At 42.5% G+C, this 57,671-nt stretch carries 53 protein-coding genes (2 of these 53 cut by a window edge); 46 read left to right on the top strand and 7 right to left on the bottom strand.

Features of this window, described 5'->3' with window-relative positions; genetic code table 11:
• From QE422_RS08915 to QE422_RS08960, 10 genes are all read left to right on the top strand, one after another.
• A protein-coding gene (locus QE422_RS08915; RefSeq protein ID WP_307456970.1) for a hypothetical protein crosses the window boundary here: on the top strand, window positions 1-793 show its end. 2,840 nt of this gene lie to the left of the window's left edge; only the last 793 of its 3,633 coding nucleotides appear in the window; its start codon lies off the left edge, out of view; its stop codon occupies window positions 791-793.
• A gap of 13 nt (window positions 794-806) precedes the next feature.
• Window positions 807-1,310 (top strand): hypothetical protein, encoded by a 504-nt coding sequence (locus QE422_RS08920; protein ID WP_307456973.1) that lies wholly within the window; start codon window positions 807-809, stop codon window positions 1,308-1,310.
• A 103-nt stretch (window positions 1,311-1,413) separates the two neighbouring features.
• Entirely contained in the window at window positions 1,414-1,569 is a 156-nt protein-coding gene (locus QE422_RS08925) for a hypothetical protein (protein WP_307456975.1), read from the top strand.
• Between the two features lie 61 nt (window positions 1,570-1,630).
• Window positions 1,631-2,071, top strand: coding sequence for a hypothetical protein (locus QE422_RS08930; protein ID WP_307456978.1), 441 nt, complete (start codon window positions 1,631-1,633; stop codon window positions 2,069-2,071).
• A 274-nt stretch (window positions 2,072-2,345) separates the two neighbouring features.
• A complete protein-coding gene (locus QE422_RS08935; protein WP_307456979.1) occupies window positions 2,346-2,714 on the top strand; it encodes a hypothetical protein in 369 nt (122 codons plus the stop codon).
• A gap of 24 nt (window positions 2,715-2,738) precedes the next feature.
• The gene (locus tag QE422_RS08940) at window positions 2,739-3,368 is read left to right on the top strand and encodes a leucine-rich repeat domain-containing protein (protein ID WP_307456980.1); all 630 of its coding nucleotides are present in this window, start codon (window positions 2,739-2,741) and stop codon (window positions 3,366-3,368) included.
• Between the two features lie 310 nt (window positions 3,369-3,678).
• Complete coding sequence (locus QE422_RS08945; RefSeq protein WP_307456983.1) at window positions 3,679-4,422, top strand: hypothetical protein; 744 nt, start codon at window positions 3,679-3,681, stop codon at window positions 4,420-4,422.
• A complete protein-coding gene (locus QE422_RS08950; protein WP_307456984.1) occupies window positions 4,406-4,957 on the top strand; it encodes a hypothetical protein in 552 nt (183 codons plus the stop codon). The genes QE422_RS08945 and QE422_RS08950 overlap by 17 nt, the downstream gene beginning before the upstream one ends.
• Window positions 4,958-6,296: 1,339 nt before the next feature.
• Window positions 6,297-8,162: a hypothetical protein gene (locus QE422_RS08955; RefSeq protein ID WP_307456987.1), complete on the top strand. Its 1,866-nt coding sequence runs from the start codon at window positions 6,297-6,299 to the stop codon at window positions 8,160-8,162.
• A gap of 51 nt (window positions 8,163-8,213) precedes the next feature.
• The gene (locus QE422_RS08960; RefSeq protein ID WP_307456990.1) at window positions 8,214-9,530 is read left to right on the top strand and encodes an ATP-binding protein; all 1,317 of its coding nucleotides are present in this window, start codon (window positions 8,214-8,216) and stop codon (window positions 9,528-9,530) included.
• Window positions 9,531-9,674: 144 nt separating this feature from the next.
• On the opposite strand, the gene QE422_RS08965 is transcribed toward QE422_RS08960, so the two are convergent.
• Complete coding sequence (locus tag QE422_RS08965; protein ID WP_307456992.1) at window positions 9,675-10,385, bottom strand: DUF1826 domain-containing protein; 711 nt, start codon at window positions 10,383-10,385, stop codon at window positions 9,675-9,677.
• Between the two features lie 425 nt (window positions 10,386-10,810).
• Between QE422_RS08965 and fdhD the strand changes: the two genes are divergently transcribed.
• From fdhD to QE422_RS08980, 3 genes are all read left to right on the top strand, one after another.
• On the top strand, window positions 10,811-11,683 hold the full coding sequence (gene fdhD / locus QE422_RS08970) for a formate dehydrogenase accessory sulfurtransferase FdhD (RefSeq protein WP_307456995.1): 873 nt from the start codon (window positions 10,811-10,813) through the stop codon (window positions 11,681-11,683).
• A gap of 141 nt (window positions 11,684-11,824) precedes the next feature.
• The gene (locus QE422_RS08975) at window positions 11,825-12,175 is read left to right on the top strand and encodes a hypothetical protein (protein WP_307456997.1); all 351 of its coding nucleotides are present in this window, start codon (window positions 11,825-11,827) and stop codon (window positions 12,173-12,175) included.
• A 24-nt stretch (window positions 12,176-12,199) separates the two neighbouring features.
• A complete protein-coding gene (locus QE422_RS08980) occupies window positions 12,200-14,593 on the top strand; it encodes an FdhF/YdeP family oxidoreductase (RefSeq protein WP_307457000.1) in 2,394 nt (797 codons plus the stop codon).
• Window positions 14,594-15,084: 491 nt separating this feature from the next.
• On the opposite strand, the gene QE422_RS08985 is transcribed toward QE422_RS08980, so the two are convergent.
• Entirely contained in the window at window positions 15,085-15,678 is a 594-nt protein-coding gene (locus tag QE422_RS08985; protein ID WP_307457003.1) for an NTP transferase domain-containing protein, read from the bottom strand.
• Between the two features lie 415 nt (window positions 15,679-16,093).
• Between QE422_RS08985 and QE422_RS08990 the strand changes: the two genes are divergently transcribed.
• The 4 genes from QE422_RS08990 (at window position 16,094) to QE422_RS09005 (ending at window position 22,383) form a co-directional block, all read left to right on the top strand.
• Window positions 16,094-16,552 carry a hypothetical protein gene (locus QE422_RS08990; protein ID WP_307457006.1) on the top strand — a complete coding sequence of 153 codons (459 nt, stop codon included), beginning with the start codon at window positions 16,094-16,096 and terminating at the stop codon, window positions 16,550-16,552.
• Window positions 16,553-16,655: 103 nt separating this feature from the next.
• Window positions 16,656-17,738: an efflux RND transporter periplasmic adaptor subunit gene (locus QE422_RS08995; RefSeq protein WP_307457009.1), complete on the top strand. Its 1,083-nt coding sequence runs from the start codon at window positions 16,656-16,658 to the stop codon at window positions 17,736-17,738.
• 15 nt (window positions 17,739-17,753) lie between these two features.
• Window positions 17,754-20,915, top strand: a complete 3,162-nt coding sequence (locus tag QE422_RS09000; protein ID WP_307457012.1) for an efflux RND transporter permease subunit — start codon at window positions 17,754-17,756, stop codon at window positions 20,913-20,915.
• Complete coding sequence (locus tag QE422_RS09005; protein ID WP_307457015.1) at window positions 20,908-22,383, top strand: TolC family protein; 1,476 nt, start codon at window positions 20,908-20,910, stop codon at window positions 22,381-22,383. Before QE422_RS09000 ends, QE422_RS09005 begins: the two co-directional genes overlap by 8 nt.
• 157 nt (window positions 22,384-22,540) lie before the next feature.
• Here the strand turns inward: QE422_RS09005 and QE422_RS09010 are convergent, their stop codons facing one another.
• Together QE422_RS09010 and QE422_RS09015 are read right to left on the bottom strand one after the other, a co-directional pair.
• Entirely contained in the window at window positions 22,541-22,906 is a 366-nt protein-coding gene (locus QE422_RS09010; RefSeq protein ID WP_307457017.1) for a transposase, read from the bottom strand.
• Between the two features lie 272 nt (window positions 22,907-23,178).
• The gene (locus tag QE422_RS09015; RefSeq protein WP_307457020.1) at window positions 23,179-25,551 is read right to left on the bottom strand and encodes an outer membrane beta-barrel family protein; all 2,373 of its coding nucleotides are present in this window, start codon (window positions 25,549-25,551) and stop codon (window positions 23,179-23,181) included.
• A gap of 130 nt (window positions 25,552-25,681) precedes the next feature.
• Between QE422_RS09015 and QE422_RS09020 the strand changes: the two genes are divergently transcribed.
• From QE422_RS09020 to QE422_RS09035, 4 genes are all read left to right on the top strand, one after another.
• Window positions 25,682-27,148, top strand: a complete 1,467-nt coding sequence (locus tag QE422_RS09020) for a sensor histidine kinase KdpD (protein ID WP_307457022.1) — start codon at window positions 25,682-25,684, stop codon at window positions 27,146-27,148.
• The gene (locus QE422_RS09025) at window positions 27,138-27,827 is read left to right on the top strand and encodes a response regulator transcription factor (RefSeq protein ID WP_307457025.1); all 690 of its coding nucleotides are present in this window, start codon (window positions 27,138-27,140) and stop codon (window positions 27,825-27,827) included. The genes QE422_RS09020 and QE422_RS09025 overlap by 11 nt, the downstream gene beginning before the upstream one ends.
• Window positions 27,828-28,100: 273 nt before the next feature.
• Complete coding sequence (gntA, locus tag QE422_RS09030; protein ID WP_307457026.1) at window positions 28,101-28,790, top strand: guanitoxin biosynthesis heme-dependent pre-guanitoxin N-hydroxylase GntA; 690 nt, start codon at window positions 28,101-28,103, stop codon at window positions 28,788-28,790.
• Window positions 28,791-29,384 (top strand): urea carboxylase-associated family protein, encoded by a 594-nt coding sequence (locus QE422_RS09035; RefSeq protein WP_307457030.1) that lies wholly within the window; start codon window positions 28,791-28,793, stop codon window positions 29,382-29,384. It abuts the gene before it with no gap.
• Window positions 29,385-30,084: 700 nt separating this feature from the next.
• Here the strand turns inward: QE422_RS09035 and QE422_RS09040 are convergent.
• Window positions 30,085-31,002, bottom strand: coding sequence for a universal stress protein (locus tag QE422_RS09040; RefSeq protein WP_307457033.1), 918 nt, complete (start codon window positions 31,000-31,002; stop codon window positions 30,085-30,087).
• Window positions 31,003-31,315: 313 nt separating this feature from the next.
• Here QE422_RS09040 and QE422_RS09045 point away from each other — a divergent pair, with 313 nt between their 5' ends.
• From QE422_RS09045 to QE422_RS09120, 16 genes are all read left to right on the top strand, one after another.
• The gene (locus tag QE422_RS09045; protein WP_307457036.1) at window positions 31,316-31,783 is read left to right on the top strand and encodes a (2Fe-2S)-binding protein; all 468 of its coding nucleotides are present in this window, start codon (window positions 31,316-31,318) and stop codon (window positions 31,781-31,783) included.
• A gap of 20 nt (window positions 31,784-31,803) precedes the next feature.
• Window positions 31,804-32,436 carry a hypothetical protein gene (locus QE422_RS09050; protein ID WP_307457038.1) on the top strand — a complete coding sequence of 211 codons (633 nt, stop codon included), beginning with the start codon at window positions 31,804-31,806 and terminating at the stop codon, window positions 32,434-32,436.
• A 9-nt stretch (window positions 32,437-32,445) separates the two neighbouring features.
• Complete coding sequence (locus QE422_RS09055) at window positions 32,446-34,593, top strand: molybdopterin cofactor-binding domain-containing protein (RefSeq protein ID WP_307457040.1); 2,148 nt, start codon at window positions 32,446-32,448, stop codon at window positions 34,591-34,593.
• Window positions 34,594-34,878: 285 nt separating this feature from the next.
• Entirely contained in the window at window positions 34,879-36,003 is a 1,125-nt protein-coding gene (locus QE422_RS09060) for an XdhC family protein (protein WP_307457044.1), read from the top strand.
• A gap of 1 nt (window position 36,004) precedes the next feature.
• Entirely contained in the window at window positions 36,005-36,985 is a 981-nt protein-coding gene (moaA, locus tag QE422_RS09065) for a GTP 3',8-cyclase MoaA (protein ID WP_307457047.1), read from the top strand.
• A complete protein-coding gene (locus QE422_RS09070) occupies window positions 36,985-37,569 on the top strand; it encodes a nucleotidyltransferase family protein (RefSeq protein WP_307457051.1) in 585 nt (194 codons plus the stop codon). The genes moaA and QE422_RS09070 overlap by 1 nt, the downstream gene beginning before the upstream one ends.
• On the top strand, window positions 37,566-38,744 hold the full coding sequence (gene glp / locus QE422_RS09075) for a gephyrin-like molybdotransferase Glp (protein ID WP_307457054.1): 1,179 nt from the start codon (window positions 37,566-37,568) through the stop codon (window positions 38,742-38,744). The genes QE422_RS09070 and glp overlap by 4 nt, the downstream gene beginning before the upstream one ends.
• Window positions 38,745-38,762: 18 nt before the next feature.
• Window positions 38,763-39,497 (top strand): sulfite exporter TauE/SafE family protein, encoded by a 735-nt coding sequence (locus tag QE422_RS09080; RefSeq protein WP_307457057.1) that lies wholly within the window; start codon window positions 38,763-38,765, stop codon window positions 39,495-39,497.
• 1 nt (window position 39,498) lies between these two features.
• A complete protein-coding gene (locus tag QE422_RS09085) occupies window positions 39,499-39,993 on the top strand; it encodes a molybdopterin-binding protein (RefSeq protein WP_307457061.1) in 495 nt (164 codons plus the stop codon).
• A gap of 1 nt (window position 39,994) precedes the next feature.
• Entirely contained in the window at window positions 39,995-40,222 is a 228-nt protein-coding gene (locus QE422_RS09090) for a MoaD/ThiS family protein (protein WP_307457063.1), read from the top strand.
• Between the two features lies 1 nt (window position 40,223).
• Window positions 40,224-41,342 (top strand): HesA/MoeB/ThiF family protein, encoded by a 1,119-nt coding sequence (locus tag QE422_RS09095; protein WP_307457065.1) that lies wholly within the window; start codon window positions 40,224-40,226, stop codon window positions 41,340-41,342.
• A complete protein-coding gene (locus QE422_RS09100) occupies window positions 41,326-41,766 on the top strand; it encodes a molybdenum cofactor biosynthesis protein MoaE (RefSeq protein WP_307457068.1) in 441 nt (146 codons plus the stop codon). The genes QE422_RS09095 and QE422_RS09100 overlap by 17 nt, the downstream gene beginning before the upstream one ends.
• A gap of 308 nt (window positions 41,767-42,074) precedes the next feature.
• Complete coding sequence (gene moaCB, locus QE422_RS09105) at window positions 42,075-42,986, top strand: bifunctional molybdenum cofactor biosynthesis protein MoaC/MoaB (RefSeq protein ID WP_307457070.1); 912 nt, start codon at window positions 42,075-42,077, stop codon at window positions 42,984-42,986.
• 576 nt (window positions 42,987-43,562) lie between these two features.
• Entirely contained in the window at window positions 43,563-44,042 is a 480-nt protein-coding gene (locus tag QE422_RS09110; protein WP_307457073.1) for a (2Fe-2S)-binding protein, read from the top strand.
• Window positions 44,039-45,058 carry a xanthine dehydrogenase family protein subunit M gene (locus QE422_RS09115; RefSeq protein WP_307457075.1) on the top strand — a complete coding sequence of 340 codons (1,020 nt, stop codon included), beginning with the start codon at window positions 44,039-44,041 and terminating at the stop codon, window positions 45,056-45,058. Before QE422_RS09110 ends, QE422_RS09115 begins: the two co-directional genes overlap by 4 nt.
• Window positions 45,059-45,085: 27 nt before the next feature.
• Entirely contained in the window at window positions 45,086-47,326 is a 2,241-nt protein-coding gene (locus QE422_RS09120) for a xanthine dehydrogenase family protein molybdopterin-binding subunit (RefSeq protein WP_307457077.1), read from the top strand.
• Between the two features lie 396 nt (window positions 47,327-47,722).
• On the opposite strand, the gene QE422_RS09125 is transcribed toward QE422_RS09120, so the two are convergent.
• Together QE422_RS09125 and QE422_RS09130 are read right to left on the bottom strand one after the other, a co-directional pair.
• Window positions 47,723-48,862, bottom strand: coding sequence for a cysteine desulfurase family protein (locus tag QE422_RS09125; RefSeq protein ID WP_307457080.1), 1,140 nt, complete (start codon window positions 48,860-48,862; stop codon window positions 47,723-47,725).
• Window positions 48,863-48,953: 91 nt separating this feature from the next.
• Window positions 48,954-49,199, bottom strand: coding sequence for a YHS domain-containing protein (locus tag QE422_RS09130; protein ID WP_307457083.1), 246 nt, complete (start codon window positions 49,197-49,199; stop codon window positions 48,954-48,956).
• Window positions 49,200-49,427: 228 nt separating this feature from the next.
• Here QE422_RS09130 and QE422_RS09135 point away from each other — a divergent pair, with 228 nt between their 5' ends.
• The 9 genes from QE422_RS09135 to ilvC all read left to right on the top strand — a co-directional run.
• Window positions 49,428-50,282, top strand: a complete 855-nt coding sequence (locus QE422_RS09135) for a cyanophycinase (RefSeq protein WP_307457085.1) — start codon at window positions 49,428-49,430, stop codon at window positions 50,280-50,282.
• A 175-nt stretch (window positions 50,283-50,457) separates the two neighbouring features.
• Window positions 50,458-50,910, top strand: a complete 453-nt coding sequence (locus QE422_RS09140) for a hypothetical protein (protein ID WP_307457088.1) — start codon at window positions 50,458-50,460, stop codon at window positions 50,908-50,910.
• A 217-nt stretch (window positions 50,911-51,127) separates the two neighbouring features.
• Complete coding sequence (locus QE422_RS09145) at window positions 51,128-51,724, top strand: Crp/Fnr family transcriptional regulator (protein WP_307457090.1); 597 nt, start codon at window positions 51,128-51,130, stop codon at window positions 51,722-51,724.
• Window positions 51,725-52,152: 428 nt separating this feature from the next.
• A complete protein-coding gene (locus tag QE422_RS09150) occupies window positions 52,153-52,545 on the top strand; it encodes an aminotransferase class IV (protein ID WP_307457093.1) in 393 nt (130 codons plus the stop codon).
• Window positions 52,472-53,056: an aminotransferase class IV gene (locus QE422_RS09155; RefSeq protein WP_307457096.1), complete on the top strand. Its 585-nt coding sequence runs from the start codon at window positions 52,472-52,474 to the stop codon at window positions 53,054-53,056. Before QE422_RS09150 ends, QE422_RS09155 begins: the two co-directional genes overlap by 74 nt.
• On the top strand, window positions 53,049-54,734 hold the full coding sequence (gene ilvD / locus QE422_RS09160) for a dihydroxy-acid dehydratase (RefSeq protein ID WP_307457098.1): 1,686 nt from the start codon (window positions 53,049-53,051) through the stop codon (window positions 54,732-54,734). The genes QE422_RS09155 and ilvD overlap by 8 nt, the downstream gene beginning before the upstream one ends.
• A gap of 229 nt (window positions 54,735-54,963) precedes the next feature.
• Window positions 54,964-56,706, top strand: a complete 1,743-nt coding sequence (gene ilvB, locus QE422_RS09165; RefSeq protein ID WP_307457101.1) for a biosynthetic-type acetolactate synthase large subunit — start codon at window positions 54,964-54,966, stop codon at window positions 56,704-56,706.
• 106 nt (window positions 56,707-56,812) lie between these two features.
• Window positions 56,813-57,403 (top strand): acetolactate synthase small subunit, encoded by a 591-nt coding sequence (gene ilvN, locus QE422_RS09170; protein WP_307457104.1) that lies wholly within the window; start codon window positions 56,813-56,815, stop codon window positions 57,401-57,403.
• 106 nt (window positions 57,404-57,509) lie between these two features.
• Window positions 57,510-57,671: the start of a ketol-acid reductoisomerase gene (gene ilvC / locus QE422_RS09175; protein WP_307457107.1), read on the top strand. The gene runs 1,320 nt beyond the window's last position; 162 of the gene's 1,482 nt are visible here — the first part of the coding sequence; its start codon is at window positions 57,510-57,512; the stop codon falls past the right edge of the window.

Raw genomic sequence — 57,671 nt, forward strand, 5'->3', positions numbered from 1 at the left:
TATCAGGAATGCCATTGTGAAGTTCTGGAATTTTGTGAAAGGGAAAGCACATAAGTTGCTAAACAAAATTGATGTTGGTAAGAAAGATAAGAAGGATAAAAAAGGTAAAAAAGATATTGATGATAAAGCAATTGATTTGACCACTTTAAGAATCTCAGTACCAACTAAAACCGATGGTAATCATACTCTTTATCTGAGAAAAGAGAAGAAAGGTTATAGCCTGATAATGGAGAGTACTCCTACTTTTTATTCCGATTTTATTAATCAAATTGAAACAACTGAAGAAAATAAAGATGACAAAGATAAAGCTTTAACCATTGCTGAAAGACTGGATGCATTAATAGATTCTGCTGATAATGAAAAGGATAAACAAGAGATTGCTGAAAAACTAAAAGAATTATCTAAATTTACAGTAAAGATTATTGATTTATTTAATCTTAAACCATTACAGCCTGAAAATGACTATAAAAGAGGTAAGAAACATGGTATTACATGGCAAAAATCTGATGTTATACAAGAATTTAAAAAAGATTTAAGAGATAAAGGAAAGAGTTTTCCACTTGGAAAATGGGGTAGTAAAAAAGATTTAGATTATGCTGGTAAGCTTGCAGCAACACTAAAAATTGCTGATGGCTTTAAAGATTTTCCCATTATGCCTGATAGTACTAGTACAGTATATTATGTAGATGGATCAGAATCTAAGCCTGATAGAATCAGATTAAGAAGAAATAAGGATAATAAAACCTTCCATGGTTTCCCAATAGATAGTAAAACAGCAGAACCAATATATTAAAAATTATAATATTATGTTTGAAATAAAATTTAATGTAACAAAAAAATTAGGTACAATAGACAGTGAAGATATTTCAGTAAGTGAAGCAATCTGGTCTATATATCCAAATTATGACGAAAATGTAATTATCACTTTTGGGAATTACCTTATTTGTTTAGATAAAAGAGGAGATATAGCTGGTATGTACAATGACATTATATATATGCTTAAAGATTTGAATGAAAATGAAAATGAATTTCAAATGAGTTTTTTAAGTAGTGGTTTTACTGTATATTGGAATTTCAAAAAAGAAGAAAATTTAATCACAATTACACCTAAATGGATCTCTGCCGGATTGAAAGATAGAAAAACAAATTTATTCGTACAAAATGTTAGAGAGGCTAATTTTCCGATAACTGTTAATACTGATGTCTTTATATCTGAATGGCATAAGCTTTTAAAAAATATAAAAGATGATTTATTAAAAGTAGGTTATACTGAAGATTTAGAAAACTTTGAATATTTGAAAAACTTATAATAATATAGGGCGAAATTTCAGTTGAAGTTTCGCTTTTTTATTTGAAACAAAAGCCATTGCCCGCGGAAATATAAGTGCGGTAACCAAATCAATTGAAAAGACCTTGGGGAGATCAATCCCTGTATTGATCGGCTTTTTAGCTGCGTTGCTGAATCTTGGTGGACTGACGGATAAAGTCTTGGGAGTAATCCAAAAAATCAGGCAGCGTATTGAGAACGCGATTGTGAAGTTCTGGAATTTTGTGAAAGGGAAAGTGTAATCTTCCCGAAAAACTGGAGGGTATTTATAAATAGTATATTTGATATCTTAAAAATAATATTATGGGAAAAATAATCATATACTTAAACAATCCAAAATCAAAATATTTTATTACTCAGAATAAAGAATTAGTTAAAAGATGTTCGTCTGATATTCAAGATATTAATACGGATAATGAATTAATAATTAAAGTCATAAATGATGAATTAATATTGTATGTAGAAGAAGAGTTTATGTATTTTAATTTATGTGAAACGAATTATAATATCATATCTCAAAACACTTTTGTAGAATTACAAAAAAATAAACTATTACCACAATTTCTTCAATATTGTGACAATATGTATGTAAATTTTGATTATGAAAATGATAAATTTATTAATTCTGAATTAGGAGAAAATTATCTAAAAAATAATATTCCGTGTTTAGTTCATTTAGATAAGAATATTGTAATTTTTTACATTTTAGATGAAGATGATTCATCCTTCATTATACCTCAATAATCATATGTTATTGAACAATAGTAACTAAAGTTAAAGCGAAATTTCAATTGAAGTTTCACCTTGTTTATACAAAAAGGCCAGGTTAGGAGTAAAATTTATCATAAGTTTGCTTACTAATAGTATCTCTATAGTTAGAAAATACTCTTAACATATCACCAGAATTAAACAAGCAATAGATACACTACAAAAAAAATTACAAATTTCTATAAAAGAATATGGAGTAAGTGGTTACTCAAATAATGAATATATTGTAGAGAATGATAAATTTATATCATTGAAACTATCAAACCTACACTTTGAAAATTTTGATGCATTACAACCAGTATTCGGAATTGTAACATGTTTAAATTTAGATAACTGTACATTTAATACAAATAATATTGTTGATGAGTTAAAACAGTTTACTACATTAGAGTCAATAATAGCTAGGCCAACTTCTAGTGTAGCCGCTGAAGCTTTTTTACAATTGGAAATGATAAAAGAGTTAGAGCTTTATATTGATTATGAAATAATTCCAACGAATGCTTTAATACTAGATTTTAAAGGATTGAAAAGTATTAAAAAAATATTACTTCACTGTAATAATGTTGAAAGTGATAAGGTGATTGTTTTCAAAGGGGCAGAATATCTCAATACTCTTTAACAGTTAATATTATTATGTGATTGCATGATAGATGAATTAAATAAATTCAAAAACTTAAAATATTTAGAAACAGAAAGCCCTCAGCTTCAAATAACGCATAGATTAGAATCTCTTACTACATTAGAAATGAAGATATGTAAAGAGGATTATAATATTTATTCTCTTGAACAATTTCCCAATCTTGAAAATCTGAATATTAGTAGTGGATATAAAATTAATTTGGGAGAATTAAAAAAACTTAAAATTTTATGTATCGGCGGGATGAATTTTGGTTTAGAGAATATCTCTACCTTTGATAACTTACCCAATTTAGAGCAGTTAGAGCTTTATAATTCATCTGAAATTTCTGAAATCAAAAATTTGGATAAACTTTCGAACTTAAAAGTACTTAATCTCTCTGGAAACTATGAAATTGAAAATATAAGTGGTATAGAAAAACTAAAGAATTTAGAATACATCAATCTATACAAAAATAATATTTCTAATGTAAGTGTTCTGAATAAATTACCAAAATTAAAAAATGTGAATGTTGCAGGTAATAAAATTACACAAAAAGATATAGAAAAGCAATTAGAAAAACCAGAAATTGCATGTTTTTTATCTCTGCCGCAAATACCAGAAATAGCTTCTAATATCTGGAACAGAGTTAACTAAATTTCATAAAAAACAAATAGTGTTCTTATGATAGTTTGATATTAAATGAAAACTTGAGGGAATAATTTTGTAAAAATAATTTAATCCAAAGTTTACAAAAGCGAAATTTCTAAAACAGAAATTTCGCTTTTTTAACATTTATAAACAAATGTTAAATTCATTTTAAAAAGTATAGGTAGTCCGTAAAGACGGTGCCGCCGGACTTTGGGAATACCTGAAAGACCAGTTTGCCGACCTTAAAACAACCGTGATGGATGCGATCATGGACATTATCCAGTCGCAGGTCATCTAGGCGGGAATTAAATGTGTGATGGGCTTGCTGACTCCTGTGGGAGCCTTCATAAAAGCAGCCATGACGATTATCAATGTAGTAAAATTCTTCATCCAGCGGGCCGCACAGATCATTGAACTGGTGAAAGCCTTTAGCGACAGTATCAAAGCCATTGCCAACGGAAACGTAGGTGCCGTAGCGAAAGCTATCGAAAATGCACTGGGAAGGGCAATCCCTGTCGTGATCGGATTCTTAGCCTCCCTGGCAGGTCTCGGCGGACTGGCCGATAAAGTAGTCGGCGTAATACAGAAAATTCGTCAGCGTATCAGGAATGCCATTGTGAAGTTCTGGAATTTTGTGAAAGGGAAGGCTAAGAAGCTGCTTGGAAAAATTGGTATTGGCGATAAGAAAGAGAAGAAGGAGAAAAGAGGAAAAGATACTCGTAATATTGAAGAAAAGAAGAGGGATTTGTATGAAGGAGTAAAAGAAGGAACTTCTTATTTAAGAAAAAATAAACGTCTTAAAAGAGAAACTGTTGATGATAAATTGGAGATTATAAGTACTAAATATCAACTGGTAGAGTTGAAATTAGTAGTTGATAAGCATAAAGAAACCGGAGAAGATTTAGTTCACCTCCATGGTAAAGTAAATCCTGAAGCAGAAGGTGATAAGATCGATATTAATTGGGATGTAGATGAAAAAACAGAATTAACTAAAACAGAGATTGATAGATTAAAATCTATGAATGGAGGGAATAAAGCATCTTATGAAAGAAAAACCTAAAGAAGGTATTTCAGCTATAAAAGAAATTAGAGTGATGATGAGCTTACCGGATGATATTATTTTTATAGGTGGTTCAATTAAAAAAGATACTAAAGAAGTTTTCTTTAAAGTAGGAAATGAAAGTATTAATATTGAAGAATACGGAGAAATAGATATTCTTTCCAATAAAGAATTGATTGAAGTAAAAACAGGAAATTATGTAATTAAACCTAAGGGTTTAAGTGAGAAAGACTTAAAACAGATTTTAAAGTTAAAAAGATTAAGGAATGGAGATCCGCAAATATATGATCAAAATAAAAAAATATATAATTTATCAAATAAATTATTAGTTTTACAGGTGGATCAGAATGAAATATCTCCTATTGTTTTAGCCCAACTAAGAAAACAAGGTGCACTGGATGTAATCAGATTAGGAAATGGTTCAGAAATAAAAATAAGTGAAATACCATTCGACGGAAAATATAGGAAGCCCAGCATATTTAGTGGAATGCCGACAATCAAATCATTACAAGATTATTTAAATATAAAATTATAATTTATGGGATTAATAAATAATTTAGATACAATAATTGTTATTAATAAATCAACAACTAACGAAGTTGTTAATATTGTACATCAAATTTTGTTAAGAAACAATTTTGATATTGCTATGGGTATGATATAATGAGAGAGATCATAGATAAAAACAAGATTTAGAGTTATTAAAATCACATATAGCTGGAGGTGCAATAAATTATGAAAATAAAAATTGATATGATATTTTAGTAGCTTTCAGATCTCTTAACTATAAAGAAATAGAAGGTATTATTTTTTATGCTGATTCCTATTTTACCAAAACAGAAGATATTAGTAATATAATAAAAGATATTAGTAATAGTGAACTTAAAATAATAGGCATAACCCAAGGACTTCAAATGCTAAATGATTTAGAAGTAGAAACAGAAATTGAAAATATATTAAACGGAAAAATCAATGAAGTATATAAGTATTTTATTGATTAAGTAAATATCTTTAAAAAGCGAAACTCAAAAAGTTTCGCTTTTTTATTTCAAAATAAACCACTGCCAGCCGAAATGTAGGTGCGGTTAGCCAAATCGATTGAAAATGCCTTTGGCAGGGCGATCCCTGTTTTGATCGGATTTTCAGCCTCGTTACTGGGAATTGGCGGATTAGCAAATAAAGTAGTCGGCGTGATCCATAAGATCCGTCTGCGTATTGAGAATGCGATTGTGAAGTTCTGGAATTTTGTGAAAGGAAAAGTAGCTAAAATTATAATGTTATTGCAAAAAATTAGCATAATCCAAAAGTCTATTCTTTTTTTGAATTACAGACTTCAAACATTTTAGGGGAACTTACGAAATTGTATAAAAGATCAACATTAATTTAGTTAGCATATAAAAGAAAAAGATAATAAGTAATTCAAATTTACAATTAGTAACGAATGAAAAGCTTTTGTTTCAAAGTTAATCTGAATATACAAGCTTTAAAAGTGGCAAATTTTAAAAACTATGTGCTTTCCTATTAAAATTTAATGATCTTACTATTTAAACGATATTATAATTTTCCATAAATAGTTCAGATTACGATTCGATCTGATAAAATCTACCTATTCATCAATGTGTTTGTCCACAAGCTGCTGCAACTACTGAATGCAGCAGACTGAAAACTTGGGTAAGACTGAAAAAAATAGGATTTTTGAACGCTGAAATTAAGTAGGGAATCATCTGATTATTAAATAATAAACATACTGCTGCTACAGCAAAAAGTTGGCGAAAAATTTTACAAAAATAGAGAAGATGAATTTTAAACTTGATATATGAACCGATTAAATTACGAAAAGCATGTCCAACACAAGGAGTTAAAAATAAAGTATTATGGAAAATAACAAATTACCCACAAGACAGGAGCTGAAAACCTATTTTGAAACAGACAAATACCCCACCCAAAGCCAGTTTGCGAATTTTATAGATGCCTACTGGCACAAAGACGACAACATCCCCAAAGAAAAGATTGAGGGTCTTGAGAATTTATCACTCAACTACGCTTTGCAATGGTCGCCTACCGACAGAAAACTTTCATTGTCCGATTCCAAAGGAGTATTGGTTTCAGAGATTTCTTTACAGACCTTGGATGATGAAGGGACGGATTTAAGGTACAATCCTGAAACCGCATCACTCGAACTTTATAATGTCGATAACAAGCTGCTGGACAGTATTGCGGTGAGCGATTTTGTAAAAAATGTAGGAACTCAACTTACGTTAAATTTCAATACCTTACAACTGAAGGACAGCCGGGGAAATGTATTATCGGGTCTTACGTTTGCTGTATCCAATATCGGAGGTTTACAGTCTGTACTGGATAATAAAGTAGAAAAGACGGTTAATATCAATACTGCTTATCCTTTGCAGGGCGGTGGTAATCTATCGGCAGACAAGTCACTCAGCATTCTGCAGGCTAATACCAATACGGCAGGATATCTAAGTAGTGCCGACTGGAACACATTCAACAACAAATTTGATAAGCCTGCCCTAAACACGAACTATCTTGGAAGATGGAATGGGGCTGCATTTGCCAATAGCATGCTTCAGGATAACGGCACGAGCTTGGGAATTGGAAGCAATAATTATGGTGGTGTCATATGGTCGGTTGATTCTACAACCAAAGCGGCGCTTATTGCACCGAGAATGACCCAGTCTCAGCGGCTTGCTATTGCTCTTGGTACATCACAAACGGGGGCTATGGTTTATCAGACTGACGGATCTGCGGGATATTATTTATGGAACGGAGGTTCTTGGCAGTCTTTGGGAGGTGCCAATATCGCTACGGCTGATCTTACTAATACCCAGGCAAGAGTTTTTACTCAGAATGCCAATTTTACTTGGGATACCTCAGGAAACCCTTATTATTTAAAAGGACTTACAGATACCGGAAATAATTTAAAAGATTATCCTAAAGTACTTAAACTTAATCCTACAACAAAACAGGTCGTAGAAGGAGATGCATTAATAGTATCGATACCTGACACCTTACCCAACCCGGCTACACCGACCTCACAAACCTTAAATATCGTTCACACCTACACCAACAGTCCGACGGCATTGGATACCAATGTCAAGGAATTAAATGATTTTATTATGAATATAGGAAATTTAGAATTTACAAATTTAACCGTAAATGATTGGAATTTGGTAAATGCATCTAAGAATACGGCAGCTACTTTGACTGCCGCTGGAGGAGTATCTTTAAAATGTAGTGATGTTACTGCATTTGCCAATGGAGAAGTTATGGCCTGTGCTTATCCAAATTTAGTACTACCAGCAGATAAAAGTTGGGTGTTTATTATTGGTGGATCCGTTGGATCACAACTTTCTAACTATAATGTCCCAGTGATAGGAATTACTGAAAGTTCAGCTAAATCTAATGTAGGTCTATTAAACGGTTTTTTGTCTTCTTATTCTGTAGGGTGGTGGTACAATAGTGTTAATTTCATTCCAATGGCTCAGGATTCAACACCGGTAGAACAGAGAATTAATATATCCGCGTCGGCAACGTGCATATTTACAAAAGTTGGTAATATACTAAATATTACCGTAAGGGCAGGTAATGAGACAAAAACTTTTAATACAGACGTGACTGGGGTTAATTCATTCAAGCCTCTTTGCTCGTTAATCAGAAGTTATTGGAATGATAATATTAATAATTGTGTAACCGGTTTTGGAAAATACTGGATCGAGCCTTAAATAAAATTCTTAGTAGAAAAATAGATTAAAATTCTCTAAAATAATAAACCCATGGCCTCAGAACAATTACAAAAACTATTTACCCATTTAGAAGAAATTATAACCTGGCGGATAAACAATCCGGCGAAAGACTTTAATGCAGAAGCACCTGAATTTAACACAGACAACTATAAAAACTCTCAGTTAGGAAAATATATTTCATCGGCAAAACTTAGCCCTCAGGAAGCTGTTGTTCTTCTCATGGCTTTATTGCCACGGCTGGAACCAACATTACTTAAAAGGATCTATCTGGAGTTTCCTAACGATATTCTGTTTGATTTCTGTTTTCCCAGTGATAATGGCCGGCTTTTTTATCCCACCGTTCAGGCGGTTCAATATATCTTAGGAGGTGAACAGATCTTGGAACGCCTGAAAGCCTTGGAATATTTCAATCCAGATTCCACATTGATCAAAAGGGAAGTGGTTGTTTTTTCAGGCTCGGGCCACGAATACCTCCCAACCAACAGCCTCATCAGCGTTCATCAGGAATTTTTCAACACTGTCATTTTAGGATGGGAGCTGCTGCCGAAGATGAGCGGCGACTTTCCGGCAGAACAGCTGCATACCGGCCGTTCGTGGAGTGATCTCATATTACCGCAGGATACTTTGGAAGAACTTCAGGCTATCGAATCCTGGTATACCAGCAGCCGGATCCTTATGGAAGATTGGGATATGCAGAAAAAACTTAAACCAGGCTTCCGGGTATTATTTTACGGAGATCCCGGAACAGGAAAAACCCTTGCGGCCAGCCTTTTAGGGAAATATACAGGGCGTCCTGTATTCAGAGTCGATGTCTCGATGCTGGTGTCCAAATATATTGGGGAAACAGAAAAACAGCTGGCTAAATTATTCGAAAAAGCTGAGAACAAAAACTGGATTCTTTTCTTTGACGAGGCAGATGCTATCTTTGGGAAACGTACTAATGTACGGGATGCTCATGATAAATACGCCAATCAGGAAGTATCTTATTTGCTTCAGCGGATCGAAACGTTTTCCGGACTGATTATTCTCGCCTCTAACTTTAAAAACAATATGGATCAGGCGTTTACAAGACGTTTTCATAGCTGTATTAAATTCAGCAATCCGAAGCATGAAGAAAGGTTGCGCATTTGGCAACAGAATTTACCGGGGCAGCTGCAGCTTGAAGATATCAACCTCGAGCAGATCGCCAGAAGATATGACCTTACCGGTTCTAATATTATGAATGTAATACAGGATGTGAGCCTGAAAGCCATTGCTTCCAAAAAACCAGATTATAAAGTTGACCTCAATATGTTGCTTGAAAGCATTAAAAAAGAATATGTGAAGGAGGATAAAATATTTACATAAACGGATTCATTATTTACAATCATCTAACAACATGAAACCTGGAACAGCATCATTTTGATGCTGTTTTTTTAGATTAAAAATTTAATCCTCAGTCAATCCATAAGTTTTAAAACAATTTATCCGAAATTTTGAATAAAAAAAGATTTAACAGATCAGCAGCAATCTGTATTCTCCCTCATTTTCTATCGGAGCCCGGTGAACACAGGGTAAAACCTTCTGATCCGGATGATCTACGGCGAGTCTCCAGAGATGACCGGTTCCAAGGTTCGTAGGCTGTGAATCAGGATTCGGCTCATAATGAAGGTCAAAAAAACAGTCTATTAAAAAATTTTCGAATTCCGCTTCCGGACCGTCGTGTAGCTCCCTTAGCTTTTCACGGATTTCTGGGATCAGAATTTTCTGTGTCACCCGATCGTTGGGAATAATATCACTGGCTGCCCCGAAATACGTACATAAAAACGTATCTGTTCCAACTGGGGAACGGTCGACATGATAAGAATAAACATCGGTTGAGAAAAAATCCAGCTCGGTGTCCCGTTTGTAGCATTTCAATAAATTCAAAGAAGGCAAAGCGCCGAAATCGGTTAATAGCTTAAGGTCATTCAAAATAATTCCTCTTGCAGTATTTCCTTGTTCTGAAAGCGATAATTCCAGGAGATCGTCCGGAGAAACTTCCGTAATATTTTCTTTCAGCTGAAGCTTAGAAACGATCTCTCCAAAATCTCCGGACAGATTCCTGTTCCAGCATAGCGCATTCATGGTTCCCTGAAATTCCGTAGAGATCAGTTCGGAAAAGCTTGAAACCACACCTACCTGCGGATTATCAGAAAATTGAGTATCAGAGAGGAAATTCATGCTTCAAAAATTATGTGCAAAGATAACAAAAGACTATATGCTGTCCATTGTTAATTAATTATTGAATTTTTTATCCTGACAATTATATCCAAAAAAGTATAATCTTAAAGCCCAACGGAGTGCGTTAATTAGAATCGGACGCAATCAGATTAAATAAAAATGCTGCAATTCAAAATCTTGAATTGGAAATATTTAATCAGTAGCCCCAAAGGACCGATTTAAATAGAATTATATAAAATCTGATGAAATGTCAAAGACAATCGTCTGACTTCGTCCACCTATGATTTCAGTCATAAAAGTTGTATATTTACTTCTGTGGTATTAAGATTGATGGATCATTCAGGCTGTCAGTATAAAATTGAAAATCGTAGGACAAAAACTGAAGTAGAATCTTATAATAAACATCATCCAAAATCCTTAAAAATATGAAAAGCGGTATCCTCGAACATAGTTCTGTGCAGAAAATAGAGATCGTCAAGGTAATAGACCATCTGAGTTTTTCCTGTACCGATGAGGTATCGGTAGAAGAACCTTTGGAAATTAGGATATCCTATGAAGCAGATGGGCATAAAATCGTAAAAAACATTTCCGTGACCATGCGCACACCGGGAAATGACGCGGAACTTGCAACAGGTTTTCTTTTTACGGAAGCAATCATTTCAGACAGGAATCAGATCAAAGGTGCATATCATCACCAAGAAGTCTGTTCCAGAAACAGTGGAAACACCATGATGGTGGAATTATCAGGAGGATTTTTGCCTCATCTGATGAACGCCGACCGGAATTTCTATACAACTTCCAGTTGCGGTGTCTGTGGAAAAGGCTCCATTGAATCGATCAAAACGGTAAGCCCTTTTCAAAACTTTGAAAAAAAGCAATGCGCTATTTCAATGGAAACGATTTATCAGCTGGCTGAAAAATTACGGACATTTCAAAGCAACTTCAGCGCGACAGGTGGAATTCATGCTTCCGGGCTTTTTGATTTACAGGGTAATCTGTTGATTCTGCGCGAAGATGTAGGCCGACACAATGCCTTAGACAAACTGATCGGAAATGCCCTGTTATCTGGACAATTACCACTTCAGGACCGAATGTTGGTTTTAAGCGGAAGGGCCAGTTTTGAGCTGATTCAGAAGGCTGCTATGGCAGGAATCTCAATTGTGGCGGCCATAGGTGCTCCATCAAGCCTGGCAGTAGACGTAGCAAAAGAGTTTGACATGACTTTACTTGGATTCCTGCGGGATAACCGGTGTAATATATACAATAAAAGCAGTCATGTTGAAATTACAATGGAGTAAGGAAACGAACATCTGTTTTATCAGATCAGCTTGCTGATCACCTCTTTGCTCCCTAAGCTCAGCATTAAGACAAATAAAACTTTGCGTTAAAAAATTAAAGCAGCGTACACGAACAGATATCAAACTGAAATATAAAATTTAATGAAAATCAGAATAAAAGACAACAGCATACGTTTTCGGCTTACCCAATCCGAAGTAGCGGAATTGGGCAAGAACGGAATCATTTCCAGCTACACGGAATTTCCTAATCAGACTTTCACCTATGCGATTGAAAGAACAGAGGAAGATGCGCTTTCTGCCGCATTTTCTGAAAACCGAATGGTACTTAGAATGCCGGCTCCGATGGTACATGAATGGGTATCCAGCGATAGGGTAGGATTCGATGGACAATCCGGAAAGATAAAAATATTGATCGAAAAAGATTTTGTCTGTCTGGATAATACATTGGAAGACCAGAGTGATAACTACCCGAATCCGAATGCCAAATGCTGAGGCCATCTTTATAATCACAAGAATATGGAAAACAATAAGCAAAATATAAATCAAGAGAAATCCGGTTTATCTAATGCCGCACAGCCGCCTTATCGGCTGGAAGGACTGAAACTTGAATCTCCTGAAAGCTGGGCAGCAGGAGCACCTGCCGTGATGCATTCGATACAGCAGCTAATAAGGGATGCTTCGACGCTACGGGGCGGTAGGGCGCTTTTCAGCATGAACCAGTTTGACGGTTTCGACTGTCCCAGCTGCGCCTGGCCGGATCCTGATCGCGATCGGTCACCAATAGCGGAATACTGCGAGAGCGGGGCTAAAGCTTTGGCCGAAGAAGCCACTGCTAAAAAGATTGGTGCTGATTTCTTCAGAGAAAACTCGGTGTATGATCTTTCGAAAATGACGGATTACCAGATCAGCCAGCTGGGAAGAATTGCTGAGCCGATGTATCTGCCGGAAGGCGGAACTCACTATCAGCCCATCAGTTGGGACAGTGCCTTCGAAAAAATTGCTGAAAAACTTAACGGCCTCGATTCGCCGGACGAAGCCATGTTTTATACTTCCGGGCGGACCAGCAATGAAGCGACCTGGGTGTATCAGCTTTTCGGTCGGGAATTCGGGACCAACAATTTCCCCGACTGTTCCAATATGTGCCATGAAACCTCCGGTTATGCCCTTACCCGCTGCCTCGGATTTGGAAAAGGAACGGTTAAACTGGAAGATTTTTATGAGTCCGATCTCATCATCATCATGGGACAGAATCCGGGGACCAATTCCCCAAGAATGCTTTCTGCACTTACCAAAGGCAAGAAAAACGGCGCTAAAATTATGGCAGTCAACCCATTGCCGGAAGCCGGATTGATGGGATTCAAGGATCCTCAGAAACCGTTGGCTCTCATCAGCAAACCTTTTGAACTTTCGGATCTGTACCTGCCTGTAAAAATCAACGGTGATATGGCTCTGCTGAAAGCTTTGCAGATCCTGCTTTTGGAAGAAGAAAAAAAAAATCCAGGAAAGGTCATTGATCATCAGTTTATTGCAGAAAAAACAGCAGGATTTGAGGCTCTGACTGAAGAATTAAAACGTTACGACCTTGAATTTTTAGCAGAAGAATGCGGCATTCCGATGGCAAAGCTTAGAGAAGCGGCTAAGATGATTGCTGAAAAGAAAAGGATTATCATTTGCTGGGGAATGGGCATTACCCAGCAGCACAACGGGGTAAATATGATCTTCAATATTGTCAACCTGCTGTTGATGAAAGGAAGCATCGGCATTAAAGGCGGGGGAGTCTGCCCGGTTCGCGGACACAGCAATGTGCAGGGAAACCGTACACTTTTGGTGAACCATAAACCAACAAAAGAACAGCTGGATGCGCTGGAAAAATTTTATGGATTCCAACCGCCGCGGGAAGGTGGGTACGATGTGGTGAAAGCCATTAAAGCCATGCACGAAGGAAAAGTGAAATTCATGTTCTGCATGGGTGGAAATCTCTTGTCTGCTGCTCCCGATACCACTTACACGGCAGATGCCATGCGCAAGCTCGATATGTCGGTACTGGTATCCATCAAGCTCAACCGTGGCCATCTGATCCATGGAAAAGAAGCCCTTATTTTACCGGTAATTTCCCGCAGTGAAAAAGATATCGTTAATGGAGAGCTGCAGCACATCAGCACGGAAAACTCCATGGGGGTGGTGGAATGGTCCAGAGGAGTGCTCGAACCGGTTTCGGAACACCTGATCAATGAAACCCACGTTGCCTGCAGGATGGCGAAAGCGGTATTGGGTGACCGCTCTGTCATCGATTGGGACCGGTTTATGAACAGCTACGATGCAATCCGCGATGATGTTTCCCAATGCATTCCAGGCTTTGAAAATTATAACGAAAGGGTCGTGCAGAAAGGTGGATTTTACCTTCCTAATGCGCCGCGGGACGGAAAGTTCAGCAGTGAGCATACTCCGGGAAAAGCCGCATTCAATATCACTCCGATTCCGGACAATTCGCTGGCGGATGATGAATATCTGATGGCTACGACCCGAACCCATGATCAGTTCAATACGGTAGTGTACGGACTGGACGACCGGTACCGTGGAATCTTTAATGAAAGAAGAATTGTCATGATGAACGAAAAAGACATTGAAAAAGCCGGACTGAAAGAAGGCGAGAAAGTAGATCTTTTTAATTACGATGATGGCATCGAGCGAATTGCGCCTTTGTTTATCGTAGTTAAATATGCAATTCCTGAAAAAAGCACCATGACTTATTTCCCGGAAACCAATGTCCTCGTATCCATCAACAATGTGGTTGACGGCGCCAATATGCCCGCCTCCAAATACGTCCGCATCAAAATCCGCAAGCACGATCCGGAAATTTATCAGAAGATAGATAAACACATCGTAGCTGCTACAGGAACTGCACAATAATAAATATAACTTAATGCACGGACAGAAAAAAATGGCCGTGCATTGATTTATTAAAATCATAAAAACAATATTCCGTTCGTGTAAAATCTGTGTAAAAATTCAACATTAGTTCATGAAAAGCATGCCGTAGGTATGCTATCTAACTAATGCATTTGCTTCATCAGATCAGCTTGCTGATCTTCGCTCCCTTAAATTTTATTCAGCAAAAAATTAAAACTTTGCGTCAAAAAAATCCACACGGGAATTATCCGGAAAAATAGAAAAATCCAAATCTAAAAATTCCTGAAAATCGAAAAACAATACTCCATCGGAGTATAATCTGTATAAAAATTCAATATTAGTTCATGAAAAACATCCCGTAGGTATGCTATCTTACTAATGCATTTGCTTTATCAGATCAGCGTGCTGATCCACCTTCGCTCCCTTAAATTTTATTCAGCAAAAAACTGAAAACTTTGCATCAAAAAACCCGCAACAACTTCTTACCCCCTTTAAATAAGATCACCTTTCTTATGCCTCTTCATCATGCTTTCAATCTCCGCTGCCTCTTCCGGCGTATTGACGTTCCTCAAAACATGCGGATTTTCAGACTTCAGCATCAGGATCTTGCTGTTCAGCAGAAACTTCCTGGGCGAATGACTCCCATTTTTAATAAAATCCAATAGCAAAGGGTAACTTTTAGGCTCCCAAATAGCAGCCAGTGGCTCCGGACCACCATCAAAAGGACCTTCATAGGTGGTAGCAACCTTTTCCGCATCCCTGTGTCTAACCAGAACATCCAGTGCCTTTTCATCCAGCAGCGGCATGTCACAGGCTACCACCAGCCAGGCCGTATCATTTCTAAAATGCAGTGCCGAAAGAATACCACCAAGCGGACCCATTTCGGGAAAAGCATCTGGAAGTCCATGATAATCCGAAGCGATCTGGTCCAGTTGGTCCGGACGGCAGGAGATAAATACTTCATCGCAAAATAGGCTCAGCAGGTCGGCCATAGCATATTGCTGTTCCTTTCCGTGCCAGTGGATCGCTTCCTTTGCTGTGCCCATCCGGGTACTTCTTCCGCCGGCGAGGACAAGGCCATTCATTATGGGCGTATTTTTCTGTTTTTTTGAAATCATTTTTAAGCATTACAGATGCTGGACTGTCTCAGCATAAAATTTATTAAATTAAATAATGATAGAGGTATAACATAAGGTTGCATTTATAATAAAATGAAGTGTTTATCTTGAAATTATCAAGTTATAATGGCTAACCGAATATTTGATAGAATTAAAATTAAGCAAAAATTTCAACACTTCAGCATGCTGAAAATAACGGTTTTAAAAATGTAAAGTTAAAATCTCTGCAGAATATTGAAGTTTTAGATCATTATTAAATCACGTCTTTGGTCCTGTGCTGTATGATTACAAACAAATTTTAATGCTTTTACAGTAATTTTAAACAATTTTTAATCTTTCTGTTTTTGTATAAATACCGAAGTTTGCTACATTTGTATCTACAATGAAAAGGGGACTTTATCAATATCTATACAGCTTGCTTTTTGCCATATTAACCGTTCTAGGGTTTTATTATGGGCAGCTTCAGCAGTATATTTCTGCTGATAATGATTTTGTCTTCGAATGTAGCTCAGAGATCTTAAGTAATCCGGACAGACAGTCTGCAAAGTCATTAATGTTTGATAATGCACACGAAACAGACGGCTCTCTGACCACCCAACATCCGCGCTTCAATAAAATCCGCGCCAACCTTTCCGAAAATGATACTGAAAACGATGATACCGTAGAACCCGGAACTTCATCAGCACTGATGATGCTTTACAGAGATGGCTTCTGGCATCTGATTTCGGATTTCGTTACCACGTTTCACGATCGTAAAATTGCCATTTCACTGGCTCATTTCGAGCTGCTAAAACCTCTTTGTGATGATCTGTACATCCAGTACAGGGTCATCCGCCTGTGATTCCACACGGTCTTTCCGAAAAATATAACGGCTTTCACTTTGCGATGAAAGCCTGACATCCTATTTCTCAAATTTCAAATTATTATTTAAATGTATTAAGATCATGGTCAAGAAAAGTCTCATGTATGTAAACCTGTGCCTGATATTCTGGTGCGTAAGCTGTCAGTCTGAAAAGAAAGAAAAAACGGAGGCAGCCACATTCAATGTTACAAGCCCTTTGGTAAAAGATACTCTGATTGATAAAGAGTATGTGGCGCAGATCCGTTCTATCAACCACATTGAGCTCCGTGCGCAGGAGAAAGGCTATATCCAGTCGATCTATGTGGACGAGGGGCGGTCTGTAAAAAAAGGACAGCTGCTGTTTAAAATTATGCCCAACCTGTATCAGTCTGATGTAAACAGGGCTAAAGCAGAAGCGAAATATGCCGAAATTGAATACCAGAACACCAAAAACCTTTCCGACAAAAATATTGTGGCACCGCAGGAAATGGCGATGGCTAAAGCGCGGTACGACAAAGCCAAAGCCGAACTGGCCTCTACCGATACCCATCTGAAATTTACTGAAATCCGTGCTCCTTTTTCCGGGATTGTAGGGAAGCTGCATGTGCGTAAGGGAAGCCTCGTGGATGATGGGGAACTGATGACCGAGTTGTCGGACAACAGCAAAATGTGGGTGTATTTCAATGTCCCGGAGGCGGAATACCTGAACCAGATGACGGACCGCAAAAACGAACCCCTCCATGTACGTCTGAAAATGGCCAACGGAAAAGAATTCAGCCAGCAGGGGATCGTGGAAACCATAGAATCCGACTTCGATAATGAAACCGGGAACATCGCCTACCGGGCTACCTTCCTGAACCCTACCGGACTCCTCAGATACGGGGAAACCGGGAATGTCCTTATTACTTCTCCGTACCCCAATGCTGTAATGATTCCGCAGAAAGCCACTTTTGAAGAACTGGAGAAAAAATACGTGTATGTAATTACCAAAGACAATAAGGTGAAAGCCCACGAAATTAAAGTGGCTGCCGAGCTGCCGCATATCTATGTCGTGGCTTCAGGATTGAAAAAAGATGACAGGATTTTGCTGGACGGGCTCAGGCTGGTGCAGGAAAACCAGAAAATCAATACCAGGTTCCAAAAGCCTGAAAAAGTAATGTCGAACCTGGATCTTTATGCCGAGTAACCCAAAAGTAGCATTATGTTTAAAAAAGTAATACACAGGCCGGTTTTCGCCATTGTGATATCGGTGGTTATCTTATTTATCGGGGGGCTGGCAATCAAGCAGCTCCCTACCGAGCAGTTTCCTAAAATTGCACCTACTACGGTTGCCGTTTCCATCGCCTATCCGGGGGCAAGTGCGGATGTACTCGTAAAATCATCACTCATTACCATAGAAAATGCCATCAACGGGGTCCAGGGAATGCGGTATATCACTACGGATGCCACAAGTGCCGGGGAAGCCACGGTGAATGTGGTCTTTGATCCCGGCACTAATCCCAATGAAGCGGTTGTACTCGTGAAAACCAGGGTAGACCAGGTGATGCCGCTTCTGCCGGAGCTTGTGCAGAAAGAAGGGGTAGTGGTAAACCCGATCCAGCCGAGTATGCTGATGTACGTCAACCTGTACAGCACCAGTAAGGACATGGATGAAAAATTCCTTTACAACTATGCTACCGTTAATATCATCCCGGAAATCAACAGGATCCACGGGATCGCCAAATCCCAGATCCTGGGAAGCCGGAGGTATGCCATGAGGATCTGGCTGAACCCGGACAGGATGCGTGCCTACGACCTTTCCGTGGATGAGGTAATGAAAGCCATCGGGGAGCAGAGCATCATCGGGCGTCCGGGAAGGATCGGGCAGAGTTCGGGGATTGCGGCGCAGTCGCTGGAGTATGTGCTTACCTACAAAGGCCAGTACAACACGCCGGAAGAATATGAGAACATTATCGTGCGTTCCAATTCAGAAGGGGAGAACATTAAGCTGAAGGATGTGGCGAAAGTGGAGCTGGGAAGTGAGTTCTTTGATATTTATTCCAATCTTGACGGGCATCCTTCCGCTTCTATTGTATTGAAGCAGAACTACGGAAGTAATGCCAATGACGTGATCAAGGACGTAAAGGCCAAACTGGAGGAAATGAAAGCCAACTTTCCTCCGGGAGTCGATTATAAAATCAGTTATGACGTTTCGCAGTTCCTCGATGCTTCGGTGGAACAGGTACTGCATACATTGAGGGATGCATTCATCCTTGTGGCGATTGTGGTATTCATCTTCCTGGGCGACTGGCGTTCAACGCTGATCCCGATTATCGCTGTTCCGGTTTCCCTGATCGGGACGTTCTTTGTGATCCAGCTGTTCGGGCTGTCCATCAACCTTGTGACGCTCTTTGCTTTGGTATTGGCGATCGGGATTGTGGTGGATAACGCCATTGTGGTGATTGAAGCCGTACATGCGAAAATGGAGGAGAACGATATGTCTCCGTATAAAGCAGTAAAAGAAGTAATGGGCGAAATTGCCGGAGCGATCATTGCCATCACGGCGGTAATGGTGGCGGTATTCATCCCGATCTCCTTCATGACAGGACCGGTAGGGACATTTTACCGTCAGTTTTCCATCACCATGGCCAGTTCCATTGTGATTTCTGCAGTGGTAGCGCTTACTTTGACGCCGGTTCTTGCTGCGATGCTGTTAAAGAACAACCACGGAAAACCTAAAAAATCCAACCTGTTTACCAGATCATTGGATTCCTTTAACCGCGGGTTCGATAAAATTACCGGGAAATATGCTTCCTTTTTAAGAAAGATTGTCAGCCGCAAGGTAGTAACCTGGGGAATCCTGATTGCCTTTTGCGTAGGGATTTTCATTGTAAACAAAACTTTGCCGGGAGGATTTATCCCGAATGAAGACCAGGGAACCATTTACGCCATCATCCAGACGCCGCCGGGATCTACTTTAGAGCAGACCAACAAAGTGTCGCGGGCTTTGCAGAAAATCTGTCAGGGCGTGGATGGTGTCGAATCCGTTTCATCACTGGCTGGATATGAGATTATGACCGAAGGCCGGGGGTCCAATGCCGGAACCTGTCTCATCAACCTGAAAAGCTGGGGCGACCGTAAGCATGATGTAAAGGAAATTATGGAGGAGCTGGAAGAAAAATCCAAAAACCTCGGGGCAACCATCGAATTCTTTGAACCGCCGGCAGTTCCCGGATTCGGATCTTCCGGAGGATTCTCCGTGCGTTTGCTGGACCTGAACAGAACCACCAACTACCAGGATTTCGATAAGGTGAACAAAGACTTCATTGCCCAGCTTAAAAAACGGAAGGAACTGACCGGAGTATTTACATTCTTCGCAGCGAATTACCCTCAGTACGAATTGGTTTTCGATAATAATGCCGCGATGCAGAAAGGCGTCTCAATTGGTAAGGCGATGGATAACCTCAATATCCTGATCGGGAGTACCTACGAGCAGGGATTCATCAGATTCGGGCAGTTTTTCAAGGTATATGTGCAGTCGTCACCGGAATTCAGGAGGCTGCCTACTGATATCATGAATCTGTATGTAAAGAACGATCATGGCGAAATGGTTCCGTATTCTGCGTTTATGACAATGAAGAAAACCCAGGGGCCTAACGAGATTACGAGATACAATATGTACAACTCAGCAGCGATCCGCGGGCTTCCGGCACCCGGCTATACTACGGCAGATGCCATCCAGGCGATCAACGAAACTGCGGCGAAGAGCCTGCCTCACGGCTATAAAGTGGCTTGGGAAGGATTGTCTTATGACGAAGCACAGCGCGGTAACGAAGCCATTTATGTATTCCTGGTGGTACTCGTGTTCGTATACCTTGTACTTGCGGCGCAGTATGAAAGCTTTATCATTCCGTTTGCCGTACTGCTGTCCCTTCCGGTCGGAGTATTCGGTTCTTTCTTATTGCTGAAAGCGATGGGACTGGAAAATGACATTTATGCTCAGGTGGGGCTGATTATGATTATCGGGCTTTTAGGTAAAAATGCCGTGCTCATCGTGGAATTTGCCGTGAAGAGAAGGCAGGGGGGAGATTCTATCCTGGAAGCGGCGATTAAAGGCTCAAAAGCCCGTTTCAGGCCGATCCTTATGACCTCCTTTGCATTTATTGCCGGATTGGTACCATTGGTATTTGCCAGCGGGGCCGGAGCGATCGGGAACCATACCATCGGGGCTTCCGCATTGGGCGGAATGCTCATCGGGACGCTGTTCGGGGTAATTGTGATCCCGGGACTCTATTACATTTTTGCCAAATTATCAGATGGCAGGAAAATGATCAAAGACGAAGACGAATCACCATTAAGCGAAGACATGATCCATTATGAATAAGAACAGAAAAAAAATATACCAATACGCAGGCTGGTCGGTGCTGCTGCTCGGCCTTGCAGCGTGTAAGCCCGTCGAAATTCAGCAGCGGGCGGAGAACAGGACCGTACCGGAAAAATATGCCGGTGCCGAAAATGACAATACCAATTCCGGAAAGCTGAAATGGAACGAATATTTCAGCGACCCAAATCTCCAGGCCCTCATCACCGAAGCCCTGAAAAACAACCAGGAGCTGAACATCATGCTCCAGGAAATCGAAATTTCGAAAAATGAAATCAAAGCCCGGAAAGGGGAGTACCTGCCTTCCGTAGGCCTGAAAGCGGGAGTTGGCGTAGACAAGGTCAGCCGATATACCAATATCGGTGCTATGGAAGACAATACCGAGATCGTACCCGGAAAAGAAATGCCGGATCCGCTCTTCGATTTTGGGGCCGGTGTTCAGGCCAAATGGGAAACCGATATCTGGGGAAAGCTCCACAACGCTACCCGTGCGCAGGTACAGCGTTACCTGGCCAGCATCGAAGGCCGGAACTTCATGGTCACCAACCTTATTTCCGAAATTGCCGATTCCTATTACGAGCTGTTGGCGCTGGATAATGAGCAGGTAATCCTGAATGAAAACATCAAGATCCAGAACGATGCGCTGAACATCATCAAGGAGCTGAAAAAGAACGCCCGTTCCAATGAGCTGGCCGTGAAAAGATTTCAGGCACTCGTGCTGAAAACCCAGGGTATGCAGTACGATATTCAGCAAAAAGTTGTGGAGACCGAAAACCGCATCAATTACCTGGTGGGAAGGTTCCCGCAGCCGGTAGAGCGCAGCCATGATAATTTCGATACCGTGGTTCCGCCGGTGGTCTATGCCGGGATACCTTCCGAGTTGCTGGAAAACCGTCCGGACATTAAGGAAGCGGAGTACGAACTGGCTGCCACCAAGCTGGACATCAAGTCGGCGAAGGCCAGATTTTATCCTTCGCTGGACATTGGGGCCGGAATCGGGTTGCAGGCCTTCAATCCTGCCTATCTGATCAAACCGCAATCCTTGCTGTTCTCGCTCGCCGGTGAGCTTACCGCACCGCTGATTAACCGGGCTGCCATTAAAGCGGCTTACTACAATGCCAATGCAAAGCAGGTACAGGCCGTTTACCATTATGAGCAGACCGTCCTGGCCGCTTACATCGAAGTAGCCAACCAGCTGGCGAAAATGCAGAACATGAAAAGCAGCTACGACATCAAGGCGCAGGAAGTGGATGCCTTAACCCAGTCCATCGACATTTCCAACGACCTGTTCAAGTACGCCCGGGCCGATTACATGGAAGTGCTGCTCACCCAGCGCGATGCTTTGGAGTCTAAATTTGAACTGGTGGAAAAGAGGATCAACCAGCTGAAAGCCAGCGTCGCCATCTACCGGGCACTTGGCGGCGGTTGGGATCAGAATCCCCTCACGCCTCCGGATATCATTAAAAAATAATAAACTTCTATATAGCTAATTTTTTCATGCAGAGTCCACTTTGGTGGGCTCTGTTTTTTATACTCTAAATTTCCTCCCGATGATTTTTACCGCAAAGTTTCTGTGTTAATACACAAGTAAAACAATTTTTTTTTAACTTTGTTTATAATTAAGGCGGTTATGAACCAGCCAGTATGGAGCAACTTTCGTTTTCGGATTTTGCTCCTTTATTTTTTTGTCCATCATAATCATTTTGATAAGGGATCTCTGTTTTGAAAATAACGTACATTAATTCCAATAGTTTCCTTGCTACGGCCACAATTCCTTTCATTTTTATCCCTGTTCTTTCAACAATCCGGATGTATATCGCTTTATATGCCGGTATGCTTCTTATGGCAGTGATGGCTGGAAAATACATTGTTCGTCGAAGATGCTTGTTTCCTCGTTTCGATATCCTGGGCTTACCTTTGACCGACGTTCCCGATATTTTTTCCTTTACATCAAACCCGGCATAGCTCGTGAGCTGCTTTTTATTTCTAATCATCGAAAAGCCATTGGTCACAAAAGATATTTATGTTACTTAAAAGTCGAATGCTTTAATGTAAACAAGTATACAAAAGTTTTTAAAAATCTCTGATTTTTATCTCCTGTGCTCTAAAATATACACAAACTCTAAAATTCTCTCTTTGTGACTAATGTGTTGAAATAAAGCGCCATCATCCGTGTATTCTGTGCGACCCATTGTAGGTTTCTAAAAAGCAAAAAAGCTCCGGATGTGGCAACATCCGGAGCCTTTCATTTATCAAAAGAACAAAACTACTGCGCTCTCTTCCTTTCCTCTTCACTGGCCGTTGTGCGGTTCCGGGAAGCGGCTACGTTCTTACCGAGACGGTACAGCAGGCTGAGGCTTACGAAACGGCTTTCGCGCTGGTAGAAAAAGCGGCTCTGCTGGTCCTGGAAATTGATGCTGACCTGATTGTTGTTCTTATTAAAAACATCGGTCACTGCAAGGCGCAGGGTGCCGGCGTTGTTCAGGATGTTCATTTTGACGCCGATGTCTACAAAAGAATTGGCACGCACGCGGTACACGCCCTGGATGCCGGCACTGTTGTACATCCCGTTGATTTCCGCTTTCAGTCCGATTTCCTTATCAATGGAAAACGACTGGTTCAGCGATCCGGAAAAAGAAATCATATGATTGTCATAACTTCCGGACAAATAATCCGACTTTTCACGCTGGCGGTACACATCTGCGGTGATATTCACATCCCACCAGGACGCAGGCTTTACCTGTCCTGAAAAGCGGAGGCCTGCCATCGCGCTCAGTCCGAGGTTGGCCTGGGTTCCGTAGTACCGTTTCGTCTCGTTATCCTGCACATCGATATTGGTGAACACATCGCGGGTGGAAGTGTAGTAGGCGGTTAGGTTATAGTTCTGCCGATACGTGTACCCAGCTTCTATACTGTGGACAAAAGCAGGTTGCAGGGCCGGATTTCCCACGTAGACGCTGTACGGTGAAGAGAATCGTTTGGTCGGGTTCAGCCGATTGTATTCCGGGCGTTCGAGGCGATAGGCATAATTCAGTAAGAACTCATGGTTATCTTTTGGCTTATACTGAAGGAATAAGGTCGGAAACAGTTTGAAATAATTTCTTTCGTTGAGCTGGTTCAAGTTCTGCTGGAACCCGCTGGTCCGGGTATACTCGCCGCGCAGTCCGCCCTGGAATGTCCATTGTCCGAAGCTGCCCGAAACGCTGGTATAAGCGGAAGCTACATTTTCCCGGTAGGTAAAGTGGTTGCGGTTGGCTTCTACCGCCATCAGTACCGATCCGTCACGGTTGAAATAATCGAAAATATTGATGCTCCGGGTGCTGCTGTATTTGATGCCTGAGGTCACGTCCAGTTCTTTTCCGGCTTTGAAATGATAATCCGCTTTTCCTGAAACAATGCTGATGTCCTGCGAGCTTGGCGTGTAAATATGAAAGAACGCCGAAGTTGCGCTGCCGTCGGGAAGCAGGGTAACATTGTCGGTAAAAGAGCGGTTGGCATTCCGGAAAGGCGAATAATCGAGATCGATGTTCAGGCTGCTTTTCGCGGAATCGAGTTTCAGGTTATAGTTCAGATTATACGCAAACTGATTGCCTAAAGAAGAAGCATAATTGTCGGTATTCAGCGTGGAATCCAGTTTCATGGCCGGCGAAGTGATCCGGGTAAAGGTATGGCCTTCGGATCCGCCTTTGCGGTTGTTTCCGGTCAGCAGGAAACCCAGCACCTGGTTATCGGAAACCTGGTAATCAACACCCAGACGGTAGGCATGCGTATCCGAATGGTAAACCGAAGGATTGGTACCGTCCCACAATGAGCTTCCGTAATTAATAAAAGTATTGTGATCCTGAACGGTATGACGGCGGGTAAATCCGTAATTGCCGAAAACATTCCATTTGTTTTTGCGGTAATTGAAAGTGGTGTTCCCTGTAAATCCCGTGTAGTGGCCCTGCGTGATCCCGCCGTTCAGGCTGAGGTTAAAGCCCTGTTTTTTTGATTTTTTGGTGATGATGTTAACAACGGAAGCGCCTTCCGCATCAAACCTTGCGGGCGGATTAGAGAAAATCTCGATCTGCGCTACCTGGTCAGACGGCATGCCCTGAAGATAGGCCGCCAGGTCGTCACCGGAAAGCTGTAAAGGTTTTCCGTCCAGGTAGATCCGGACGTTCTTCCGGTTGGCTGTTACCGCATTGGCTGAACTGACCTGGACACCGGGTGCTTTGGTCAAGGCTTCCCATGCGCTTCCCCCCGAAGCGATAATGCTGTTTTCAACATTAAAGCTCACGCGGTCGATTTTCCTTTCGATCAGCGGTTTCTTTTTGGTAACGGTGACTTCCTGGATTACATGCTCACTCTTCTGCAAGATCAGGTCCAGGTTTTCTTTCGGAAGCGTGACTTCCATTTCTATTGGCTGATAGCCTGAAAGCGTTGCGGTCAACGAATAACTTCCCGCCTCTGAAAACGTCAGGCTGAAATTTCCAAGATCGGAGAAAGCGGAAGCTACCGGTTTCTGGTCTTTTTTTAAACTAATCGTCACAGCGTCCAGCATCCGGCCGTCGGTGTCTTTCACGGTTCCTTTCAGAACGTTCTGGGAATGCATAAGTCCTGAAATGCAGATCAGGAGAAATAAAATCGTATTTTTCATACCGCAAACCTACGGCGGTCTATGGTTAAGGCCCGTTAAGCACGGTTAAACAACATTAACCAAGGTTAATTAAGGTTAAATCTTTCCCGGCTGCTTCGTAATATTCCATAATTATCATGAAATTAGCGGTATGAAATGGCTCTCCAACCGATATGCTTATCCGCTCGTTATTTTGGCTATGATCGCCAGCGTCGGCCTTCAGGCAGCGTGGCTGATCCAGCTGTTCCGTGCCCAGCAGGTGCAGGTGAAAAGGGATCTCGACCAGGCCGTGGCCAACGCAGCCCGCGTTAGTGAATACCTGAGTGTGGCCCCTGGACATGAAAACAACGACAATTTCCGGGATTTCTTTCTCTCTCCGGAGTGGCTTCAGCTCAAGCAGGCTTATACCCAGATGCGACAGATCGGTGTTGCCAGCCGCTTTGAAACCGAGATGAAGAACGACAGCACGCGGATCAGCATGAGTCTGAAAATTGCCAACCACCGCCCGCCCGGTCCCCGGAAATCCAAAATGATCTCTATTTTCGACGAAGGGGAAACCTTGCAATCCGTTATGGCTGCAGACAAAAAAGACCTGAAGCGGATGGACAGTCTCGTAAAACTCGAATGCCGCCGCCAGCAGATCAATGAAGACAGCTTTTATATACTGTACGATTACAGGACAGGAAAACCCGAGTCTGGAGAAGACTGGAAAAAAGCGAAGTATGCCGATTACCAGAGCCCGCATTTCGGCTATAATCTCAATTTTTTTATTCATACTTATCAGCTGGTAGTGCCTTCCGTTACCAAAACCGTGATGTACAGAATGCGGTACTATTTTATTTCATCCCTGCTGATGATCCTGCTTACCGGATTGGCTTTCTGGTTTCTCTTCAGAGTAATGCGGAGCGAACGTCTGTACACCAGGGCACGTCTTGCGTTTACCGGAAATATGACGCACGAACTGAAAACACCGGTGGCCGTCATCGAAGCTGCCCTGGATTCAATTACAAGGTATCATCTAGCTAATGATCCGGAACGGTTGGAAAATTACCTGAATATCAGCAAAAATGAAATCAGCCGGCTGAATGCAATGATCGACAAAGTGCTGAATCTGGAACAGCTGGACAACGGGGAAATCAATCTCCGCCCGGAACTGTACGATGTACAGCAGGGGCTGGAAAGTGTGGTGTCTTCGATGAGGCTTCGCAACAACAGCGGTTTGGTAGCCATTCATTACTTTCCGTCGGATGAACCTTGTTTTGTAAACGGCGATCCGGTGCACCTGACGAATGTTTTTTACAATCTAATGGATAATGCCATTAAATACAGCGGCCCCGAAGCATCTGTAAAAGTATCCTGTGCTTCTGCGGATAATCAGATCGTGGTAACGGTGGAGGATAACGGGCCGGGGATCGACAAAATTTACCACAACCGCATTTTCGAAAGGTTTTTCAGGATCCCGGAAAATCCCGATATTCATACCGTAAAAGGAACCGGTCTTGGCCTCCATTATGTAAAGGAAATTATTACGCGGCATGGAGGAAAGATCGAAGTCGCCGCCGGACCGGGAAAAGGAGCGGTGTTTACCATTTATTTACCAGCTTACGATGAAATATAAAGTACTCTACGCCGAGGACGAAGCCACCCTCGCCGAAATCATTACCGACGGGCTCCGCAGCAGCGGCTACGAAGTCCAGCTTGCATCAGACGGGCAGCAGGCGTTACAGCTGTTTCAATCCGGCACACCGGACATCTGCGTTCTCGATATCATGATGCCGGTAAAAGACGGCTACACCTTGGCAGAAGATATCCGTAAACTGAACAGTGAAGTACCGATTATTTTCCTCAGCGCCAAATCTTTAGGCGATGATGTGGTGAGAGGTTTCAAAAGCGGGGGCAACGATTACCTGAAAAAGCCTTTTACGATGGGAGAACTGCTGATACGGATGGAAAGTCTGCTCACCCGTTTCGGAACTGCTGTTACGCAGCAGGCTCCTTCTTCCCACCGTAAAACTTTCGGCAACTGTGAACTGAATACCGTAAGCCAGGAACTGGCAACCCCAAAAGCAAGCTATAAAATTTCATACAAAGAAACCGCCATCCTCGAACTGCTGTTGGAGCACCGCAACGATCTGCTTCCCCGCCAGACCGCCCTGCTGAAAATCTGGGGCGATGACAGCTATTACAATGCACGCAGCATGGATGTTTTCATGTCGCACCTCCGGAAAATGCTGAAGGACGATTCCGAAATAGAATTGATGAGCATCCGTGGGGTAGGATATAAACTGATCTGCTGAAGATATTTTCCAAATTAAATAAAAGTTGATGAGAAAAACGCGGTAAATATTTATCCATAAAAAGGCAAGAATCAGATTACACAAAAAATCCGGTACCAATTTATGATCGAATTCATAAGCGTTTTTATATCTGTTATTTAAAAATATTTGTAAATCAATAGGTTGTAATTCAAATAGTTACCAATCTACTGTGCGGTAAGGTTGTTGTCTTTTTAACGCTTTTTAGGGATGCAAAAGGCATTTTGATGGCATGTACTTTGTGTAGTATTAGCCATGACACCACTTCACCAATCACAAAATACAGACCATGCGCTGCAGGTAAAATATGCTTTCCAGTCGTTTGTAGACGATAAGCTTTTTCCCTGTGTAGCGGCAAAAGCAGCGCTTACGAAAGACCAGATGCAGCTGTTTGTAGCAGGCCACTTAGCCTGCCCGAAAGATGATCGGGCCATTCTGGATTTTATTTACGAATTCATCGATCAATATAGAAAAGCGGAAAACCATTTCCATACGGCCTGCGTCATTTTTCCTGAAACCTATGGGATTTCCGAAGAGATTTTCGACCATTTGATGTGGCAGCGACTTCAGGCATTATCCGATCTGGACGCGCTTGAATATCCTTACGACAGCCGTGTGGATTCGGATCCTTCTTCGTCAAATTTCAGCTTTAGTTTAAAGGAAGAAGCCTTCTTTGTAATCGGACTTTCTCCGGTCAGCAGCAGGGATGCGAGAAAGTTTCAATATCCGACGATCGTCTTCAATCCGCATGCACAGTTTGAGGAATTAAGGTCTCTTAAAAGATATGACAAAATGAAGAATATTGTCCGCAAAAGGGATGTTGCCCTGAGTGGTTCAATCAACCCGATGCTTCAGGATTTCGGAGATGATTCGGAAGTTTATCAGTACAGCGGAATGCGTTATGGCAAGAACTGGGAATGTCCTTTTAAATACAACAACAAATAAATGAATACAATTTTACCACGCAGCGGAACGGCTTTTATTCTGAGAAAAGGGGAACGGTTAAAAATCACCGATATCAAAGGCGAGCAGGTCTCCGATTTTACCTGTTTCAATCTTGATGATACCAGGGAATATCTGTCTTCAGGGCGTACTATCGATTATGCTGAAACGATTTTCCTTACCAAAGGCCATCCTTTTTATTCCAACAGGAGCAACATTATGTTTAACATCATCGAAGATACGGTAGGGCGTCATGATTTTCTGCTGACACCCTGCAGTGCCGATACTTTCCGGATTATTTACGGGGATGAAAATCCGCATCGCGGATGTTTTGGAAACCTGTGCGAAGCGCTGGAACCTTTCGGTATCGATCCAGATACCATTCCGATCTGTTTTAATGTTTTTATGCATGTGGCAGTAGACGGGGAAACCGGTAAAATAAGCGTATTGCCGCCGAAAAGCAAAGAGGGGGATTACATTATTATCGAAGCAGTGATGGATCTTATCGTAGGGATGACGGCATGTTCAGCAGAAATGTCGAACAACTATTCTTTTAAGCCGATCGGCTATTCAATTATGAAAGAAAATGTAGAATAATTACCTTTAATTTTTTTAATATAAATCTGTAAACAGCCTCTCATGAAGGGGCTGTTTTTTTGTCGGAGTAGTGAGCCGCTTCTAACACATGAGTCACGAAAGAGAATTTAATAACTTGAAAATATTTTAGAACACATAAGATTAAAAATCTAAGATTTTTAAAAATTTTATGGGCTTAACAGCACAGCAGTTAACTTTATTAGTGATATGTATGTCTTTTGTGACTTTTGCGGGTAAATTTAAACCGAACATTTACGCAGGTTTTCACAGATAATCCCGGTGGCTTCGAGTAAATTTTAGCTACCAAAGTGTTCATTGAGCTGATACAATAAAAAACAACTTATATAGCTAATAAAAAAACTTATACAGCCACTTCAACATCCCGTTTGTCATCCCGTAGGGATCTCAATATAGTATTAGCGTAAAGCATTCAATATCTGCATTTAAATTCTTGTTAGAAATTGCAAATTCAACGTAATTGATTATATATAACACGAATAATGAAGTGTTTCAAAAACAATCTTTTATTTTGCCTCAGATATTTTTTATTATTTAACAAGTGAATCGGCGAACCTCCTCAAGGTTTCCTTCTGATGCGCTCTAAACTATTTTCAAAGTTGTATCCTTATTCTTACATGACTTAGGTGTTAAATTTTAAGATTACTAATTCAGCAAAACAAATGACTTATTTAGAAAAATCTTATCCCGGAAAAGGCATCGTAATATCGTAACCCAGGTCTTCACCAGCACCCGTTTCTGGTTTGATACGGTCGGGATCTTTAAAGAATAATAGGGGAACGGAAGTCCGGTTAATGATCTGCTTCAGGAAATTCTCAGAGAAGAAGGATTTCCAGTTTTCTTCATCCTGGTAATTCAGAATAATCAGGTCAAATTCGGAATTGTTGGAAACCTTTGAAATTTCCAGTGCTTTGTCGTTGCTTACGATAAATGAAGCGTTGTATTCGATATCGCTTTTCCTCAGTTCTTTTCTCAGTCCGATATAAGCTCTCCGGATGTCGGCAAACTGCTGTTCGGGCGAAATGCCCAGAAGACTGATCGTTCCTTTGTTTTTCTCGGCAATCAGTTTGGAAAGGTCGAACTTCTCATGCAGCTTATCCAGCACCCGTACCGGGACAAGGATCTTTTTGAAATTCAGCTGATGAGAATCCTCGGGAACCAGCATTACCGAACAGTTGGCTGCGGTGAGGATCTGGTAAGAAGAGGATCCCAGGATCAGTTCCTTAATGCCCTGTTTTCCGGATGCTCCTGTAATAACGAGGTCTACGGATTCTTCCTGTATCGTTTTATTGATGCTGTTGATGAGTGTATCATTTCCAATAACCGTGGTGCAGTTGGTAAAATCATACTGATCCCGCAGCAAATCTTTAATGCTGTTGAGGCTGGCCTCGATCTGTGCAAAATTTTGATCAACGGTTTCCTTACCCACCATTTGCCTTCCGGTACGGTCGATGATAAAAAAGCTGCTGAAATTATAAAAAAGGATGACCCGCGCATTGTGGCGTTTGGCCATATGAACGGCTACTTTTACAGCCTGGTCGGACCGTGTGGTAAAATCGGTCGTCACCAGAATGGTTTTTATGCTTATAAAATCTTTCATACTATTTGGATTAAAAACGCATTTAAAGAAAATGTCTTTTTAAAGAACATCAAGAATTATGCGCATGACGGTATTTTTTACAGTTAATTTCTGCAAATGGTATAAATAAATTTCTATTAATATTATTTTAATTAAAATATTTTATAGTTATCAATTTTTAAAAAATAGTTATATTTAGATAAATATTATATTTTTCCGGGTTCGACGTATTAATTTATGGAGTATTTAAATTTTTTTTGAATATAATTTAAATGATACAATTGGTCTGTTGCCGGAAAACATTCATCACTAGAAAAATCATTAACATATTGATATGGTATCATTAAATATTAACGGAAAAACCCACACGTTGGATGTCAGCGAAGACATGCCGATTTTATGGGTGCTCAGAGATATCGTCGGCCTTACCGGAACCAAATTCGGATGCGGCGTGGCCCAGTGCGGCGCATGCATGGTACACCTGGACGGCGATGCGGTACGGTCCTGCATCACCAAAGTAAAAAGGGCTGTTGGGAAAAAAATCATTACCATTGAAGGGCTTTCGCAGCACAATGACCATCCAGTTCAGAAGGCCTGGCAGGAAATAGATGTTCCCCAATGCGGCTACTGCCACTCGGGACAGATTATGGCTGCGGCCGTTCTTCTCCGGGAAAATCCTTCACCCACGGATGAAGATATCGATCTGGCTATGGCCGGAAACTTATGCCGTTGCGGTACCTACTCCCGCGTGCGCAAAGCCATTAAGATCGCCGCTGATTTACAAAAAAAAGGAACCGTTTAATTTTGAAAGATTAGAGGAGTATGATTACATTTTTCAAAAAGATAAAAATAAAATCCGGGCATTTATTCCAGGGCTTTTTTGTGGTGGCTATTTCGGCCAGTGCCTTTGGAATGGTAAGCCGGAACATGAATAAAACCTATTCTCCCGTTTCCGTGGTAAAAAAAGACAGCATCGCTTCGGTAAAAGCATTCGGGGAAGTCTATAAAGTTTTGATGAGCCCAAGGTGTCTCAACTGCCATCCGGCAGGAGATATTCCGCTGCAGGGGGAAGACAGCCATCTTCACCAGATGTACCCGGAACGAGGGACAGACGGGAAAGGTTTGTATGCGATGAAATGTGCCAACTGCCACCAGGATGAAAATACACCGGGCCTTCACATGCCGCCGGGAAATCCGAAATGGCACCTTCCGCCGGCAAATATGAAGATGGTATTTGAAGGAAAGAGTCCTCACGAATTGGCGAAGCAGCTGATGAACAAAAAAGAAAACGGAAACAAAAATGTAGAAGAGCTCATCAAGCATGCTGACGACGGGCTGGTACTGGCGGGCTTTAATCCTGCCGACGGATTGAAGAAACCTCCTTTAACCCACGCTCAGTTTAAGAAAGCATGGATCACTTGGTTAACCACCGGAGCCTACGCTCCTGCTAAATAATACAGGAATATGTCGAGAGAAACAGATTTTTCAAGAAGAAGATTCCTGCAGCTGGCAGGAATGGGAGGAGCCGCTTTATGCCTGGGAATATTCCCCGGTATTTCGAAGGCCTCCGTTATTACAGAGGGAGCCGCCCTCGCGGAAAATGTAGAAATGAATGCGTGGATCATCATCAATACTTCAGGCAAAATCATGCTGGTGGACCACCGGGCAGAAATGGGCCAGGGGTCTTATCATTCGGTTCCGCAGATTATTGCAGAGGAGCTCGAAGTGGATCTCAGCCAGGTAGAAGTTATCTTTGCCCAAGGCAGTACGAAATACGGAAGCCAGATCACCGGAGGAAGCTCCACGATCAGGACTTCTTACAAAAACCTCCTGAAACTGAGTGCAACGGCCCGCGAAATGCTGCGCCAGACAGCCGCCACGCGGTGGAATGTTCCATTGGCGGAATGTGTTGCCCGTAGCGGGAATATCATCCATCAGAAAACGTCCCGCAAATTCCATTACGGAGAGCTGGTAGCCGAAGCCTCAAAGCTTACCCCTCCGGAAAAAGTGGAGCTGAAGCCGCGTTCGGAATATAAAATCATCGGAAAGCCGATTAAAAGAATAGATACGCCTTTAAAGACAAACGGTGCTGCCGTATTCGGTCTTGATAAAAGACTGCCGGGAATGCTTTTCGCATCCGTGGAGCGAAATCCGCGGCTGCGCGGGAAAGTGGCGAGCTTCGACGATTCCCAGACCCGGAAAATAAAAGGCGTTAAAGACGTCATCAAAATCACCATGAAAGTATGGGATACCGACCGTGAAGGCGTTGCCGTCATTGCAGACAACAGCTGGGCAGCCCTTGAAGGCAGGAAAGCTTTGAAAGTAGTCTGGGACGATTCCGATTTTGATCACGTTAACACCGCGGATATTTATAAAAAACACCAGCAGTTGCTCCAGTCTGAAGAAGGGCTGACGGCCAAAGAAGAGGGGAGTGTTGATACGACGGCAAACGGAAGCAGAAAGAAAATAGAAGCGGTATACACCACACCGTACCAGTCGCATCTGGCTCTGGAGCCGATCAACTGTATTGCCCATTATCAGAAAGATAAAATAGAGATCTGGGGCCCGATCCAGGCACCGGACTGGATTCAGAAAGACGTCGCGAAAGCATTTAATATCGATGCGAAAAACGTAATAGTCAACATGACCTTCCTGGGTGGAGGCTTTGGAAGAAAAGCCTTCACCGATTATCCCAACGAAGCGGTAGCCATTTCCAAAAAGATCAATGCGCCGGTACAGGTCGTATGGTCAAGGGAAGATGATGCGACCCAGGGACCGTTCAGGCCGGGCGTATCTTACCGTGGAGAAGGAATCATTGAAAATGGTAAACTGACGGATCTTAAGTTCAGAATGGTCGGACAGAACATCAACCATTGGCAGAGCGGCAAAAAAGGAACTGCCAACCCAAGCACGACGGAAGGTTTTATGGAACCGTATTTTAAGACCATTAAAAACATAAAGTTCTCAGATATTCCTTTTGAAACCCCGGTGCCGGTATTGTGGTGGAGATCGGTATACGCTTCTACCAACGGCTTCGCTTATGAAAGTTTCATGGATGAAATCGCACGTAGCATGGGCATGGATTCTCTGGAATTTAGAAGACAATACATGAATGACGAGAGGACACACAAACTGATTGACAAGCTCGCAGAAGTGAGCCAGTGGAAAAGCAGTTCACCGCAGGAGGGATACGGGGTCGCGATCACCGAGTGTTTCAAAAGTACGGTCGGACAGGTCGTAAAAGTATCAAAACGAAAAGGCGGAGGAATAAAAATCGATAAAGTCTGGGCGGTCATCGACTGCGGCTGGTACGTAAATCCGGATATTATTGAAGCTCAGGTAGAAGGATCCATCGTCATGGCGTTGGGTGCTACGATGCATCAGCAGACATTTACCGATGGAAAAGCCGATCTCATGAATTACAACACCTACCTATTGCCGAGAATTTATGACATTCCGCCGGTTAAGGTATATATTATGGAAAATAAAGAAGATGCAGGCGGAGTAGGAGAACCGGGACTGCCACCGTTTGCCCCAGCGTTGGCCAATGCTATTTTCGACCTTACCGGAAAAAGAATCAGGACACTGCCTTTTGATCTGGCGAAATTGTAAAGTATATTTTCCATTTTTAAAAATGAATTTGTCGCAGATTATACCATGAGATTCAGTTTGTGATTATTGAAAATTAATTTAAATTAAACAGGCTAAAGATCAGACCGATGATAATCAAATATCGGATAAGTTCTTTGTGTTCTGATCTAAATTTTACAGTTTTTTCGGGGAATCTCCGCGATTAGCTTAATTTTTGATACTTCCTGATAATGCCGGTAAAATGAAGCCGGATCCTTATTCGGATAATTCGAGTTACAAGGAAAAACCGACAGCACCAGACGCTTTATGAAAGAGATCAATGACATAATAAAAGCCTACCGAAAGGCACAGGCCGAAGGTAAGAAAACAGCTTTGGCGACGGTCGTAAAGGTGGAAGGTTCCTCATACAGACAGCCCGGTGCACGAATGCTCGTGACCGAGGACGGCGAACTTACGGGAGCCATCAGCGGAGGATGCCTGGAAGGAGATGCCTTGAAAAAAGCATTGCTCGCCATCCATCAGCAGCAGAATAAACTGATTACTTACGATACCAGCAACGATGAAGACTCGGATTTCGGAGTACAGCTCGGCTGTAATGGGATTGTACATATTTTATTTGAATTCATTGATGCTGAGAAAAGCAATGTGATCGATTTACTGACCACAACGGCTGCAGAATGGCGTGATTCTGTTCTAACCTGCCTTTTTTCATTGGAAAGAGGGCAGAAGCAGGTCGGCACTGTTCTTTTTTACAGTCAGAATAAAGCGTGGCCGGAAAACAATCACTTTGAAGCATTGTCAGAAGATATGGCAAAGGTGCTTGAAAAGCAGACGTCTGTGGTTAAAACAATTACTTACAAAAATGTTTCTTACGAAGCACTCATCGAATATATTCCGCCTGCCGTTTCATTGGTGATCGCAGGAGCCGGAAATGATGTAAAACCATTGGTTGAAATCGCATCCGTTATGGGCTGGGAAATTACCGTGGCCGAAGGCCGGGTAAGCCACGCCACCGAAAAAAGGTTTCCTTTGGCGAACAACATCATGGTGGTGGGTGCCGATGATTTTGTAAATAACATCATTGTCGATGAATATACTTTCGTCGTGCTGATGACGCACAATTACCGGTATGATTTAACTGTTTTGAAAAACCTTCTGAACTGCCGGAACCGTTACATCGGTGTTTTAGGCCCGAAATCCAAGCTTAATCGGATGATCAGTGACCTGGCAGAAGAAGACGTTGTGGTTTCTCAGGAACAAATGGAAAGAATCTATGGACCGGTAGGGCTGGACATCGGAGCCGAAACTTCAGAAGAAATCGCCCTTTCGGTTACCGCTGAAATAAAAGCCGTACTGGAAGGCAAAAAAGGAAATTCATTACGATACAAAAAAGAAAAAATTCATCACGCTATCAGTGGTGATGCCCAATAATATGATTACGGACACTTTCGGACGCGTACACGACTATCTCAGGATCTCACTCACCGACAACTGCAATCTTCGGTGCTTTTACTGCATGCCCGACGAAAAATATGCTTTTGCACCGGCTTCCAAATTGATGCAGCCGGATGAAATTGAAACGATTGCTAAAATTTTCGTGGCTGCCGGCGTAAAAAAAATAAGACTGACCGGCGGTGAGCCATTGGTACGGAAAGATGCTCCGCTTATTCTTGAAAAATTAGGAAAACTGGGAATCGAACTTGCGATTACCACCAATGGAGTAAGGGTAAAAGAACTTTTGCCGCAGCTGATGGCAGCGCAGGTGAGAACGGTCAATATCAGTTTAGATACCCTGGACGCCGCAAAATTTCAGAAAATCACCAGAAGGGATCTTTTTGATAAAGTAAAAGAAAGCATTGCGGTTCTGCTGGAAAATAATTTCCGGGTGAAAATAAATGTGGTGCTGATGAAAGATCTGAATGATAATGAAATCAATGATTTCGTGGAATTGACGAGACATCAGCCGGTCGAAGTACGGTTTATCGAATTTATGCCGTTCAGCGGGAACCGATGGACCAGCAACCAGGTGGTAACGCTCGATGAAATTCTTTTTGAGGTGCAAAGCCGGTATGATCTTATCGCATTGCCGCATGAGGCGCATGACACGGCCAAGCGGTTTAAAATTCCGGGGTTTACCGGTAATTTTGCCGTTATCAGTACAATGAGTGCTCCTTTCTGTTCATCCTGCAACAGGATTCGTTTAACGGCAGACGGCAAGCTCAAAAACTGTCTGTTTTCCAAAGGGGAAACCGATCTGCTGTTGGCTTTACGAAGCGGGGAAGACATTAGCCCATTGATTCAGTCAACCATCCTCTCCAAAGCAAAAGCGTTGGGCGGGCAGTTTGAAGGATTATTCCAGGATATTGATGCCACCGCAATTGAAAACCGAAGCATGATAACCATCGGAGGATAATGAAGAATAAAACGGCAATCATCATTCTGGCAGCAGGAAATTCATCCCGGTTGGGCGAACCGAAACAGCTGTTGCTCTACCAAGGAAAAACGCTGCTGCGTCATACCGCAGACGAAGCTTTAAAAGTAACCTCACAAATCGTAGTGGTAACAGGAGAAGTAAATATTCAGATTGAAGAAGAAATTAAACATTTTCATCAGATCAGAAATGATAACTGGGCAGAAGGCATGGCATCCTCTCTTAAAAAGGGATTAAAGGAAGCTGTAAAATGTTTCCCGGAAGCCGAACAGTTTATTTTTACCGTCTGTGATCAGCCTTTTATTAACGATTCCATATTTCAGGCTTTGATAGACAAAAAAGACACTTCAAAAAAAGGGATTGTTGCATCGTCATATGCAGATACGCTGGGCGTTCCGGTACTTTTCGACAGTTCATATTCAGAAAAATTATTAAACTTAAACGGCCAGGAAGGGGCCCGAAAACTCATTCGGCAGTATAAAGACGATACGGCTTTTGTCCTTTTTCCGCAGGGCTTGTGGGATATTGATACACCCGAAGACTATAAAAAATTAATCAATCCATGATTTCAGTTACAGAAGCAAAAAACATCATCCTAAATAATCTACCGGAAAGAAAAACGGCATTGCTGCCGCTTTCTGAAGCCGCAGGTCTCGTTACCTCTGCTAAGGTGATTGCCGGTACCGATATTCCCGGCTTCCCGCAATCTTCGATGGATGGATATGCGTTAAAATTCAAAGACCAACACCTGCCTTTAGAGATCAGCGGTGAAATGGCGGCCGGAACTACGGCTTTATTTCACCTACAGGATGGCCAGGCTTCCCGGATCTTTACCGGAGCTCCTTTGCCCGAAGGTGCCGATACCGTGGTGATGCAGGAAAAAATCACTATAGAAAATAATCAGCTTATTATTAAAGATGAAAACCTCAGCCAGGGGCTCAATGTGCGTCCGAAAGGATCGGAAGTGAAAAAAGGCGCTGTTGCTATTGCGGCAGGAACATTTCTGAGTCCAGCAGCCATTGGATTTCTTGCCGGAATAGGACAGGATCAAGTCGAAGTATACCGTCCTCCTGTGGTCGCGGTGATCCTAACAGGCAACGAATTGCAGGATCCCGGACAGGTACTGGCTTTCGGGCAGGTGTATGAAGCCAATTCCTACCAGCTTAAAGCCGCGTTGGAAAAGACAGGCCTGAAAGAAATCCATGTGTTCAGGGCGGAGGATGATCCCGCAACCCTTCAGCAGATTTTGGAGCAGGCTCTACAAATAAGCGACCTTGTCCTGCTTAACGGTGGGGTAAGCGTCGGGGATTATGATTTTGTGACAAAGGCTGCAAAACAGTGCGGCATCGAAGAAAAATTCCATAAGATCAGGCAGAAACCGGGCAAACCGTTATTTTTCGGAACTAAAGGGGAAAAGTTAGTTTTCGGACTGCCGGGAAATCCTTCTTCATCGCTGACCTGTTTTTATGAATACGTCCTGCCGGCGGTTGAAAATCTTTTAGGATTAAAAAATTCAGTACAGAAACTTAACGTCGTGGCTACCCATGATTATATAAAACCTGCAGGACTGACCCACTTTTTGAAAGCTTTTTACGAAGAGGGAGCCGTAACGCCGCTTCACGCTCAGGAATCCTACCGGCTGCATTCTTTTGCACAGGCCAACTGTTTCCTTGTGCTGCCGGAAGAATCGACAGGTTGTAAAAAAGGCGATATCGTGGAAATCCATCTATTGCCACTATAAATTAAATACAATAAATTAATGAGTGTAGAACTATTTTATGCCGTTCTTTTTGTCGTCGCTTTTTTTTATGCGGCAGTAGGGCACGGCGGGGCAAGCGGCTATCTTGCACTAATGGCATTGTATGGGGTGGCTCCCGAAGAAATGAAGCCGACAGCTCTTGTCCTGAACCTTTTTGTTTCGCTTACTTCCTTTATTCAGTATTACCGGGGTGGATATTTTTTAAGGAAATTATTTATCCCCATTGCTGCTGCGTCCATACCGCTCGCGTTTATCGGCGGGATGATAACGGTGGAAGAAAATATTTACAAACGCATTTTGGGGGTACTCCTTTTATTTCCGGTGATCCGGTTTTTCTTTTTTAAAAATACGGAAGACCATGAGCTGAAAGAACAGAATGTCGCCGTAGCGGTGATTACCGGCGGTATCGTCGGATTATTGTCCGGGATGATCGGTATTGGGGGCGGAATTATCCTTTCCCCGATTTTGCTTCTTCTTAAATGGACCAACCAGAAACAGACGGCAGCCATCAGTGCAGCATTTATATTTGTCAATTCCCTTTCCGGACTGGGCGGAATGCTGACTCAGGGAATCAAATTTACCGATAATATGGTCATGTATGTAATCGTTGCTTTTACCGGAGGGCTTTTAGGAGCTTATCTGGGATCGAAAAAATTCAACCAGAATGTTCTGAAATATGTCCTGGCAACGGTCTTACTTATGGCTTCTTACAAACTCTTATTGACAAAAGCTTAACATGAGATATTTTGCAACCTTATTCGTATTTTTAGCGGTATTCCTGCAGGCACAGAAAACTTCCGTAGAAATTAAAGGAGCTGTCAATAAGCCGATAACATTTACTTACAACGACCTGAAAAAATATCCGGTTCATGAAGTGAAAAGCATCGACATCCTGAACCATAAAATGGAATTTAAGAAAAATCTGAAAAATCTAAGAGGGGTCCTGCTTAAAGATATTTTAAGTCAGGTAACTTTTAATACACCGACACCCAAAGAGCTGAGTACTTTATACCTGGTTTGTATGGCTGATGACGGATATAAAGTGGTCTATTCCTGGAACGAAATTTTCAATACGGAAGCCGGCGACCACATCATGCTGGTTACTGATGCAGATGGAACCTCGGCTTCCGGTTCGAAAGATGGGATTGTATTGATCACGCCGGGAGACCGCGCAACGGGAAGAAGATATGTTAAGAATCTTTCCGAAATTGTTGTAAAAAAAGTGGATTGATATGGAAGTGAAAGTCATAGCCTTCGGAAAGATTGCCGAAATTACGGGAAAGGAATTTTCCATCGCGGCATCTGATACAGAAGCATTAAAAGAACAGCTTGTGGTACAGTTTCCGCAGCTTGCGGATGTGAAATTTGCCGTTGCGGTAAATAAAAAAGTAACCGATGAAAATATGGCACTCAGCAATAATGATACAGTGGCATTGATGCCGCCTTATTCGGGAGGATAATATGGAAGAACAGAACGAAAGATATTCCCGGCATTTCAGCCTTTCCGGATTTGGAATAGCAGGGCAGGACAGACTTTTAAAGGCAAAGGTTCTTGTAATCGGTGCCGGAGGATTGGGCTGCCCGGTCCTGCAATACTTGGCGGCAGCGGGTGTAGGGAATATCGGGATTGCCGATCACGACTACATTTCGTTGAGCAATCTCCAAAGGCAGACCCTTTACACCACAGCAGAGATCGGAAAACCGAAAGCGATAACGGCAGCAAACAAACTTAGGGCTTTAAACCCTGAAATCACCATTACGGCGTATACTGAAGAAATAACTTCGTCCAATGCCTGGGATCTGATTTCAGCATATGATTTGGTGGTGGATGCTACGGATAATTTTGCCGCCCGATATCTCATCAGCGATACCTGTTATCTTTTGCAGAAGCCTTTGGTATTCGGTGCGATCTTTCAGTATGAAGGGCAGGTCGCGGTTTTCGGACATAATGATGGAGGGCAGTACATCAGCTACCGGGATCTTTTCCCGGAACCTCCGCGTCCGGGTGAGGTGCAGGACTGCAATGTGGCAGGAGTTTTGGGCGTTCTGCCGGGAATGATCGGGATGATGCAGGCCAACGAAGTCATTAAACTTATTACCGGGATCGGTGATGCATTGGCAGGTCGGCTCCTGACATTTAATATGCTCACTTATGAAACGGTGATCCTGGATTTATCCAAAAGAAAAGATTCGGAAAGACTGATTCCGACAGACCGAAAGGCACTTGAACAAACCGATTACCATTGGCTGTGCGGACTTTCAAATCCGGAAATTGAGGTCGTGACGCCGGACCGGTTTTTAAGCAACATAAAATCCGGCAGTTATACGGCCATTGACGTAAGGGAAGAAGGCGAGCTTCCTGTAGCGGATTTTCCCCATCTTCGTATCCCGCTATCCCGGTTGGAAGAATGTCTAACCGAAATTCCGGAAACAGAGATCATATTTTTCTGCCAGGGAGGAGCACGCAGCCTGAAAGCCGCAGAACTATTGATCCGGAACAGAAAAACACTACGGAAACCAAGCCACCTTGAAGGAGGAATAACAGCTTTAATACAAAAACAAAATGAAAAAAGAGATTAAAAATATATTCAGGGAAGGCGCGATCGATCCGCTGTTTATTTCAGAGAGTATTGCGAAACATTCCGCTAAAAAGAACATCGGTGCCCACGGTATTTTTCTTGGACAGATCCGGGAAGATGTAGTTGACGGAAAGTCTGTGGCAGCGATAGAATACACCGCTTATGAAGAAATGGCACTGGAAAAGATGCACATGATCCGCGAAGAGATTTTTGCTAAATATGACCTTACCTGTATGCATATTTACCACAGCCTGGGTATTGTAAAGGCCGGAGAAATCTGCCTGTTCGTATTTACATCGTCAAAACACAGGGTTGCTGCGATGGAAAGCTGCAACGAGCTGGTGGAACGTATCAAAAAAGAGCTTCCGGTCTGGGGCCGGGAAATTTTCGAAGACGATTCTCATCAGTGGAAAGTGAATCTGTAAATAGTTAATTAATTTAAAAGTATATTCTTTCAGTTTCGGCTTAAGGCTGGATTGATAGGCTGGAAGAAGGATGCGGGAGGCTGGAAGTTTACTTTGTCAACAAGACAACCTGTGATACTGAAATAAAAAGATGTCTCTTAAATAAAATTCCATTTGAAAATTAAATTCATCTGCCTGCTTTTACTTTATTAACTTGCTGAACATTAATAAATTTAAATTGGTTCTAAAAATTTTGAATATCAAGCTTAAACTTTAAACCCAAAACTTTAAACCTTGAACTCTGAACCCAAAAACTTTAAACTCTAAAAATGGTTAACATTACCCATAAATCATCGACGCTGCGCAAGGCGATCGCCACCGCCACCGTTAAAACTTCATCTCAGGCAACCATTGAAGCCGTTCAGCAGCGGACAGTCCCGAAAGGGGATATTTTTGAATTTTCCAGGGCTGCAGCCCTTTTTGGCGTAAAGAAAACCAGCGATGTAATCCCGGACTGCCATCCGCTGCCGGTAGAATATACAGCCGTAACTTATGAAATTCAAGATTTATCAATTATCATATCCGTAGAAGTTCATACCATCTACAAAACCGGAGTGGAAGTGGAAGCCATGCACGGTGCATCAGTGGCAGCCCTCGTTATGTACGATATGCTGAAACCCATCGACAAAAAAGTAGAGATCCAGAACATCAGGCTGCTGGAAAAGAAAGGCGGAAAATCCGATGATCAGAAATATATTTCCGAAAACTTAAAAGCTGCGGTTGTGGTATGTTCAGACAGTGTGCACAGTGGACAAAATGAAGACACTTCAGGAAAAGTGATTGTTCAGAAACTTGAGGAATACGGATTTAACGATGTCGAATATCTTGTTGTTCCGGATGAGGCGGAAGAAATTCAGCAGACCCTTGTATCATATAAAAATGAAGGAATAAAAATGGTTATTTTCACCGGAGGAACTGGGGTTTCACCAAGAGATGTAACGCCGGATGCGCTTCAATCCATGATCGACCGGCCGCTGCCGGGAATTATGGAAACCGCCAGAGCATATGGTCAGGAAAGAATCAAAACATCCATGCTATCCAGAGGCGTTGCAGGCTTCAGTGGCGAAACGCTGGTTTTAACCTTTCCCGGCTCTGAGAAAGGCGCCGCCGAATACATGCAGTCCCTCTTTCCGCAGGTTCTTCATGTGTTTGAGGTAAAGAAAGGAAATAGACACGAGTAGGGATGATTGATGATTGATGAATTTAATATTATAAATCAATGTGCTGATAAAGCATGATAATGATTTGTACGCTTCATCAGATCATCTTGCTGATCCTTTCTTTGCTTCCTAATTATGAGAAATAATCATAAGGCTTTGCGTTAAAAAAAATCACAGAAACAAATGTTTAGGGTTTCTGTTTTAACCAAGCTGAAATAAACTGGTATCTATTAAAATATAAAATTATGCTGCTAACATTTAAAGCTCAGTCAATCTTTCATCATCTTTAAATCTGATTAAGATTAACAGACGGAAAGAAATTTAGATCCATTCTTAATACTGGAATAATAAAGCTATCGGCTTCTTTTTTTAATTATATTTTTAATGAATTAAAATGATTTTAATCGTTGATAATCTGATTCTTATATTAAATAAAGGCCTTTGATTAAAACCATTTATGGAAATAGAATTCCATTCTTTTGAACCTGAGGCAATATTCAATACAGAGCCCTGCGATTTTCATATCCCATAACCTACCGTAATCCTGGATTCCGGTTCTTTTTTTGCATAACCATTTCAACACTAAACCTCAATATTATGCTTGATCAGAATAATCAATCCATTGCCTTAACGGTAAACGGACATCATCACAGGCTTGAGCTTAAGCCTTGGGTATCTCTTCTCGATGCCCTCAGACATACCCTCGACCTTACTGGTACCAAAAAAGGCTGCGATCACGGACAGTGTGGAGCATGCACCGTTTTGGTAGACGGTAAAAGAGTATTAAGCTGCCTGACGCTGGCGGTGATGAAAGACGGTTCCGAAATCACAACGATTGAAGGAATCGGCAATACCGACAATCTGCACCCGGTGCAGAAAGCATTCATCGAACACGATGCTTTCCAGTGCGGCTACTGTACGCCCGGGCAGATTTGCAGTGCCGTGGGTCTTCTCGAAGAAGGCAAAGCGGAAACCCGGGAAGACGTACAGGACCTGATGAGCGGAAACCTTTGCCGCTGCGGAGCCAACAGAGGAATTATCAATGCCATCATGGCGGTAAAAAACGAAGCAGAATGAATAATTTTTCCTATACCAAAACAAAAGAAGTAGCTGATGCTGCCCTGTTGCTGAAAGATAATCCCGGAAATAAAGCCATCGCCGGCGGAACCAATATCGTCGATCTGATGAAGTATTTTATTGTGGAAGCAGATACGCTGGTGGACATCAATGGAATTCCGGGAATGGATGAATTATCCGAAACGGAGAATGGCGGAGTCCGTTTGGGAGCTTTAATGACCAATGCGGCCACAGCTTACCATCCGGTCATTGAAGAAAAATACCCGCTGCTTTCCAAAACGATTTTAGCAGGTGCTTCGGCACAGATCCGGAATATGGCGACCAACGGCGGAAACCTGCTGCAGAAAACACGCTGTTATTATTTTTATGATCCTTATGTACCATGCAATAAGAGAGAACCCGGATCCGGATGTCCTGCGATCAAAGGATACAACCGGATGCATGCGATTTTGGGGCACTCCTCCGACTGTATCGCGGTATTCCCGTCGGATATGTGTGTCGCATTGGCTGCGCTGAATGCAACGGTTTTGGTAACCGGTCAGGATGGAGAAAGGCAGATTGCTTTTGAAGACTTTCACCGGCTACCGGGAAACACACCGGAAATTGACAATAACTTACAGAAAGGAGAAATTATAACCGGTATCGAGCTGCCGGACGAAGATTTTTCAAAAAATTACTCTTACCTGAAACTGAGAGACCGGAGTTCTTACGCTTTTGCCTTGGTTTCCGTAGCAACTGCGCTTACGATTGAAAATGATCTTATTGCCGAAGTAAGGATCGCACTGGGTGGGGTTTCCCATAAGCCATGGCGTTCTGCTGAGGCTGAAGAATATCTTAAAGGAAAAGCTCCGTCCAAAGAGCACTTTGCCCAGGCTGCAGATATCATTCTGGCAGAAGCCAAAGGATTTAAGCACAACCGTTTTAAAATTGATCTGGCCAAAAAAGCCATTGTAAGAAATGGGATGATGGCATTGGAACCTGAAAGCCAGAGACCGGGGGCAAAACCGTCCTTATAATCATTTATAAACACCAAACCTTGATTTATGAAAAATTTACCATCTATAGGACAACCCCATAACCGTCTGGAAGGAGCTCTGAAAGTAACGGGCACGGCAAAATATGCCGGAGATTACAATGTAGAAGGACTTTTATACGGCTACGTCGTCAACAGTACCGTCACCAAAGGAAAAATTAAAAGCATTGATACTTCCGAAGTAAAAAAGCTACCGGGCGTCGTTGAGGTTTTAACCCATGAAAACAGGCCTTCTACGGCATGGTTCGATTTCCAGTATGCCGATATGGATGCTCCCCCGGGAACGGTCTTTAAACCTTTAAAAGACAACGTCATCCGTTACAACGGGCAGCCGATCGCTTTGGTGATTGCCGAAACTTTTGAAATGGCAAGATATGCCGCTGTCAAAATTAAAATAGAATACGAAACGGAAGGCTTTGCCACAGAAATGGCCGCCAACCTCGAAGAAGCCCGTGATCCGAAAAAAGGGCTCGCTTCTTTACTGAAACCACCTCCGCCAAAACCGAAAGGCAATTTCGATACTGTTTATAAAGAGTCCTTTGTAAAAACGGACAGCCAATTCAGTCATGGGACGGAACATCATAATCCGATGGAGCTTTTTGCATCTACGGTAATTTATGAAGGCGAAGGCAAATTAAAGATTTACGATAAAACCCAGGGCACCATCAATTCCCAGATGTATGTAGCCAATGTTTTCGGGCTCAAAATGAAAAATGTCCAGGTCATTTCCCCATTTGTGGGCGGTGGCTTCGGTTCAGGGCTTCGACCACAGCATCAGCTGTTTATGGCAGTGATGGCTTCGCTGCATTTGAAAAGAAATGTCAGGGTAACGCTAGACCGCTCGCAGATGTACATGATCGGCCACCGTCCACCTACGTTGCAGCATACCAAATTTGGAGCAGATGAAAATGGAAAAGTCAATGCCATATTTCACGAAGCTACGGGCGAAACTTCTCAGTTTGAGGATTATGTGGAAATTGTGGTCAATTGGGCCAATATGCTGTATCCTGCAGAGAACACCCTGCTGAAACATAAGCTGGTGCCCATGGATGTGTACACGCCTCTGGATATGAGGGCACCCGGCGGAAGTACGGGAATGCACGCCGTTGAGGTGACCATGGATGAAATTGCCTATCAGTTGAACATCGATCCGGTAGAGCTGAGACTTATCAATTATTCGATGGTCGACCAAAGCAGCGAAAAGGAATATTCGAGCAAAGAACTGAAAGAATGTTATCTTCAGGGGGCCAAGCAATTCGGATGGGACCAGAGAAACCCGGTTCCGCGAAGTATGAAACGCGGAAATAAGCTGGTAGGATACGGAATGGCTACCGGAATCTGGGATGCGAACCGGATGTTGGGAAGGGCAGAAGCGATTCTTAATGCCGATGGAAAAGTTGAGATCCAGAGTGCGGTTACCGATATAGGCACCGGAACGTTTACAATCATGACGCAGATTGCAGCGGATGCGCTGGGACTATCCGTTGAAGAAGTTACCTTCTCTTATGCCGACAGCAAGATGCCCTTTGCCCCGATCCAGGGAGGATCTTTTACCACGGCGACTGTCGGACCGGCGGTGCAGGCGGCCTGTGAAGCTTTAAATAAAAAGCTGCTCAAGATCGCAAAGTCGATCGAAGGATCAGCTTTTGCCGAAGCGAAATTCAATGATGTCCTATTCAGGGACCGGTATATTGTAATGAAAAACGATCCTGGAAAAAAGATAAGTTACGATGACATTCTAAAGCAGAATGATAATACAGCAATCCGCACCAAAAATTCGGCAATGCCTAATCCGCTGACGTTCGGGAAAAAGGCGAGAGCGGTACACAGCGCTGTTTTTGTAGAGGTGGAAGTGGATGAAGAATTAGGTGTGATTGAAGTAAAGAGAGCCCTTACGGCCGTTGCTGCCGGAAGAATCATCAATCCTAAAACTGCCGAAAGCCAGGTATTGGGCGGTATGATCTGGGGAATCAGCAAAGCACTTCACGAAGAAACCATTACCGATCATGCGTTGGGTAAATATATGAATGATGATCTTGCGGAATACCATATTCCGGTTCATGCAGATATTCATGATCTTCAGGTATTATTTGTAAAAGAAGATGATCAGTTTATGAATGACCTGGGCGTGAAAGGAGTTGGTGAAATCGGTGGGGTAGGAATGCCGCCGGCAGTAACCAACGCGATTTATCACGCGACCGGCAAGAGAATTTATGACCTGCCGATCCACTTCGATTACCTTCTGGAATAACTTTTTCACTAAAAGTACAATCAATAGAAACGGGCTTCGGCACGTTTTTTTATGAGCGATATTAAAAAAGTTAATCTAATAAAAAACGCCCACAGATCGCAAAAATTTCACAGATGATAGGATGGCTTCGAGAGCTTCAGTCTGACAGTGCGTATGTAGCTAAGTTTGAATTAAAATAGCTCTTTGTTTAAGCAGAAGATAAATTCAGATTAATATTGGCGTTATGTCATCCTGAGGCTCTCGAAGGATTTTCGTAAAGGTATTGGTAAGGACTTAATGGCTTCAGCTACCGGATAATATGCCGTTTTATCATCCCCGCGGGGATTCATATGTAGCATTAAAGATGATCAGTAAAGCTTCGACTTCAATTTCTCCAGTGTAATAAAATTCTCTACTTTACCCTTTCCTGAACTGCTCCACTAATTCTGAAATTCTCTTGACGGCGATATCAATTTCTTCTTTTGTATTGTCCTTTCCGAGGCTGAACCTTATCGAGCATAATGCATCTTCGTCGCTTAATCCAAGGCTTTTGAGAACATGAGAAGGTTCGGTGGTTACCGACGAACAGGCAGAACCGCTGGAAACCGAAATATGCTGCAAAGCCATAATCAGCTGTTCTGAAAATACGTTTTTAAACAAAATATTGGACGTATTGAAAATCCGGTTTTCAACAGAACCGTTAACGGAAGTTCCTTCAATCTTCAGCAGTTCGCTTTCGAGATGATCGCGGAGTTTTTTTACATGGCTGGCATGTTGATCCATTATTTTTTTCGCGATCTCACAGGCTTTGGCCATACCGATAATTCCAGGGACATTCAATGTTCCGCTCCGCCTGTTTTTCTGCTGTCCGCCGCCGGTGATTCCGACAGTCAGGTGTTTTTTTATGGCATTGGAAATATACAGGGCACCGACGCCTTTCGGTCCGTAAAACTTATGCGCAGAAAAAGCCATCAGGTCAACTCCCAGATCGCGGACATTCACCGGGATTTTCCCTACCGCCTGGGTCGCATCGCACAACAGGAAAGCCCCTTTCGCGTGAGCCATTTCGCTGATTTTCTTAATGTCCTGAACAGTTCCGGTTTCATTATTCACCAGCATCACACTGACCAGAAGGGTCTTATCGGTGATGGTCTGTTCCAGAAGGTCCGGATCGGCCAATCCGTCGCGTCGAACAGGAAGAATAGAGCAGGATAAATTATTTTTACCGGCATGATCGGTTACCGTATCCAGGACGGCTTTGTGCTCCGTAGATAAAGTGATCAGGTGATTTCTTTCCCCGTTTGAAATCCCTCTTATAGCAAGATTGACAGATTCTGTGGCGCCTGATGTAAAGACCACTTCTTCAGGCTGGCTTCCGATAAGATCAGCGACCTGCCATGAAGCATTTTCAAGATGTTCATTGGCCGTAAGCCCTGCCAGATGGCTGCTGCCGGGATTTTCGTAACAGTCCGTAAAAAAGGGAAGCATGGCTTCCAGCACGTTTTTGTCAAGCCTGGTAGTGGCATTATGGTCAAGATAAATCTTAGGGGAAGTCATATCAATGAGAAAAGTTGAATTCGTTACATATAAATTTACGAAATCCTTTTGGAAGACCGGCTGGCAGCGGATGAAAAGTTGAATAAAGTTTTCATTTAAAAGTATACGCTTCCGGTTTCCGGCTGAACTTCAGCTTGCAGTCTTTACTGCAAAATCCGTATACCGAACCTTTGAACAGCGCCGTATCGCTTACGCCTTCTGAAACCATCATATCGCATACCGGATCTTTTTCATTGGCAAACGCAATTTGGCCGCTGTTAAAGGAATCTTTTGTCTTTTCCCGGGTACATGCCATGATAAACAGTCCTGTAAAAATCAGAATAATAAGGTTTTTCATACGAATATTTTTAATAATTCATTAAATGTAAACATCCTGCAAACCTGTTTATATGATTTCAGTTAGCTTTCTTGCAGATCATAAATGGTAACGAAGCAGTTTTCATCGAAACTACCATATCACTACCATATTTCACCATACTTTGATTATAATCAATAGTATTTTTAACCTTTCTCTCTATCTTCGGTGGTAAGAAATGTATATCAATATAACCAAACACAACATTGTATGGATCCAAAAGGAAAATTGTTAATTATAGGCGGCAATGAAGACAAAGAGGGAAACAAGGTTCCTATTCAGGATGACAATAAGGATTTTTCACCTTATCAGATACTCGGGCTTCTTGCCGCCAGCCATGACGACCGTATTGAAGTCATTACCTCAGCCAGCTCGGAGCCTGAAAGCCTGCGTGAAACCTACGCAAAGACCTTTGCCGAAATAGGTTATACCAATGTAGGCTTCATTCATCTTCTTAAAGAAAATGCGGATAAATATTATGATCGTTTATCCAATGCCAAAACCGTATTTTTTACAGGCGGCGACCAGAACAGAATCTGCAAAGAGATCAGAGAAACATCCGTTGCAGCCCTGCTTATGAAAAAGTACCTGAATGAAGAGGGTTTTATGATCGCAGGAACCAGTGCCGGAGCCATGTGCATGCCTGAACATATCATCTGCGACGCACTGGATGAAGAAGCTATCCTGGAAAATGACCTTACGATCGGCTCCGGATTAGGTTTTTTAAAAAACTGCATTGTGGACACTCATTTCGTGAACCGCGGACGAATCGGAAGGCTTGCTCATGCCGTAACCCTTCGGAGGGAATGTCTGGGAATCGGGCTGGGCGAAGACACCGCGCTGCTTATTGAAAACGGTAGCCATGCCGTTTGCAAAGGATCGGGAATGGTGATGGTGCTGAATCCGCGCCAGATACAACACACCAATTGCGGATCAGTTGAAAAAGGCCATCCCGTATTTGTCGATAATGTGATCCTGAGCATTCTTACGGACGGCTGCCGGATCAGCTTATCTTCGGGACAGCTTGAAAATATTCAGCAACCGGAAAGCAATGATAAGCATTGATTCCGTTTCACTTAAAATATTGAGACCATTATAATTGAAGCAAGTGTTTTATTTGATTATAGCACTGATAAACTAAAGCATAAATTAACCTGATAATTAACCTGCCAGAAGGATTTTGTGACCTTAATCATGAAATACTTTTTAGCAAATCCCTTTTTTTGCGGGAAAATGTAATATGAAAATTGTATTGTTGTTTTTTATGGTTTTCGGAAAGATACTAACGGCCCAGCTGCTGACCGTTAACAACCTCCGGCATCTAACTTCCGGCTCTCTTCAGAACCTGGATACCAAGCTTGCAGAACATTTTGATCTGGAAAGAAACCGGGAAATGGAAGATCCGAACAATCGGGTATATGCAACTGAAAATAAAACCCTCAGCCATTTTAAAGTATTGACGGTATTCACCAATGCACGGAACTGCATGGCACTTTCATTGGTTACCCATGACCGGGCGGAAGTCTACCATTTTCATGAAGACCTGCTGAAAGAAGGCTTTATCATCAGCGATTACCAAGATCAGCAGGGAAATTCAGGTAAAAAATATATCAGGGAAGACATTATTGTTACCATAAAAAATACAGGTACCGATATTCCTGCACACCAGGTCGTATGGCGATGCCGTCAGTAAACCAAGGGCTTTATAGCCAACTGGCTTTCAATATAAACAAAGAATATAAGTAATGCCTGTTATCATAAAATAATCATCCTGCGTGTGTTTATTTTGATGCAAAATATAATGATTATGATTAATGTATTATTCTTAATATTTTTAATTTCATTGCATAAGCATGATAATATTAGGTATTTTTTTTAATTTTACATAAAAATACAGTAATAATCACTCTATGATTATATCCGAAGAGATTTTATTTAAAAACGGAGCTATTCTGCAAGACTTTGCCGCAGAGGATGTTATTTTCCGGGAAAACACGGCTTCCCAATATTATTATCAGATAAAAACAGGGGTAGTGAAGCTTAATAATCTTTTTGAGGACGGTAAAGAATTCGTACACGGCTTTCCGTATGAAGGGCATTGTTTTGGCGAGGCTTATTTGCTTACCGAAAACCATTATGCCGTTAATGCCATCGCGGTTACCGACTGCACGGTGTTTAAACTTGATAAAGAATCTTACCTTAACCTGATCCATCACCAGCCGCAGATCTTTTTTAAAGTCAGCCGGTACAGTGCCGAACGCCTCCATTTCCGGTATCTTATCTCTTCGTTTTTGGCCATTCTCGATCCGCAGATCAAGATCCAGAAACTTTTAGACCACCTCAAAAGCTATTTCGGCTATCAGGAAAAATACAGCTTTTTGGTTCCCTTTACGAGATATCAGCTGGCTTCTCTCACCGGAATGCGGGTGGAGACCATGATCAGAACGGTTAAAAAAATGGAAAAGCTGAAAATTCTGAAGATTGATAACACGAAGATTTATTATTAAAATTTAAAATACTAAGGCAAATAACTAGGCTAAATCCTGCAGTCTTTGTTTTTAGATAGAACATCCGTAAAATTTTAGACGTCGTAATTTTTAAAAGTTTCAGCGTTTGAAAATCAGCATCTTATAAGCCATATTCAAACTGATGAATATCGTAACAACTTTGGTTTTTTTATGTATTTACCATAGCTTAAACGAATAATTGTTAATAAAATGCTACCACATCTAAAAATTAATTATACATTTGTACTATAAATATAAAAAATGAACAACACGATTATCATTATTGTCATTTCTATTATTATCGGATTTCCGGTGATGAGTAATGGCTCGTGATAATTATTGAAACAAGATAACACAAACCATTCTCATCGCGAGAATGGTTTTTTTTATGCCTGAAGTTTAAAAACATAATATAAAAAACAGTACTGATGTATTACAATGATGACAGTGTTCTCTTTTTTGATGGAGAGTATGTAAAAGCAAAAGACGCAAAAACCGATTTATACGGACAATCCTTACATTATGGCTATGCCGTGTTCGAAGGGATTAAATCTTATAAAACCGCCAATGGTGCCAGAATCTTTAAAGCAGAAGAACATTATGACAGGCTCAGAAAATCTGCGGAAGCCATGATGATGCCTTTCAGCTACTCGACGGAAGAAATGGTAGAAACAACGTATAAGCTTTTGGAAATGAATAACCTGGGAAAACGCTTATATCCGTCCGATTGTTATCTGTTCACCGAATATGGCACTCTCCAAAGGCCAGAAAAGCTACCTGGTGATCGAAGTATGGAACTGGGACAACGGGTATCTTGCTAACAAAATGAGGATTATGACGTCCTCTTTCCAGCGCCCGAATCCCAAAGCATTTAAAGTGGAGGCAAAAGTAAGCGGCCATTATGTAAATTCCATTCTGGCCTGTCAGGAAGCCAAAGACAAAGGTTTTGATGAAGCGTTGGTACTGGATGAAAACGGAAATGTAGCGGAAAGCTCCGGAGCCAATGTTTTTTTTGAAAAAGACGGTAAGCTTTTCACGCCGGCCAAAGGAAACATTCTTCCGGGAATCACACGGGCTACCGTTTTTCAGATCTGCGAAGAGCTGGGAATTCCTACAGAGGAAAAATTCTTTAAGCCGGAAGAAATGCAGGGGGCAGATGCCGGATTTTTCTGTGGTACAGCTGCCGAAATCGTAGCCCTGGATTCTCTGGATAACATTGCTTTCACCCTGGATTGGGAAAGCAGCCTTTCATCCAAAGTACAGCAGGCCTACCGACACCTGGTGCTGGAAGAAGATTATTCTTACCTGAAAACCCAACCGCAATATGTGTAATACTGAACTGAATAAATACTCCAGGACCCTGACGAAAGACCCGACCCAGCCGGCCACTCAGGCTATGTTCTACGGGATCGGATTTCAGAAAGAAGACTTCGACAAAGCGCAGGTCGGCATTGCCAGCATGGGCTATGACGGAAATACCTGCAATATGCACCTCAACGGACTTGCCGAAATGGTAAAGGCAGGCGTAAAAGAGCAGAATCTGGTTGGGCTGATGTTCCATACCATCGGCATCAGCGACGGCATGACCAACGGTACGGACGGCATGCGGTATTCGCTTGTAAGCCGCGACATCATTGCCGATTCCATCGAAACCGTTTGTGCGGGGCAATATTACGACGGGTTGATCACCGTACCGGGCTGTGACAAAAATATGCCGGGTTCCCTGATCGCTATGGCAAGGCTCGACCGCCCTTCCATCATGGTCTATGGCGGAAGCATTGCGCCGGGACATTACAAAGGCGAGGATCTGAATATCGTTTCTGCCTTTGAAGCGTTGGGAAATAAAATAGCCGGCAAGATCTCCGAGGAAGATTTCCAGGGAGTGATCCAGAATTCATGTCCGAGTGCCGGAGCCTGCGGGGGAATGTATACGGCAAATACCATGGCTTCTGCGATCGAAGCCTTAGGGATGAGCCTGCCGTATTCATCATCATATCCTGCGCTGAGCCGTGAAAAAAAAGAAGAATGCCGTTTCGCAGGACACTATATGAAGATCCTTCTCGAAAAAGACATCAAGCCGTCGGATATTATGACGCCGAAAGCTTTTGAAAATGCCCTCAGGCTGATCATGATTTTGGGCGGGAGCACCAATGCCGTACTGCATTTTATCGCCATTGCGAAAGCGATCGGTTATGATCTTACCCTCGATGATTTCCAGCGGATCAGTGACGAAACACCGTTCCTGGCCGATCTGAAGCCGAGCGGAAAATACCTGATGGAAGACCTGCATAAAGTAGGCGGTGTTCCGGCAGTGATGAAGTATCTGCTGGATCTGGGACTTCTCCACGGCGACTGTCTTACGGTAACGGGGAAAACAATGGCGGAAAACCTGGAGCATGTAACATCCATTATCGACAGGGAGCAGAACATTATCCGGGATCTTAAAAATCCGATCAAGGAAACCGGGCATATCCGGATCCTGTACGGAAATCTTGCCGAAAAAGGTTCCGTAGCGAAGATCACCGGAAAAGAAGGCCGGTATTTCCGCGGTGCTGCCATCGTATTCGACGGAGAAAAAGAATTCATCAAAGGAATCGAAGAAAGGAAAATTAAAGAAGGAAATGTGGTGGTCATTAAAAATGAAGGACCGAAAGGCGCACCCGGAATGCCGGAAATGCTGAAGCCGACCTCTGCACTTATGGGCTCGGGACTGGGCAAGAATGTTGCACTTATTACAGACGGACGTTTCTCAGGAGGTACTCACGGTTTTGTAGTGGGGCACATTACACCGGAAGCGTTCTGCGGCGGACTGATCGGTCTTATCAAAGACGGTGATGTCATCGAGCTGGATGCCGAAAAAAATACCATCAATGCCCTGTTGTCTGACGAGGAGGTTGCCAGAAGAAAAGCCGATTTCCGACAGCCTGATTATAAAGTGAAAAAAGGAATACTCTATAAATATGCAAAATCGGTAGCCGATGCATCGCAGGGCTGCGTTACGGATTTATAAGTTTCAGGAAATAGGTTCTTAGGCTGGAAGCAGGAAGCTGGATACCGGAAGTTTTCCTGTCATCATCACTGTACTCTTTTTAAATAAATTCAGGAAACACAACCGAATATTGTTTTTCTGTTGTTAAATAAAATGTCTGGGATTTCCTTGAAAATTAGCAGCCAGACCAAATCAGTCTCCGACGGCCTTTGTGATGGCCTGACTATTTATAGTTTAAAAAAACAAAATAATGAATACGACCCTATCAAAAACAGAAAATAACGAAACACCGCAACCGGAAACAGTGGAAATCTCCGGCTCCAAAGCGCTTTTAGAAGCTTTGCTGGCGGAAAATGTAGATACGGTTTTCGGATATCCCGGCGGGGCGATCATGCCGATCTATGACGCGCTGTACGATTATTCCGAGACACTGAAGCATATCCTGGTCCGCCATGAGCAGGGGGCGATCCACGCTGCCCAGGGATTTGCCCGGACTTCCGGGAAAACAGGCGTGGTATTTGCCACCAGCGGCCCCGGAGCGACTAACCTCGTTACAGGGCTTGCGGATGCGATGATCGACAGCAATCCGATCGTCTGTATCACCGGCCAGGTATTCGCGTCCCTTTTGGGAACCGATGCTTTCCAAGAAACCGATGTCATCAATATTACCACGCCGGTAACCAAATGGAATTATCAGGTTACTGATGCCACGGAAATCCCCGAAGCCATTGCCAAAGCATTTCACATTGCCGCAACAGGCCGTCCGGGCCCGGTCCTTATTGATATTACCAAAAATGCACAGCTTCAGCTGTTTGCGTTTGAAGGATATAAAAAATGCAGCCATATCCGCAGCTACCGTCCAGAGCCTGAAATCAGAAACGAATATATCGAACGGGCGGCAGAACTGATTAACCAGGCGAAAAAGCCTTTTGTCGTGTTCGGTCAGGGAGTTATTCTTGGAAAAGCGGAAGAAGAATTCAAAGCTTTTATCGAAAAGGTTAACCTTCCGGCGGCAGCCACAGTAATGGGACTGAGCGCTTTGCCGACCGATCATCAACTGCATGTCGGGATGCTGGGAATGCATGGAAATTATGCCCCGAACGTGATGACTAACGAATGCGATGTGCTGATTGCCGTAGGAATGCGTTTCGACGACCGGGTAACGGGCCGTTTAGATAAATATGCAAAGCAGGCAAAGGTCATCCATCTTGACATTGACCCCGCTGAAATCGATAAAAACGTAAAAACGACCGTTCCCGTTTGGGGCAACTGCAAAAAAACGCTTCCGATGCTAACGGCACTTCTTAAGGAAAACGACCATTCGTACTGGCTTCAGCAGTTCCGCGAACTGGAAAAAGAAGAGGTGAAAGAAGTCATTCAGAACGAACTGAATCCGGTGACTGATACCATGACAATGGGAGAGGTGATTAAGGTGCTGAATGACCTGACGAACGGCGATGCCATCATTGCCACCGATGTCGGGCAGCACCAGATGGTTTCCTGCCGGTATGCCCGGTTCAATAATTCCAAATCCAGTGTGACTTCTGGCGGTCTCGGAACCATGGGGTTCGGATTGCCGGCGGCGATCGGTGCTTGGTACGGTGCACCGGAAAAAACGGTGGTGGCTATTATCGGCGACGGCGGATTCCAGATGACTCTTCAGGAATTGGGTACGATCATGCAGTTCGGTGCCAAAGTAAAGATCCTGATCCTCAACAATGAATTCCTGGGAATGGTAAGGCAGTGGCAGCAGCTCTTCCACGACCGACGGTATTCTTTCGTGAACATCACCAGTCCGGATTTTGTTGCCGTAGCCAAAGGTTATTATATCGAAGGACAGAGGATCTCTGAAAGAAAAGACTTGAAGACTGCTTTGGAAACCATGCTTAGCCACGATGGCGCTTACCTGCTGGAAGTGATGGTAGGAAAGGAGAACAATGTATTTCCGATGGTAACGCAGGGCTCATCCGTCTCAGAAATCCGTTTAAAATAAGACCATCAGTAAAGAACTTCAAACCAGTAAGGCTGCATAAAAAAGTTAAGAAAGATTATATCTAAACCTCAACCTCAAGCTTAGCCTCAACCTAAATAAAACCATCATGGAAAAAGAAGAATTCACCATTACCCTATATACCGAAAACTCAATCGGATTGATCGGCAGGATCGCCGGGATTTTTTCGCGTCGAAAGATCAATATCGAAAGCCTGAACACCTCGCCTTCGGAAGTGGACGGCATCCACCGGTTTACCCTGGTAATTACCGAAAATGAAGAAGTCGTAAGAAAACTATGCCGGCAGCTAGAAAAGCAGATCGACGTGCTAAAGGCTTATTACAATACCGATGACGAAATCGTATGGCAGGAGCAGGCATTATACAAAGTTCCCGCAGATGTCGTAACGGAAAAAGTCTATGTCGAGAGATTGCTGCGGCAGTACGGCGCTTCTACGGTCGTGATCCGGCAGGACTATATCGTCTTCGAAACTGCAGGACACCGTGAAGAAATCGACCGGCTGACCGAAGAGCTGAACAAATACGGACTGATCGAATTTGTACGCGGGGCAAGAATCGCGATTATCAAAAACAGCGCGGGGATTCATGACAAAGTCCTTCAGTTCGAGAACCGGGAACCTTCTCCGCACCTGGTGGAAAACGAATATCTCGACCAGAGAGACCATGTTTTTACCATGTAGATAAAAAGACACAAAAAGCATAAAACTTTGTCAAAGATTTCAACTTTGACAAAGTTAAGTTCATCAAAATCAATCATCAATCATCATTTATCAATAATCATTAGACATGTCAAATTACTTCAATACCTTATCACTCAGAGAACAGCTTCACCAATTGGGACAGGCGGAATTTATGGAAAGCTCGGAATTTTCCGACGGCGTGGATGCCCTCAACGGTAAAAAAATCGTGATCGTAGGCTGCGGTGCCCAGGGACTTAACCAGGGACTC

It is taken from the genome of Chryseobacterium sp. SORGH_AS_0447, from assembly GCF_030818695.1.
Classification (GTDB): Bacteria; Bacteroidota; Bacteroidia; order Flavobacteriales; family Weeksellaceae; genus Chryseobacterium.

What these genes read in the sequence shown, in the direction of transcription:
- moaA (WP_307457047.1), top strand. Translation starts at nt 36,005, where the DNA reads ATGATTACGGACACTTTCGGACGCGTACACGACTATCTCAGGATCTCA.
- ilvN (WP_307457104.1), top strand. Translation starts at nt 56,813, where the DNA reads ATGGAAAAAGAAGAATTCACCATTACCCTATATACCGAAAACTCAATC.
- QE422_RS09055 (WP_307457040.1), top strand. Translation starts at nt 32,446, where the DNA reads ATGTCGAGAGAAACAGATTTTTCAAGAAGAAGATTCCTGCAGCTGGCA.
- QE422_RS09100 (WP_307457068.1), top strand. Translation starts at nt 41,326, where the DNA reads ATGAAAAAAGAGATTAAAAATATATTCAGGGAAGGCGCGATCGATCCG.
- QE422_RS09080 (WP_307457057.1), top strand. Translation starts at nt 38,763, where the DNA reads ATGAGTGTAGAACTATTTTATGCCGTTCTTTTTGTCGTCGCTTTTTTT.
- QE422_RS08995 (WP_307457009.1), top strand. Translation starts at nt 16,656, where the DNA reads ATGGTCAAGAAAAGTCTCATGTATGTAAACCTGTGCCTGATATTCTGG.
- QE422_RS09035 (WP_307457030.1), top strand. Translation starts at nt 28,791, where the DNA reads ATGAATACAATTTTACCACGCAGCGGAACGGCTTTTATTCTGAGAAAA.
- QE422_RS09070 (WP_307457051.1), top strand. Translation starts at nt 36,985, where the DNA reads ATGAAGAATAAAACGGCAATCATCATTCTGGCAGCAGGAAATTCATCC.
- QE422_RS09060 (WP_307457044.1), top strand. Translation starts at nt 34,879, where the DNA reads ATGAAAGAGATCAATGACATAATAAAAGCCTACCGAAAGGCACAGGCC.
- QE422_RS09115 (WP_307457075.1), top strand. Translation starts at nt 44,039, where the DNA reads ATGAATAATTTTTCCTATACCAAAACAAAAGAAGTAGCTGATGCTGCC.
- QE422_RS08985 (WP_307457003.1), bottom strand. Translation starts at nt 15,678, where the DNA reads ATGAATGGCCTTGTCCTCGCCGGCGGAAGAAGTACCCGGATGGGCACA.
- QE422_RS09095 (WP_307457065.1), top strand. Translation starts at nt 40,224, where the DNA reads ATGGAAGAACAGAACGAAAGATATTCCCGGCATTTCAGCCTTTCCGGA.
- QE422_RS09025 (WP_307457025.1), top strand. Translation starts at nt 27,138, where the DNA reads ATGAAATATAAAGTACTCTACGCCGAGGACGAAGCCACCCTCGCCGAA.
- QE422_RS09040 (WP_307457033.1), bottom strand. Translation starts at nt 31,002, where the DNA reads ATGAAAGATTTTATAAGCATAAAAACCATTCTGGTGACGACCGATTTT.
- QE422_RS09085 (WP_307457061.1), top strand. Translation starts at nt 39,499, where the DNA reads ATGAGATATTTTGCAACCTTATTCGTATTTTTAGCGGTATTCCTGCAG.
- glp (WP_307457054.1), top strand. Translation starts at nt 37,566, where the DNA reads ATGATTTCAGTTACAGAAGCAAAAAACATCATCCTAAATAATCTACCG.
- QE422_RS09140 (WP_307457088.1), top strand. Translation starts at nt 50,458, where the DNA reads ATGAAAATTGTATTGTTGTTTTTTATGGTTTTCGGAAAGATACTAACG.
- QE422_RS09135 (WP_307457085.1), top strand. Translation starts at nt 49,428, where the DNA reads ATGGATCCAAAAGGAAAATTGTTAATTATAGGCGGCAATGAAGACAAA.
- QE422_RS09155 (WP_307457096.1), top strand. Translation starts at nt 52,472, where the DNA reads ATGGCACTCTCCAAAGGCCAGAAAAGCTACCTGGTGATCGAAGTATGG.
- QE422_RS08955 (WP_307456987.1), top strand. Translation starts at nt 6,297, where the DNA reads ATGGAAAATAACAAATTACCCACAAGACAGGAGCTGAAAACCTATTTT.
- ilvB (WP_307457101.1), top strand. Translation starts at nt 54,964, where the DNA reads ATGAATACGACCCTATCAAAAACAGAAAATAACGAAACACCGCAACCG.
- QE422_RS09045 (WP_307457036.1), top strand. Translation starts at nt 31,316, where the DNA reads ATGGTATCATTAAATATTAACGGAAAAACCCACACGTTGGATGTCAGC.
- QE422_RS09110 (WP_307457073.1), top strand. Translation starts at nt 43,563, where the DNA reads ATGCTTGATCAGAATAATCAATCCATTGCCTTAACGGTAAACGGACAT.
- QE422_RS09150 (WP_307457093.1), top strand. Translation starts at nt 52,153, where the DNA reads ATGTATTACAATGATGACAGTGTTCTCTTTTTTGATGGAGAGTATGTA.
- QE422_RS08960 (WP_307456990.1), top strand. Translation starts at nt 8,214, where the DNA reads ATGGCCTCAGAACAATTACAAAAACTATTTACCCATTTAGAAGAAATT.
- QE422_RS08940 (WP_307456980.1), top strand. Translation starts at nt 2,739, where the DNA reads ATGATAGATGAATTAAATAAATTCAAAAACTTAAAATATTTAGAAACA.
- moaCB (WP_307457070.1), top strand. Translation starts at nt 42,075, where the DNA reads ATGGTTAACATTACCCATAAATCATCGACGCTGCGCAAGGCGATCGCC.
- QE422_RS09145 (WP_307457090.1), top strand. Translation starts at nt 51,128, where the DNA reads ATGATTATATCCGAAGAGATTTTATTTAAAAACGGAGCTATTCTGCAA.
- QE422_RS09020 (WP_307457022.1), top strand. Translation starts at nt 25,682, where the DNA reads ATGAAATGGCTCTCCAACCGATATGCTTATCCGCTCGTTATTTTGGCT.
- QE422_RS09090 (WP_307457063.1), top strand. Translation starts at nt 39,995, where the DNA reads ATGGAAGTGAAAGTCATAGCCTTCGGAAAGATTGCCGAAATTACGGGA.
- QE422_RS08980 (WP_307457000.1), top strand. Translation starts at nt 12,200, where the DNA reads ATGGAAAACAATAAGCAAAATATAAATCAAGAGAAATCCGGTTTATCT.
- QE422_RS08965 (WP_307456992.1), bottom strand. Translation starts at nt 10,385, where the DNA reads ATGAATTTCCTCTCTGATACTCAATTTTCTGATAATCCGCAGGTAGGT.
- QE422_RS09000 (WP_307457012.1), top strand. Translation starts at nt 17,754, where the DNA reads ATGTTTAAAAAAGTAATACACAGGCCGGTTTTCGCCATTGTGATATCG.
- QE422_RS08990 (WP_307457006.1), top strand. Translation starts at nt 16,094, where the DNA reads ATGAAAAGGGGACTTTATCAATATCTATACAGCTTGCTTTTTGCCATA.
- QE422_RS09005 (WP_307457015.1), top strand. Translation starts at nt 20,908, where the DNA reads ATGAATAAGAACAGAAAAAAAATATACCAATACGCAGGCTGGTCGGTG.
- QE422_RS09015 (WP_307457020.1), bottom strand. Translation starts at nt 25,551, where the DNA reads ATGAAAAATACGATTTTATTTCTCCTGATCTGCATTTCAGGACTTATG.
- gntA (WP_307457026.1), top strand. Translation starts at nt 28,101, where the DNA reads ATGACACCACTTCACCAATCACAAAATACAGACCATGCGCTGCAGGTA.
- QE422_RS08945 (WP_307456983.1), top strand. Translation starts at nt 3,679, where the DNA reads ATGGGCTTGCTGACTCCTGTGGGAGCCTTCATAAAAGCAGCCATGACG.
- QE422_RS09120 (WP_307457077.1), top strand. Translation starts at nt 45,086, where the DNA reads ATGAAAAATTTACCATCTATAGGACAACCCCATAACCGTCTGGAAGGA.
- QE422_RS08930 (WP_307456978.1), top strand. Translation starts at nt 1,631, where the DNA reads ATGGGAAAAATAATCATATACTTAAACAATCCAAAATCAAAATATTTT.
- QE422_RS08920 (WP_307456973.1), top strand. Translation starts at nt 807, where the DNA reads ATGTTTGAAATAAAATTTAATGTAACAAAAAAATTAGGTACAATAGAC.
- QE422_RS09010 (WP_307457017.1), bottom strand. Translation starts at nt 22,906, where the DNA reads ATGATTAGAAATAAAAAGCAGCTCACGAGCTATGCCGGGTTTGATGTA.
- QE422_RS09125 (WP_307457080.1), bottom strand. Translation starts at nt 48,862, where the DNA reads ATGACTTCCCCTAAGATTTATCTTGACCATAATGCCACTACCAGGCTT.
- QE422_RS09050 (WP_307457038.1), top strand. Translation starts at nt 31,804, where the DNA reads ATGATTACATTTTTCAAAAAGATAAAAATAAAATCCGGGCATTTATTC.
- QE422_RS08975 (WP_307456997.1), top strand. Translation starts at nt 11,825, where the DNA reads ATGAAAATCAGAATAAAAGACAACAGCATACGTTTTCGGCTTACCCAA.
- QE422_RS08950 (WP_307456984.1), top strand. Translation starts at nt 4,406, where the DNA reads ATGAAAGAAAAACCTAAAGAAGGTATTTCAGCTATAAAAGAAATTAGA.
- QE422_RS09130 (WP_307457083.1), bottom strand. Translation starts at nt 49,199, where the DNA reads ATGAAAAACCTTATTATTCTGATTTTTACAGGACTGTTTATCATGGCA.
- fdhD (WP_307456995.1), top strand. Translation starts at nt 10,811, where the DNA reads ATGAAAAGCGGTATCCTCGAACATAGTTCTGTGCAGAAAATAGAGATC.
- ilvD (WP_307457098.1), top strand. Translation starts at nt 53,049, where the DNA reads ATGTGTAATACTGAACTGAATAAATACTCCAGGACCCTGACGAAAGAC.